The sequence below is a fragment of the Halomonas sp. MCCC 1A13316 genome (genome assembly GCF_014931605.1).
In the GTDB taxonomy this organism is placed as follows: domain Bacteria; phylum Pseudomonadota; class Gammaproteobacteria; order Pseudomonadales; family Halomonadaceae; genus Halomonas.
Genome location: NZ_CP053382.1, coordinates 3855857 through 3913317, shown reverse-complemented (window position 1 = coordinate 3913317; position 57461 = coordinate 3855857). Strand labels below are relative to the sequence as shown.

The following is a 57461-nucleotide window of genomic DNA, read 5'->3' as shown; positions in this document are numbered from 1 at the left end:
TGCCGAAGAATCTCTTTATCGCAGCATTATCTAAGCAGTTGCGCTTGCCCGAAAGGCTACGGAGTATCCGATTCTCCACCACCAGACGGCGATAGCTGGGATGTTGATAATGCCATCCTTGGACGCCCTTCTAAATGTTAAGTGGCGATTAGTGCCTGATGGATCTCCCGAAAGCGGTTGCGCAGCACACAGTACAGCTCCCGAGCGAAGGACGCACCTAACGGGCGGTCAGCTAGGCACGATCACTCACCGTGAGCGAAAAAAGTCCGTGGGGTAGGGAGAATCCACGGCTCTATACACTTTGGAACTCCCAGTGAGGCTCGATGGCCCGTTTTTACCCCTCACCAACCGGGGGCGTTGCGTACACAACATTGCCTCAGGTCTCATCTGCGCATAAAGGTACGCCGTGGTATCTGGCAGCGGAAAAGAGGGTCATGGGGTAAGAGAATCCACTTGTCGAGATCATAGCTATCGAGGCCGTTTGGATGAGCCGTTGTTCCTAGCTGACTGTCGCCAGGGCTCTACCGGTGAGAGATTGTGCCGTGTAGGGCGCTGCCGAGGCCGTATTGGTGAGCTATTGTGCCTAGCTGACTCTTCCAGGGCTCTACCGGTGAGTGATCGTACCGAGTAGGGCGCTGCCGAGGCCGTTGTGGTGAGCCATCGTGCCTAGCTAAGGGACGCCCATGCCTCCTCTACCGGTGAGTGATCGTGCCGAGTAGGGCGCTGCCGAGGCCGTAGTGGCGAGCCATTGTGCCTAGCTGACTCTTGCCAGGACTCTCCCGTGAGTGATCGTGCCGAGTAGGGCGCTGCCGAGGCCGTTGTGGTGAGCCACCGTGCCTAGCTGAGGGACGCCCATGCCTCCTCTACCGGTGAGTGATCGTGCCGAGTAGGGCGCTGCCGAGGCCGTAGTGGTGAACCATCGTGCCTAGCTGAGGGACCCCACGTACCGAGTAGGGCGCTGCCGAGGTTATTGTGGTGAGTTATTATGCCTAGCTGACGGCACCCCAAGCCTCATCTGCTAGCCGAACGTGCCAGTAGTAGGGTCACGGAAGAAAGAACTGGGCACAGTCACTCACCACTAGCGGCGCCATGTGAGGGCGCTGACAGCCGACAAGATCACTCGTAGTGTAGACGCTGCACTTACCCCGGGGCTGTCTCTTTCCGCCTAGGCAGCCCTGGCCTATGCAAGCCCAGCTCGGCCCCTCCCATCCTTGTGTGGCACTGGTTTTGCCATCCATGCGCACATCCCCCATCTCTCCTGAACCTCATCCGCGATCTCGACGCCCCCATCAACCGAGCATTTCACTGACGCGCCTCAAGTCCACCATTCGCTAATCGAGAAAAGTTTGATTAGTCTGTAGTGTGAAAGTATGTATCTGCCTGATGCTGTCGCGTCTCTAAATGGCGACACCTCAGGCCTCCATGGAAGGGAGGCGCAGCTCGCGTCAGGGTTCCCTAGCGGTAGCGTGCCTGTTCACATTAAGGGGAAGCGTTCAAGCCCGGCGTATCATATGAATGGCTCTTAACGACCCCAAAGCGGACGTGTCGGCAAGGGTGCAAGGTGCGCTTATCGGTGTTGAATGAAGTCAGGTGTCGCGCATATTGCTTGAACTCAGGAAAAAGAGTTAAAGAATAATTTATATTTGCCGATAGTTAGACACGACACGAAAGCCCTAAACGTCAGCGTCATAATTATTTCAGCGCTATACTATAATCGCATGTGCGGCCTATCCAGGCTTATGATTTATAGAATAGCCTTCTATATTGGATAAGACGGCAATACAGTGGGGTGTCTCTCCGCAGGCTAAGAGACTTATCTGCGGAGAAAATTTAAAAATATCGCCTCGAAAAGTGGTGATGAGACTCTTTAAGGGAAAGTAAGCATGGATCTCCAAGGGCATCTACTTTACATCGATATTACCCAGGTCTGCGGTGTGGGCTGCGCATTCTGCATGTATGCTGACAAGCATAAGGCGGGCGAGAGCATGACACTGTCGACGCTAGCACAGGAAAACTTGTCTGCCCTGATCAATGGGTCCGATGTGAAGCGGATCTCTGTTAGTGGGGAAGGCGAGCCGCTCAATAACGTAAAGGTATTTCACGAAATTCTCAGGCTTTCTAGTGGTGGGAACAGCTTCGAATTTATTACTAGTGGATTCCTCCCTCATGACAAGATGGCCGAGTTCTACAAAACAACAAACCAGATCGTGCTTGATAACGGGGACACTTGCAATATTCGCCTGAGCACAGATAGCCATCACATCAAGCAAGTGAAATGGCGGGCTCACGGATTCAGCTTAAATTTCCTGCGAGAATTTCGCCCAGCTGGGCTGAGCTTTTCGTTCCGCTCCATCGATACTGACCGTGATTTTACACGGAATTACTTAGCCTCCGAGCTGGCAAGTTGGGGAATACTCGCCATCATAGAGCCGCGGGATACCCTTGAGGATATATTAATAGTTGGTGAAGACAGCTTTAGAATTGATTACAAGAACCTTGTACACCCTGCACCGAGTACGCCTGATGGATACTTGGATCTGTATGACTATATCGAGGCCACCGAGAACAAGGTCAACAAACGATTCACCTTTGGCAGCTTGAATAAGCCGCCGCTAGCTAACGGAATGGATTTAACAATAAAGCCCAACGGAGATGTCTACCTGTACGGGGTTGAGAACCAGCGACTGGGAAATATTCACTTCGATACCGTTCGTTGGAAATACTTAGCCTCCCATGTAAGGGAAACGCCGTTGGTGAGAGCGCTTTATAGTCAGCCGTTGACCGACCTGCTGGCTCTGATCGACAACGTGGAACTCGTACAGTCTATCGTGGCGAAGGCAAACAACCCCTATTGGCTAGTCAAAGAACTGGCGATTCACGACGGCCTGCTTGAGAAATTGGTGCCCGCATGATTGATTCTCATAGCCACACTTTTTATTCGAAGCATGCGACCGGTTCTGTCGACGAACTAGTTCGCGCGTCAATAGCTGCGGGTGTGAAGGTTTTAACCATTACCGATCACGCGCCTTTCGCTGTGGACTCGGACAACCGCCTTTTGGAGGCTGAACTCGACTACTACTTCGCCGATATTGATCGAGCGCAGCAGGAATATCAAGGGCAGATCAAAATACTGCGAGGTTTGGAGTTCGATTATATGCCGGGTTCCGAATCCTACAATCATGACCTTATGGCTCGCTACGAGTTGGACTTCGCCATCGGCTCAATCCATTACGTCGAGGTGCCCGGCAATAGAATGGTGAAGGTATGGGAGCTACCACGCCTGGCTGGACAAGCGTTCCTTGATCGTTACTTCGCGAATCTAGAGGCACTGCTGGAAAGTGGCTTGTTCGATGCTGTGGGTCACGCAGACACCTTGCTGCGTGGCGTTTCCGAAGAAGTAGTCTTGCGTCGTCTTGAGCCGTTACTTCCGCTCTTCGCCCGCAATGGCATCGCTTATGAGTTGAATGCTTCGGGCATTCGCAAATCGAGCCTGGATCTTGAGTCGGGGCACGAGATACATGGGGTGTGGTCCTATCCGTCTCGCGCACTGTTGCCGCAATTGATTACACACAACGCAGCTTTCACCGTTGGCTCTGATGCTCACGACCCTTGTGATGCTGGCGCAGGAATCAGGGATATGCTCAATGCTCTGCTACCTCTTGGCTTGCAGAGTATCAGCTACTTTGAATGCCGCCGCAGAATAGACGTGCCCTTGGACGAGCCGGCCGCTCTGGCGGTAGGTCAAAGCAACCAAAAAATTATTCTACAGTGAACATCGAAATGTCTGACAACTTGCTCGCGACCCACTGGAGTGAAACCGCAGCAGCACCGGCCGATGTCCAGTTGGCCGGGTTTCACCAAGCTCGGATGCAGACTCGTCCCGAGGACGTGAAGCTGGGTTTACGAGCATTCGCAGCCGACCTGCTCAAGCGCGACCTGATAAACATGCCCGAGTATGTCTCTATTTTCGGTGGGAGCGCCTTGAACTATCTGTCGCCTGACGGTTTGGGCTCGTTCCGGAATATGGGCAGTGACTCCGACGCCTCGGCCTTGGTAGCAACCTATAGCCGCGCTAAGTATGGGAGCATGAGGGATATACGCTACTTGGCATGGTTGCTGATAGAGCATATATGCGCACAACTTGACGCGCCTGAATCGCATTGGGCGCGACTGTTCCACACCGCAAAGGCCTGCAATGATAATGTGGTGATGATGACTACCGGCTGGCGCAATGTGCCATCCACGGCGAACGTCCTTTATGGCATCGTGGTAGAGGAGGTCAATCTCAAGCTTGCGCATATGGAGTTGCCTACGATTATTAATGTCAAGTTGCCGCGGATTGCGCCACCATGCGAGAACTACGCCAGCCTGAGTGCCGAGGAGCGCGAGCGCGTCAACCTAGTTCAGGATCATGTCATCCCCGCTGAGAACTTCTACCGCTGGAGCGGTGTGCATGTGATCTTTGGCGACGATGTGCTGGTGACCGGATCGACCGCTGACAAGGTGCTGTACGAGTCCATGCTTAACGGTGCCAAGTCGTTCCAAGCAATCTACCCAGTAGCGATTGATCCGAGGGTAGCGCTTGTTGATGCTACCATCGAGGAGCGCCTAAATACGATGGTCATTAAGAACCGGCTCGATGGTAACTTGGCCGCGCTTTTGTCCGAGGCGGATTACCAGCCGATCCTGCGGACGCTGCGTCTGGTATTTTCCGAAGTCAACAGGAAGGAGTTCGAAGCGTTCCTGCCTAGGGTGCCCATTATGAATTGGCTGAACCTGTACAAGTCCGCTTTGGGTAACGATTTCCTGAGACAGGCGGAGTGTGCGCCGTCGCTGGCAATACTCAAAAGGCACCTCTCAGACGCTGGCCTATTAACCCCAGATGGAATGGCGGTCCAGTGTTGAACCGCTGTAAAGGGAATAAAGTACGCTATGTGAGCTTTTGGGAGACGGCTCCGGGGCAGTCGATGCCACCCTATATAGCTTTGGCACTTGTTTCGATCAAGAGGGCCCTGGGCGACAATTTTCTTTTGTTGACGCCTCAAACAGTACCGGAATACATCGACTCGAATATCTTAGGCAAGGATTGGGGGTTCGAGCCCCTAGCCTTCACACTGGCAGAGGGCATCGAGGCGATAATTGCCAAGAGTGACTTCATTCGCATGGCTTTTGTCCACAGGCATGGTGGCGTTTGGGTAGACGCTGATACTGTTTTCTTTCGTGATCCGACGAGCTTGCTTTTTCCAACAGGGCTCAGTAGCAAACTGCATTGGTTGAGTGAATGTATGTTCGCTTCGCGGGCGGGCAACCCCTTGCTTGCCAAGGCTCTGGCCGCCGGGTTGGCTGGTGGGCCGCACTCTTGGGGAAACCCGGGAGGGATCAAAGAGATTGTGGCTCAAAGTGGCGAGGAATTGGTGCCGATCTCGCCAGCAATCGTCGACCCCGGCTACCGCCCACTCTACAACTTCAGCAGTTGTGATGTGATGCGTCGGTTGGATTTAGACCCCGCCGATTTTCTGGTAACTGATGTGGCCATGATCAAGCTTTACAACACGTACTTTACACGTACGACCAGCCGTGTCGTACCTGTTGCGGAGTTTCTTTCCGAAGGTACCTTGCTAGCCAAGCTGTTCCTCCACATCGAGCCAGAACTCTCTTATTGGCTTGACGAGACCGACCGACTAATCAAGTGGTTTGGACAATGATGGCCAAGGCAAGTTTCGTAAGGCCTTAACACTCCGTTGGAGCCACTGCGCTTGCGCGGAGGTGAACACGGCAGCTTGATACGTCGGCTAGATCCATGGGGCCAGCAATCACCTCATGTATGGTCGGAGTTTGTCTATGAGGGGAGGCATGGGCGATATATAGCCATGCCGGTATTATTTTTTCCACGTGGTCGAACTCCAACCCAATTCTTACTAGGTCAAAAACCTCGGTTGTTCGGCCACTCTGTGTCCAAGCGAGTGGGGCAGTTCGGTGATCAGGCTTGTTTACGATCAGGGGGCGGTCAAGTTCCAGATTGACAGTTCCGGGATGACAGCCTTTGACTTCAGGAAAATTCAGGCTAATAAGGGGGAGCTGACGGGCCAGAGTCCTGGAGGCCACCCCCAAGCCAGGAACGATTCGCGCTTGAAACGAAAGCAATTCGTCAGAGTCGATATCGGTCGCCAACAGACTGTCTAAGCTCGCAATTATCTCCTCGACTTGAAATTCGTTCATTTCCTTCATTCCTGTACGGTGATACCGATGTACGTCTTGTTGACTGTAGACCACTGAGGTTCTTGGCGAGGGCGGTGGCAGCCACGGATTGTGTTCAGTTCCCATGGCTGGGTAAATGGCTACTAGCCTTGTTTCCAAACCGACCGCCATGTGTACGATGGCGGTATCAACACTGACCACCGCCTGCGCACAGCTTATGTATCCAGCAGCTTCTCCAGGGGTTGTCAAACTTTTAAGGGCTTTGACATTTTTGCGTTTGACTTCAGCCTCTAGGTACTGCGCGTCTGTGCGGGAAGAGGGGCTGTACATTATCCCGACCGATTTCTCTGGATAGGCGTCAGCCATGACGCGTAATAACAACACCGCTTTGGTAAAATCTAAGCTCTTGTCGGGACGGCTCGCATAGGGGTTTACAAGTATTTGCGGGGCATCAAAGGCGCAGTAAATCTGTGAAGGCCGGGGGACGATGTATTTCCGCTCGACTTCACTTACGCCTAGGTCCATGAGCACTCGCTCGAAACGTTCGGGGACACTGAGGCCAGCCGTTGCGGCACCGAACTTACGGTTGACACACCGCAAGCCGTCATCGAATGAATAGACCCGTGCCGGTCTCAGAAAACGTAGAAATAGAATCTCTGCTGGCTGGATCCTTCCGACCAGATGGACTACGACATCCACACGGCCAAGTTGTCGCACGACCTTGAAGAGCTGTGCGGTGCCGGGATTCGCATCAGTTACTATGACCCGGTCAACTCCAAAGTCCTGCAAATGTAGTGCCGCAAGCTCCGGCACCGTCAGTACAGTCACCCGCGCATTCAGCTTGCGCGCCTCCCGAAAGAAGAAGGATGAAACGATCGCATCACCCAGCTTGGCGTCCCACCTGGGAACCACGATGTGCAAGGGACCACTCGAAGCCGCAGATACTTGATGTCTATCCGCTAGGCAGCGAATCAAAAAGCGCGCGATTACCTTCCAAGTTTTTTGTAGATTTAACATACTGGTTTAGCACACATAAAATAACCGACTGTAATATTCATGATGGTTGCTCATTAGGTGCAAGCATAGCTCTGCACATCCCCGAAGCCAATGTCTATTATGCCTCTCTATCGTGGATGGTGCTCGATTCAGGCCCAAGGATGTGCACTTCTGACTTCAAATATGGCTCTTCGCCGTTGGGCGTGGAATTCTCCTAGCTAGGCTATGGCCTCCACGATGACTATAGACATGACAAGGCCGCCATCAAGACGTTCATCGCCTTCCTAGCGGAGCATGGAGGCAACCCGGACAACACGTGGAGGTAGTCTGGGAGATGTCTCAGGCTTTCCTGAGCAGGGGTTGCGAATAGCTTTCCCAACGCCCACGTGACGTTCGACTGGTTCCACATTGTGTAGATCTTCACCAATGCGCTTGACGAGGTCTGAAAGAAAGAGCGCCTTGAGAAAGGTTGAGCGACCATGCCTAGTCGGACGGCACATCCCGCAAAGTTGTGAGCGATCATGCCTAGTTGGACGGCAAATCCCGCAAAGTGGTGAGCGGTCATGCCTAGTCAGACGGCAAAATCCCGCAAAGTGATGAGCGACCATGCCTAGTCGTACGGCATATCCCGCAAAGTGGTGAGCGATCATATCTAGTTGGACGGCACATCCGCAAAGTGGTGAGCGTGCATGCCTAGTCGAGCGGGGGCTCTCCGGTAATTGGTGAGCGACCGTGCCTAGTCGAACAGTAAAGTCCGAAAGTGGTGAGCGATCCATGCCTAGTCGAACACGGTTCCTCAGCAACCCCGCTCCAACCAGGCTGGGATTTTGAACATCGGGCAGCGGGGTAGGGAGAATCCGTAGCCCAGTCCTGGAGGTCTCCCCTGAGTGGCATGTTGGCCTGCCTCCCGCCTCACCAGCCGGGTGCATTGCCCACACCGCATCGGCACCAGGTCCCGCCTGTACGTGAAGCTACTCGGTGGCATTCTGCGGACTGGAAGCCGTAATTTGAGCAGTTGGGTAAGATAACCTTGGGGTAGATATAGCTGGGCACGATCTCTCACAGATCCTGCTGCGCCGGTTGCGCTGCTCTTACTACATGAGCCCTGCCTGGTGCGATGCTTACAGCACATCCACTGCCTGGTCACCATCTGAGCCTTGGTAATAAGAAGGAAAGGGTCTTAAAAGCGTTGAACTTTGCACAATCATTACCCGGAGAGAGAAAGGAGACAGTGGGGTAAGGAGAATGCACTGCTCAAGATCAGAGCTGTTGAGGCCGTTGTGGTGAGCCATGGTGTATAGTCAGGGCTGTACCGGTGAGTGTTTGCGTCGAGTAGGGTGCTGACTAAGCCGTTGCGGTGAGTGATTGTGCCGAGTAGGGCGCTGCCGAAGCCGTTGTGGTGAGTCATTGTGCCTAGCTGGCAGCTACCCAGGCCTCATCTGCTAATCGATCGTGCTAGGAGTAGGGGTCTGATGAATGAACTGGGCACAATGACTCAACATTAGCCGGCGTCATGTGAGGACGCTGACAGCCGACAAGCTCTCTTGTGGTGCGGGCCGTACTCAAGGACAGTCCCTTCCGGCGAGGTAGCCCTAGTCAATACTATCTTAGCTCGATACCGCCCATCCTCGTCTTGTGTTGGCTCGCTTTCCATCCCCAAATCCCTCCATCAATTCAGCCGCCAGCCCAGCGGCCTCATCAACAGCGCATTTCACGGACACGTATCAAGACCACCATTCGCTTATCGAAGAAAATTTGATTAATCTGTAGTGTGAAAGTATGTATCTACCTGATGCTATCGTGACTCTGAATGGCGTCAACTCAGGCCGCCATGGAAGGGAGCCGCAGCTCGCGTCAGGGTTCCCTAGCAGTAGCGTGCCTGATCACATTAAGGGGAAGCGTTCTAAACCGGCGTATCATATGAATGGCCCTTAACGACCCAAAGCGGACTTGCCGGCAGATGCAGCGAGCACGTTCATTGGATACGCAGTATGCACAATGACTGGTGTTATGCTGCCGAGCTATACTTAATTCCTAGTATTTTCAATAGGATTAGATATGTTCGATTGCGAAGCATAACATTGTTAAACGTGCATGCGCGTTCAAATGGAAGATTAAGCATGCTACATAATACAACTCTTATGAATAAAGGAGGAGTCTCATTTGGCTGACATGACAAATTCCGCACATAGAATTCTTACAGTCGTGCAAAAAGCTTCGAGCCAGCCGGATGATAAATCCACGGCAGAGGTGTGGGCATCATTATTGGGCCTGGATGAAACAACTGCTAAATCAGATCCGCATCCAATCTATGCTCAACTACAGCTTGTGCGAGAGGAGGTGGACAGTATTTACCGGTTAATGTCTACCGTCGAAATTCCTGCTGATTTGTACGGGCCATACCTAGAGCGAGTTTCGAAAACAGTTTCGGTCACCAATCTTGCCGCGCCTTGGAAGAACTACAAAAAACACCTTCAGCCTGATGTGGTGCTTTGTCTGAAATATTGTGCTGCGCTACTTCCCGAGGAAGAGCCAATTGATCATGAAGAGTTGCAGAACATCCTTGATCGGGTTCAGGAGCTGAGGCAGGAAATAGAAAACAGTTCATTGTCTGGCCATGTGTATGATTTCCTCACCGGACAACTGGATATTATCGAAAAATCTATCAAGCAGTATCCAGTTAAGGGTGCGGAGTCAATCCGAAAGGCATTCTCTGAGGGATTTGCGGATTTGGCGACTCGCGCAGACGACCTGAGAAATGAGGATGATCGGGAAGAAGCTGCAAAGGTGGCGGGATTGTGGGCCTCGTTGAAGCGAGCAGGAAATGCAGTGGTTGATGCTGATCGCATTGCAACTGCTTATGTGAACCTAATTGAAAAGGGGCAGACTGCTGCCGACGCTGTCACTGGCCTACTTCAAAATCCATAACAAATGGCTGTTGTCGGATGCACCTACGCTGGCGCTCTGGTACGCGGCAAAGTCAAAGCGTTAGCGTGAATTGCAACGCTCGTTCCAAGGTGAAAGGAGATACCAATAGCATGGCAAATCTTTTATTTAATCTAAAAATATTTGATCTCGAGTACAGGCTCTCTAAATTGGTCGCCTACAACGAGACTTTCGAAGAGCAACTGACTTACGTAACAGACCAAACATTGTTGCGTGCCAAGGCAAAACTTTCTGCTAGCGGAGTCGATAAGAATAGCCATGAATTCGATCAGCATATAGAGCACTTGGAACAGGAAACCAAAGAAGAATTCCCCCAGCTTCTGAGATCGCAGGTTTTAACCGCAACATGGTCGCTCATTGAAAACTCAGTAAAAACCGGTGCTGACATTCTCGCGGAGCGGAAGAGTCTTAACCTGAGGTTATCCGATTTGAGAGGGCGTTCGCCTGAGGATCAATGGAAAAAATATTTTAACTATGTCTTAGAGGCACCATTTGATTTAGAAAATAAAACATGGAAACGCATATCCGATCTTCGCGAGATAAGGAACTTCAAGGCGCATGGTGGATTTTCCGGGCAGCCAACGGCACAACAAGAAAAGCGATTTCAAGAAATCGCCAATCGAAATGATGGAGTCGTTTTTTTTGGAGGCGATCTCTTCTTTCAGAGAGCATATGTTGATGCCGCGCTAGATTTGGCTGAGAGTGTCATTTCGAACGTGTCGGCATTGGTGGTCTCTGTTACCGGCGGAGACGCTAAAAAGTAAATGCAGCCGACGGCTAGCGCGGCGGCTGATTTTGGCTTTAAATGGACACAATCACATGAATAAGCCACACCAGCGCATCGGGTCTATATCAAACGCCCACGTGGGAAAAGATTTTGAGGCTCTCGCCCTAGGTGTGTTTGCAGCGAAAGGCATTGAGAGCGACCTTAAGCTTCCCGTTGGTGTATCCGAAAACAAGAAGTTGCACGCTTTCGATCTGGGCTGTAAACAGCAGAAAACCATCGTCGAATGTAAGTGTCACAAGTGGACTGCACCGAACGACAACGTTCCGAGTGCAAAGCTCACTGTGTGGAATGAGGCAATGTACTACTTCTTGGTCGCGCCCAGAGGATACAGGAAGATCCTGTTTGTTCTTAGAGATGTAAGTGAAAGACGGCGAGAAACTTTGGCTGAATACTACGTCCGAACCTACGGACACCTGATCCCAGAAGACGTAGAAATATGGGAGGTTGACGAGGACAGCCGAGAAGTTGTCCAGCAAACATTTAACAAGGCCATGCAACCGACAAGCGTGTGATGGCGGCGTTATATGAATATCTTCTGATTGTCCGCTTCTGGGCGATAGGAGAATTTTAGTTAATCTTTATGAGTTCTCTTAATTAGAAAATATTGCATTTGGCCATGGCTAAATATAGCTGCCAATATCCTCTTCACCATAAAGTCAGGGGGTTAACATCGGTGAATTTTGAAACTGGAATCGGTAAGGCTATTGCTCTTTACCCTGAAACTTGGGAAGAAGCTGTTGCTGTCATGTCTCGCTTGCCACAGTATATTTTTCGAGGTCAAGCATCTTCCTCATGGGGTTTGAGTACTAACCTTGAGCGGGCCTGCCTAAGAAATGATTTTCCCACACACTTCTTAGATAATAGAGAGAAAGTTATACTTAATGAGTTCCAGCGAAGGGCGCATCTTTATATTGAAAACCCACCGCCGCTAGGTAATAAGCTTGAATGGTATTCTTTGCTCCAGCATTATGGTGGCCCTACCAGGCTACTTGATTTTACAAGTTCGTACTATGTAGCAGCATTTTTTGCCATGGAAATGGCTGAGGATGACGCGGCGATATGGGCGTTAAACGTGGATTGCCTATATGAGCATGTTGACAAACCTTTGGGTTACAATGAAACTATTTATGAGCTTCACAAGAGAAGTCGTGATGTTGTTGAAAGAAATCTCTCTCATCAGCACTCAAGAAAGCTAGTTATGGCGGTTGAGCCGGAGAGGCTCAATGAAAGAATATCAATTCAGCAAGGTGTTTTTGTTCTGCCCGGGGATTTGGATTTCTCTTTTGAGGATAACCTTCTTACTACACTAGGAATGGTTAGAGATGATTACGATAATTTAAATAAAGAGCCTCCTTGGGTTGCTGGTGACTTTCGAGGCGTGGAATGCTTTGAGCATGGGCTTGTAAAAATTATTTTGCCATTGCATATGCATAACTCAGCACTGCTTGAGCTTGGAAGAATGAACATAAATGCTGCATCATTGTTTCCCGGTCTTGAAGGGTATGCTCGCTCTTTAAATGGCTTTTTACGAGATGTGGTTTGATGAGGTGAGTCGTAAACTTCTCCGAGGTGAGAGGTTTGAAAAAACGTTGGCGATAACTTGTCACACGCCATTATTGAGCAGACTTGGAATGGTCTTCGACGTTTAATGCCTGTCCCAAAGTTGAGCGCTACATTAAGATTTACTGAATGTCACCTTGTGGCCGTTTGGAGCATATTTTCCAGATGATGTTAGAAGTTTAGGAAGGTTATTTAAATTATCCTTTATAAAGGAGGTGGCATGAGTGAGCTGAACGTTATCTTAGAAGAAATCTACGATCAGGCAAAAATAGGGCGCTGGCAAAAAGTTTTATCCGAATGGAAGGACTTCCCGGTTATCGCGAAACGATGTAGCCGCTATGAAAAGGAAACATCTGGATGGTCTTTTTTACATCAAGCAGCTTATTTCGGAAATGTCCAGGCTTGCAGAGAATTGATTCGACTGGGTGCTTCAGCTAACAAGCCATCTCGTGACGGGAAAACTGCTGTGGATGTGGCTGTGGAAAAGGGGTTTGTCGAATTGGCTGCTCTCTTGCAGAGTTCATTACACGATGAGGGGTCGCTGTGGGCTAATTCCACTGATTCCGACTTAGGACCAAGCAGTGACCGATGGGAGGAAGCCATAGAGCATTGTGCAAGGGAAGCAATGCTTGTGGCTTATGCTGGAGGGGTGGTAAAGATCCCACCTGGTGCACGATATTTTTCAGATTCGTTTGATCGCGTATTAATAGGTTGGCATGGTACTTATGATCCGCCTTGCGGAATGGACGGATGTTCAATGTTATAATTTTATTTACTGAAGCGTTCCTAGCAGGGTGCTGCATAGGCCACTATCCCCCTATTGCTTATTACCGTCTCTGGCTTAGTGACATATGTGAGTCGGCTGAAGGGCTGCCCTTGGCCGCCGGACCTGTTGCAAATTTCAGCATTTGGCTGGCCGTCCGTGTCCGGAACTGCAAGGTGCCTACCATCCATCTTACTCATATCCAAGGCGACCAGCGTCGCAAAACGGACGAAAGATAAGCAGCAGACATTATTTTATAATGATGTAGTTAATCACACCGGAAGAATTTATATCTATTTTTCTTATCTCTAGCAGCTTTATACTGAAGCATGTGTCTTTTTGGGTATACCTCAAGAGGTGCGCCTGTCTATTCAGTTTTTTGTATTCATATGTTTATTTATTCGACCCAAAAAGATACAATATATTTAAATGCATCCAAATAGGTACAAGGAGGAATCATACACATGCCTGCACAAATCTTTGTAAGAGGATATCTAAGGGCTTCTACAGATGAACAAGATGCGAATCGAACAAAAGCGATGCTAGCGCAGTTTGCTGGCGAACATGGTGCTAGGGTTGCTGCTTGGTACACCGAAAATGCAAGCGGTGCGCAAGCCGACCGCTCTGAGCTTCTCAGGTTGCTCGCAGATTCAGGTCCAGGAGATGTTTTACTGATAGAGCAAGTGGATCGACTGACTCGCTTGGCCCGTGCTGATTGGGAGTCGCTCAAAGCAGCTATTCAGAAGGCTGGCGTCCGCATTGTCGCCCTTGACCTGCCAACGAGCCATGCAGCCATGCGGGCCACAGGCGGAGAAGATTTTACTGCCCGAATGCTTGATGCTGTGAATGATATGCTACTGGATATGCTTGCGGCGGTCGCTAGGAAGGATTATGAGGATCGCAGGAGGCGCCAATCTGAAGGCATTCAGCAGGCCCGGGCTCGGGGGGTCTACAAGGGAAGGCCGGCTGACGCTGCTTTGCACATCAAGATAAAGGAGCTTCGAGGAAAAGGCTTCAGCATTCGCAAGACTGCTGAGTTAGCTGGATGTGCAGCAAGCACAGTGCAGAGGGTTGAAAAAACAAGTTGAAAAGAAGAGTCGCCTTCATGATAACGAAGCCGCATGGGCTGTGATTGACATGGCCTAGGATAGTAAGAAGCCGAGGAAGTGACTTAAATGGTTAGCCTTGTGTTAACTGTGCCGTTCCGTTCAGCTCTAAATGCAGTCTCCAGGTAGAGCCTTCCGTACGATTGAGTTTTGCTGAGTCCAAGCCAAGTCGTACAGGCTCCTGTGCCGGGGAGTTGAGAAATGAGTAGGACGGGGAAGGGGAGGGGTATCCTAGGGCCTCTTTCTCTGTGTTGGCCTCCTCCTTTCGAAGGCTGCATACTGGGGGGACAGAGAAGCCAGGTGGGTAGGTTCTGCTGACGTGGCCCGGCATAAAGTTATCATGAACATCAGGTGGTGCCTGGCTTGCAGCGTGTAAAGATAGCTAGCTTTACACCCCATCAAGATAGTGCTGAAGCGCACGCCATACCCATTTTTGCTTTACATTTTGCGTTGCTTTTTTTGTTGCTTTAAGGTAAAATTCCATGAAGAACATACGCTTAAGATTAAAGACTGCTGCTGCGCCCCATGTCTTATGCCGACTACCGTTCTGACGTTACCCGATCGAGGCTGCCGGAGGCTATTGAGTGAAGCTGTTGGTACTGGATGCCGGCCATTGCCTCAATCTGGCTTTGGCCAGGCTGGTGCACCGCCGCAGTGATACCGAGCTCGTCATCGAGCCCGGCCTGAAGATCGATGCCAGCCTGCTCCGTGAGCTGGCGCCCGCAGCGGTGGTCATTCCACCGCTATCGGCGCCGATGGAAATCGAGCCCGCGGCCGTGGTCGCGCATGGCGAGGGCGTCGATGCCTGCCTGGCGGCGTGCCGCGAAACCGATACGCCAATGGTGTGGTGCGTCTCCGACCAGCTCTACCAGGATGGCTTCGAGACGCCCATCGACGAGCACGTGATACCGGCGCCGCGCGACGAGAGCCTCAGGCGGTTGATCGCCATCGGCGATCGCATCCGAGGAAGCCACCCTCGTCACCTCATCGTGCGCCTGGGGCCGCTGTTCGCGCTGGAGGGCGGGCACGCCTGGCTCAGCGGCGTGATCGACAGCCTGGTCACAGGGGAGGAGGTTCGCGCCGCTCAGGATGTCATCTTCTGCCCCACATCGGCCGACGCCGTCGCCATGGCACTGGTCGGCATGCTGCATCAGCTCTCGTGCGGTTCCGGCGCATGGGGCGCCTATCACCTGGCGGGTACGGAGCCGGTCAGTGCGTATACCTTCACCACCATGGTACGCACCCAGCTCTCGACGCGCCTGGAGGGGCTGGGCGAACAGGTGGAGCTCGGCGAGGTGAAGGCGCTCAAGCACCATCATGACCAGCCGCTACGCCGAGTACTCAACTGCCGGCGTGTGCTGGAGGCCTTCGGCGTTCACCAGAAGCCGTGGCGGCTGGAGGTGGGTCGCCTGCTGGATGAGTGGTGTCAGGCTCGCCGCGCCATCCCGAGCGATGAAGAGGGTGGCTCTTACCCATGAATGTGTTGCGCAGCCTGCTGTTCTACGTCGGTTATTTTCTTGCCATCTTCGTCTTCGGCGCGCTGCTATTACCGGTGGCCCCGCTGCTGGCGCTGCCTTCACGCTACCGCCTGCTCAATCGCTACAATCATTTCATCACCGCCTGGTTTCGTTGGACCTGTGGCGTGACCTATCGGGTCAGCGGCAGGGAGCACTTGCCGCCCGGTCCCTGCGTGATTCTGGCCAACCACCAGTGCGAGTGGGAAACCATCTACCTGCAGATCCTCAAGCCGCCGGTGTGTACGGTGCTAAAGCAGGAACTGCTGCGCATCCCGGTGTTCGGCTGGGGCCTGCGTCTGCTGCATCCCATTGCGTTGGACCGCTCGAAGCCAGCGCGGGCAATGCGGCAGGTGCTGAGCCAGGGCGTGGTGCGCCTGCGGGAGGGGCTATCGGTGTTGATCTTCCCTGAAGGCACTCGGGTGGATCCAGGCCAGCGGCGGCGCTACAACAAGAGCGGGGCCGTCATCGCCTGTCGCGCCGGGGTGCCGGTGCTGCCGGTGGCGCACAATGCCGGTGAACGCTGGCCGGGGCGCCATTGGGTGAAGAACCCGGGGGTGCTCAGCGTGGTGGTGGGGGAGCCCATCGATACCGTGGGCCGTACGCCGGAGGAAGTGCTGGTCGAGGTGGAGGCCTGGATCGAGGCGCGTCTGGCCGAGATCTCCGAAGTCCCGCGACCGGTGGTTGCCAAGCCTGAGGTGGGGGCCAGCACGAGCTAGGATGCTTGGCCGGTGTTGTATTGCGCGGGCTTTGCCCGTAACGCGTAACGTAACGCAGAAAGGCGCCCTCGGGCGCCTTTCTGCATTGCGATGGCTGGTCGGCTAGTCGCGGTAGCGCTGCAGGACCAGGCAGGCGTTGGTGCCGCCGAAACCGAAGCTGTTGGAGAGGATACGATCGACGCTGACGCTATCGCGCATCTGCGTGACGATATCGAAGCCGGCGGCCTGATCGTCGAGATCCTCGACGTTGGCCGAGGCCGCGATGAAGTCGTGTTCCATCATCAGCAGCGAATAGATCGTCTCCTGCACGCCAGTGGCACCCAGCGAGTGGCCGGTCAGCGACTTGGTGGAGCTCATCGCCGGCGTGGTGTCGCCGAAGACTTCGCGAATCGCCTTGAGTTCGGCGACGTCACCCACTGGTGTAGAGGTGCCGTGGGTATTGATGTAGTCGATCTTGCCGTCGACGGTGGCCATGGCCTGGCGCATGCAGCGCACTGCGCCTTCGCCGGAGGGGGCGACCATGTCATGACCGTCGGAGGTGGCGCCGTAGCCGACCAGTTCGGCGTAGATCTTCGCCCCCCGCGCCTTGGCGTGCTCGAGCTCCTCGAGTACCAGCATGCCGCCGCCGCCGGCGATGACGAAGCCATCGCGCGCCTTGTCATAGGGGCGCGAGGCCTTGCCCGGAGTGTCGTTGTACTGAGTGGACAGGGCTCCCATGGCGTCGAACAGGCATGACAGGGTCCAGTGTTCCTCCTCGCCGCCTCCGGCAAAGACGATGTCCTGCTTGCCCATCTGGATCTGTTCCATGGCGCTGCCGATGCAGTGCGCCGAGGTGGCACAGGCCGATGAGATCGAGTAATTGACGCCCTTGATCTTGAACGGCGTGGCCAGGCAGGCGGACACGGTGCTGCCCATGGTGCGGGTGACCCGGTAGGGGCCGACACGGCGCAGTCCTTTTGCACGCATGACGTCGGCGGCCTCGACCTGGTTGGCGCTGGAGGCGCCCCCAGAGCCGGCGATCAGTCCCGTGCGTTCGTTTGACACCTGCTCGGGGGAGAGGCCTGAATCCTCGATGGCCTGGGCCATGCTCACGTAGGCATAGGCCGCGGCGTCGCCCATGAAGCGGCTTAGCTTGCGGTCGATCAGGGCTTCGAGGTCGATATTCACGACCCCGGCGACCTGGCTACGAAAACCGAGCTCGGCATACTCCTCCTTGAAGCGAATGCCCGAGCGTCCATTCCTGAGCGCCTCGACGACCGTCTGCGGGTCGTTGCCCAGGCAGGATACGATACCCAGACCGGTGACCACCACTCGTCGCATGGAAGCCTCCTGTTTCAGAAATTCGCGGTAGAAGTGAACAGACCGACCCGCAGGTCGTTGGCCTGGTAGATATCACGGCCATCGACCGAGACGGTACCATCGGCGATGCCGAGGATCAGGCGCCGGGTGATGATGCGCTTGACGTTGATGTGGTATTTGACCTTGCCGGCCTCGGGCAGAATCTGGCCGGTGAACTTCACCTCGCCACAGCCCAGCGCACGGCCGCGACCGGGATGACCGAGCCAGCCCAGGTAGAAGCCCACCAGTTGCCACATGGCGTCGAGCCCCAGGCAGCCGGGCATGACCGGATCGCCAGGGAAATGGCATTCGAAGAACCACAGGTCGGGTTGGATATCCAGCTCGGCGATCAGCTCGCCCTTGTTGAACTGGCCGCCCTCTTCGTGGATGCGCACGATACGGTCGAGCATCAACATGTTGGGCGCCGGAAGTTGAGCGTTGCCGGGGCCGAATAGCTCGCCGCGGCTACATGCCAGCAGTTCTTCGCGTTCGAAAGAGTGTTGCTTGATCACTGAGTCGTTCCGAGTCGCAGTTGTAGTGGGCCCTTCCGCGTGCGGTGCGGAGGCAGCATGGCACAAAGAGCCAGCCCGCCCGGGCGGCCCTGCCTAGTCTACTGGCCGAGGCCCATGATTGCACGCCAGGCATGACGCGACAGTCGCCAACGATTAAAGTGTCATCGCTAAGTGTCGATACTCTAAGTAGGGTCGATGCATAGCATGGGCGCAATTTTTCTCTTACCTCCGTTACATCGGGACCTCTCATGCGGCCATCCTTCGCGTTGAACCGCCCTTTGACCTGGGCTGCCATGGTGGCGTTACCGGCCTGTATCTGGCTGCCCAACCCCGGCTTGCGAATGGCTGCTGTCGTCATTGTCGTGGTGGGACTGGTAGTCGCCTGGCGCCAGATAAAGCGTGACCGTCAGCACGCCGACCTGATGCAGCAGGCGCTGATGCTCTCCGAGGAGGGCGTTCAGATTACCGATGCCGAGAATCGCATCCTCGCCGTCAACCCGGCCTTCACTCGCATCACCGGTTTCACTGAAGACGAGGTGCGTGGGCTCAATGCCGCCAATCTGGCTGCGGCACGTCATGACCCGGCTTTTTTCAAGCGTTTCTGGCAGACCCTGCACAGCAAGGGACGCTGGGAGGGCGAAATCTGGAACCGGCGCAAGCAGGGTGACGAATTTCCCGAATGGCTGCGCGTCAAGGCAGTGTTGAACGTCCGCGGGCAGATCACCCATTACGTCGGCACCTTCACGGATATTTCGGTACACAAGGCGCGCGAACAGGACCTGCGGCGCATCGGCTTCGAGGACCCGCTCACCGGGTTGCCTAACCGCCGCCGCTTGCATGACTTGATGACCTCTCGCCTGCGCCACCTGCGCGCCGGCGAGAGCCTCGATATGGCGATCATCGATATCGACGGCTTCAAGTCGGTCAACGACAGCCTCGGGGTGGAACAGGGCGACCGTCTATTGGCCCGTTTCGGCCAGCGCCTGGCCCGGTATGTGGCCGGCGGCGTCGTGGGTCGGCTGGGGGGCGACGAATTCCTGGTAATACGCACCACGACGTACGACGACCACGATCACTGGATTGCCGGCCTGCGACAACACCTGGGCGAGCCTTTCGAGCTGGCAAACAAGACCTTGCGCCTTGGGCTCTCAATCGGCAGCTGCCGGGCCCCCGAGGATGGCAAGGAGTCCGGAGTGCTGTTCCAACGCCTGGAGTCGGCGCTCTACTCGGCCAAGCGGAACGGGCGTAACGTCAGTCAGCGCTTCCGTCCGGCGCTGGACGTGCAGAATTCGCCCCATATGGCGCTGGTCTACGGCCTGCGCGACGCCTTGGCCAACGGTGATCAACTCGAACTGTATTACCAGACCCAGCATCGCATCATGGATGGCACTGTAGTCGGTATGGAGGCGCTGCTGCGCTGGCGGCATCCTGAGCATGGCATGGTTTCGCCGGCCGACTTCATCCCGCTGGCCGAGCGCCATGGGCTGATGGGCCAGCTCGGCAATTGGGTGATCGACGAGTCGTTGTCGCAAATGTCGCGTTGGCATGAGCTGGGCCTGCCTCAGTTGCCCGTGTGGATCAACATCTCGGCGATTCAGATGTTCCAGGGCGAGCTCGAGACGGCACTCTCGGCGGGGCTGGCGAGACACGGCATCGAGCCGTCACAGCTGGGTTTGGAGCTGACCGAGTCGGTGCTGCTCGATGAGCGCGCCGGTGATATCGTGCCGCGGCTGGAGGCGCTGCGCGCCAAGGGCCATCGTATCGCCATCGACGACTTCGGCATGGGTTATTCGTCGTTGAGCTATCTGAAAAACCTGCCGTTGGACAAGCTCAAACTCGATCGCGCCTTCATCCGATCCCTGCCCGATGACGCTGCCGATGCCGCCATCGTCAGCGCCGTCTTGGCGATGGCGCGTGGCTTGGGGCTCGACGTGGTGGCCGAAGGCGTGGAGACCCAGGGCCAGCTCGATTTTCTACAGCAAGCCGGTTGTCGACTGGTGCAAGGCTTCCTTTATGCTCGACCGGGTCCGGCCGAGGTGATCGAAGCGCAGTGGCGGGCGCTGGCCTCGGATACGACGGGGATGGTCCTGCGAGCCGAGCCGTCGGCATGACAGACCGCGCACATCGGGACCCTTCAGGTCGAAGGCGTGCCGAGCATGACGTTACTCCACGGCCCCGATGACAGGACGAGACCGGGCACCAGGTTTGGCCAGCAACAGCTGACAGGTGCCGATGGTGCGCTCCAGAAACCCGCCTTCGCAGTAGCACAGATAGAAGCGCCACAGGCGGATAAAACGCTCGTCGTAGCCCAACCGGCGGACCGTATCCAGGTTCGACTCGAAGCGATGGCGCCATTCGCGCAGGGTGTGCGCGTAGTGGAGGCCGATCTCCTCCAGCGCCAACACGTTGAGAGAGGTATGCCGCGTCAGGCCATCGATTATGGCGCGGTGCGAAGGTAGAAAGCCGCCGGGAAAGATGTGACGCTTGATGAAGTCCACTTCACGCTTGGCGGCTTCGAAGCGCTGGTCGCGTATGGTGATGGCTTGTAGCAGGGCCAGGCCGTCATCCTTGAGCAGACGATCCAGCATGGCCAGGTAGGTGCCGAGGTACTGGTGACCCACGGCCTCGATCATCTCCACCGAGACCAGGCGGTCATAGCGACCTTCGAGATCGCGATAGTCCCGCTGCAGTACCGTGATCAGCGATTCCAGCCCCTCCTCGCGCACACGACGCAACGCGTACCGATACTGTTCGCTGGAGATGGTCGTGGTGGTGACACGACAGCCGCGGGTTCGAGCGGCGTGGATGGCCAGTCCGCCCCAGCCGGTGCCTATTTCCAGCAAATGATGCTGTGGCTGCACATCGAGCCGGGCCAGGATATGGTCGAGCTTGTACGTCGATGCCTCTTCCAAGCTGGCGTCGGGATGCGGAAAGATGGCGCTGGAGTACATCCAGTGGCGATGATCGAGAAAGGTCGCGAACAGCTCGTTGCCGATATCGTAATGAGCGGCAACGTTGCGCCGGGCTCGCCCGTGAGTATTGCGCAGCAGGCCTTGCCCCAGGCCGGCCAGCCAGTGACCGATACGAGCCAGCCCACCTTCCACCTCGTTGTTGAGCCGTTCCAGGTTGGCGGCGAATAGTCGGATCAGGCTGACCAGGTCGTCGACGTCCCAATCGCCGTCGATATAGGCTTCCGCTGCACCGACGCTCCCCCCTAGGGCCATACGACGCCAAGCCCTCGCGCGGCGCACTATCAACGTGACCTGTAGGGGTCCATCCTGCCGCCCCAACCGCTGGCATTGGTTGCCTTCGATCAGGATGATGCGCCCACCCTCCAGGCTTTCAAGCTGTGCCAGCATGCCGCGGCGCAGCCAGCGCATGAGTGCCGAGCCGGGCTCGACCGACGGACATTCGGAATGGGTGCGTAGCATATTCACGGCAAGGTCTCCTTGCGCTGCGGGTGATCGTGGATCGGTACTCCCTTGGCCCACAGTCTCAGCGCCTCGAAGTGGATGGCGACGATGGTCTTGAAGCTCATCCAGGGGCGACGTGCCAGGCCGGCAAGCAGGGCCTTGCGAGTTGCCGGCCGGCTGACCAGGGACAGGCTGGCATCGAAGTGGCACTCCCCGTGCCGCCAGGTCGCCATGTGCAACTCGATAGCTTCGCCCGGCGTGTTGAAGTGCCAGCGGTAGCTCATATCCAGCGGCAGGAAGGGAGAGACATGCAGACGTTTGGCAAACTCCGCACGGTGACTGTGGCGATCCGGTTCGACGAAGCAGGCATAGTGGATGCGCTCGCGCCATGGCGTATTGGTCACCTCGCCCAGCACCGCACCGAGACAGCCACCCTCCTCCTCGCGGTGATACAGGTAGAAAAGCGAGAGCGGGTTGAAGCCCGAGCCCAGGGTGCGCAGTTGCGTAAGCAGGCAGACCCGCCCCTGGGGAGCTCGGCCGAGCTGACGAGCCACCTCGGCCCGGGCGGCCTCGGCCAGCGGCCGCTGGTCTGCACTCAGGTAATCCTCGCGGCGGAAGCTTGCCAGTGCCGCCCTTCTGGCGCTGAATCCCGGTACGCTGTCGAATAGCTCGGGCAACTCGTCGAGGTCGAGACATACCATCCATAGCCGATACTCGAACTGATGAGGGCGCGGCAGGAAGCGCCGATGGCGCAGCGTGCCATGGCAGATACAGGAGCGCGGTAGGATGCTCATACAGTCGCTACCTCTGCTGCCCTCATGCCGAGCGGCCGCGTGCCGCTCTCGTCGCAGCCAAGAGCGTGGGCCACTCGCAGGGCACTCCACACGCCATCCTCGTGAAAGCCGTTGCGCCAGTAGGCGCCGCAGAAATGCGTGCGGCGGGCGACGCCCGATATCTCGCCGTGACGGGCCTGGGCATGCAGGCCGGCCTGGCCGAACTGGGGGTGGGCATAGCGAAAGCGGCCCAGCACCCGGCGCGGGTCGATGCTCGCCTCGCCGTTCAGGGTGACGCAGAAGGTGTGGGGCGCATCGAGCCGCTGCAGCAGGTTCATGTTGTAGGTCACCGCCGCCCGAGCGCTGTCGCCACGGCCGTCCAGGCGATAGTTCCAGCTGGCCCAGGCTCGACGGCGGCGCGGCAGCAGTCGAGTATCGGTATGCAGCACCACGTCGTTGTCGCGATAGGGCAGCGCGCCGAGGATCTCGTGCTCGATCGGGGTCGGGTCCTCGATCAGCCGCAGCGCCTGATCGGCATGGCAGGCCAGGACCACCTGGTCGAAACTCTCGCGGCCGTGAGCCGTGGTCAGCATGACACCGCCAGCGTCTCGCCGAAGGCCCAGCACCGGCGCGTCGAGCCTTACCCTGTCGGCGTAGGGCGCCGTGAGCGCGGGGATGTAGGCGTGCGAGCCGCCGACCAGCGTGTACCACTGGGGGCGGTGGAGCACCGACAGCAGGCCGTGATGGTGGAAGAAACGCACGAAGAAAAGCGCCGGCATGCGGTACATATCGCCGAGGCTGGCCGACCAGATGGCCGCTCCCATGGGTAGCAAGTATCGGCGCTGGAAATCGACGCCGAAGCCATGGGTCTCGAGATAGTCGCCCAGAGTAAGCTGTGTCGGCAGCCGCTCATGCGCCAGGTCATATGTTGCCCGCCGGTTGAAGCGCAGGATATCGGCCAGCAGGCGATGGAAGCGCAGGTTCCACAGGTTGCGGCGCTGGGCGAACAGCGAGCCCAGGGTATGTCCGTTATACTCGAAATCGCGTGCCGTCTCGTGCAGGGAGAAGCTCATTTCGGTGGGCTGCGAGGCAACGCCGAGCCGGGTCAGCAAGCGCTGAAAATGCGGATACGTCCAGTCGTTGAATACGATGAAACCGGTATCGATGGCGTAGCGGTGGCCCTCCAACTCGATGTCCACGGTCGCGGTGTGCCCGCCCAGCCGGCTTTCTGCCTCGAACAGCGTGACTTGGTGGCGGGCGCTCAAGTACCAGGCGGCGGCCATGCCGCTGATGCCGCTGCCGACCACGGCGATGCGCTGGGCGGGCATTTCCGCAGCGAGGCTGGAAGCGAAGCGAGCGCTCATGACTCAGTACTCCGAGGCAGGGTGGCGCACCAGCCGCTTGCCCAACACCAGACGCATGGCGGGAGGCAGCAGGCCGAGCAGGCGTAGCGTGAAGGTGAAGCGACGCGGAAAGTGAATGTCGAGGCGACGCTTTTCCAGGCCGGCGACGATCGCGTTGGCTGCCGCCTCGGCCGAGACGCGCAGGGGCATGGGAAAGTCGTTGCGCTCGGTCAGCGGGGTGGCGACGAAGCCGGGGTGGATCAGGCTGATGTCGATCGCTTCGCTGGCCAGGTCGAGGCGTAGCGACTCGAGGAAATAGCTCAGGGCTGCCTTCGAGGCGCCGTAGGCCTCGGCGCGTGGCAGCGCCAGGTAGGCCGAGGCGCTCGAGGTGGCTGCCAGCAAAGGGCGTGAGCCCAGTTCGCACGCCCTGCGCAGCAGGGGCAATGCGGCACGTACGCAGTAGATCGTACCGAAGAAGTTAGTCGCGAAGACGCGCTCGACCAGCGCTGTGTCCAGTTGCCGCGCATCAAGATATTCACAGCTGCCGGCATTGAGAATCGCCACGTCCAGATGCCCGAACAGGTCGCCGATATGATGCCCGGCGATGGCGACGGCGTCGCTGTCGGTAACGTCCAGCGGCACCGGCAGGGCATTCTCCCGGCCTTTGCAGAGCGCTTCGAGCGTCGATTCGTTTCGGCCACTCAAGGCCACCAGGTGGCCCTGATCCAACAGCTCAACCGCCAGTGCCCGCCCGATGCCCGATGTCGCACCGGTCAGCCATATACGCCGCTTCCCGCTCAGTGCTGCCATGCTTTCGCTTTCTCCCGTAGCCGTCGTCCTGCCGTCAAATTCGACGCTTGAGCCAGCGCACCAGGCTTCCCAGCCCCGGCAGCTGTTCGTAGAGCATGGCCCCGGCGTCGAAGTAGTCACGGTGTTGGCACACCCGCTGCGGTTCCCGGGCCGAGAAGGTCAGCTGCGAGCAACCCTCTACCGTGACGGGCTTGCCGCCGCCCAGCCGCGGGTGGCGCAAATGCATCGTCCAGATGACATAGGCGTGGTTCCCTTGCGCCAAGCGGTCGTGAAAGGTGAAGCGACACGCCGTCACGTTCTCGTACAACTTGCTGAAGTGCGCCTCAAGCGCATCGATTCCTTCGATTCGATGGAAAGGGTCGATAAAGAGCACATCTCGAGTATATAACTCGTACAATAATTTTGTACAGTCTTTGTCTAGTTTATTGAAGGCGACGCAGAACGCCTCCAGGCTGTCGTCCCGGTGCATGGCGATGGCTCCGTGTGGGTAGGGGGGGCGCTCTGCGCTAGGCAGGCGGGGACAGTGACTTGAAGGCCTCGAGCGCCCGGGCACGAGCCGTCCGGTGGTCGACGATGGGTAGCGGATAACCGCAGGCACGCCGCTGATCGTCGCTGGGGGCATGGCGGTCGCGCGGCGGCAGCACGGCAAGCTCGGGAACGTGCTCGGCGATGAAGCGGCCATCCGGGTCGAAACGGCGCGACTGGGTAGTGGGGTTGAACAGGCGGAAATAGGGTGCGGCATCAGTGCCGGTCGAGGCCGCCCACTGCCAGCCGCCATTGTTGGCGCAGAATTCGCCATCCACCAAGTGGCGCAGAAAGAACGCCTCGCCTCGCCGCCAGTCGATCAGCAGGTGCTTGCTCAGAAACATGGCGGCAACCATGCGCAGGCGGTTGTGCATCCATCCGCTGCGGAGCAGCTGGCGCATGGCGGCATCGACGATGGGGTAGCCCGTGCGTCCTTCGCTCCAGGCGCGAAAGCTCGTTTCGTCGTCACGCCAGGCCAGGGCCTCGGTGTGCGGCTGAAAGGCTCGGAAGCGACACACCTGCGGGAAACCCGCCGCTACGTGATGGTAGAACTCGCGCCACACCAATTCGTTGACCCAACTGACGATACCGGCATCGCCTTCGGCCAGGCTGCCGTCGTTCTCGCTCAGCGCCGCCTGCAGACACTGGCGGTGCGAGATCATGCCGAGCGCCAGGTAGGGAGAGAGCTCGCTGGTGCCGGCCAGCGCCGGGAAGTCGCGCTGCCGTACATAATGCCGAGCGCGAAAGCGCAGGAAGCGCTCCAGGCGATCGGCGGCGGCGGCCTCGCCGGCCGGCCAGAGTCCGGCATCGGCCGGGTTTGCCGCCAACGGCGGCGGAGCGAGAGGGCGCTCGCTTTCGGTCCTGATGGATGCTTGCGGCGACGGAGCGTCACGCAGCGCCAGGCGCCGTGCCGTCAGTTGACGGTGCCAAGCTCGTGCGAAGGGCGTGTAGACGCTGTAGAAATCGCCCTTGCCCGTCAATAGCTCGCCGGGGGCAAAGGCAACGGCATCATGATGACCGGTCACCATGATGCCGGCCTGATGGAAGGCATCGGCCACTGCCCGGTCGCGGCGTTGCTCGTCGAGCGGGTACTCGTGATTGAAATGCAATGCTGTAGCGTCGACCTGGCGGGCAATATCGAGCAGGGTGGCCGGGGCCTGGTCGAAGTCGTCAATGTCGCGTTGCAGCAGGGGAATGCCGATGCCGGCCAGGGCCTCACCCAGGGTAGCGACGCCGCGATGCCAAAAGTCGAGCTTGTTAGCGCCATGACCGTGGCGCTGCCAATGGGGAATACTCCGCAGAAACACTGCTATCACCGGGCTCCGGCGCGCGGCGGCAGCCAGCGCCGTGTTGTCCTGAACGCGAAGATCGCTGCGAAACCACATCAGGGTGCAGGTCATGGCGATTGGCTCGCGATGGTCAGTGGTCGAGAATCAGCGGACGCATGCGGGCCATGGCCAGGGGCAGGTCGTCGCCGAGCAGTTCCACCAGACTGTCGGCCAGGTCGCCGTTGCGAATACGCGCGACCGGCCCGCACAGGCCGAGAGGAGCATCGAGCTGCTCGGCCAGGCGAGGCAGTTGGCGGCGGATCAGGTCTGCCCGTTCGGCGCGACCGCTGACGAGAATCAGCGCGGCGGCATGCAGGCGCTCGATCGCCAGCGGCAGTTCACCGAAGGGAAGGGCGCTGTCCATCAATTGGACCTGGTAACCGGCATCGCTCGCCGCGAGTGCCGCCAAAAGCAGCCACAGGGTGCCGGGATCGTCGGGCAGCGGGGCGATCAGCAGTACGGGCCCCTTGGCCAGTCGGTTGGCATGGTAGAGCCGAATGCCGATGCGGGTGCGCAGGAACGACTCCAGGCAACGGCGCTGCAAGGCGGCGCCGAGCTGGTCGGTCCAGTGTTCCTCGAGTTCGCGTAGCACCGGCTGCCAAAGTTCCGCCAGGCAGATGGCCACGGGGTAGAGTGCCAGGCTTTGGGTGAAGAGCGTTTCCATCTGGCCCTGGTCGAGAGCCTCGATGGCCGCCATCAGTTGCCGTTGCTGGCTGGTCCAGTCGCCTGAGACAGGCTCGGAAACGGGCGCAGATTGCGGCTGATCGATGAGTTCCTTGACCTGGCTCACCGGTACACCGCGGCTCAGCCACTGCAGAATGCGCTCGACCCGTTCGATGTCCTCGCGGGCATAGAGGCGATGCCCCTTGGGGGTACGCTTGGGGCGAATCAGTCCGTAGCGACGCTCCCAGGCGCGCAGGGTAACCGAGTTGACGCCGGTGATACGTGACACCTCGCGAATAGGATAGAGCGGTGTGTCGGCCGGGTGGGCCCCCTTCTCGGTCATGCTCGCCTGCCTCTTGTGTTGTCTTGGCCACGCAGCAGCAACCTGATCGAAACGTTGTCGCAGTCCACTGCCAAGGAATATTGTACACTAAATGAGCGGTGTACAACTGATGGCGGTCATGGTCAAGTCGGCAATGCTTCTCCCGCTTGCTCGGCGACCACGGCGGCCAGAGCCTCGATAAAGGCGGGGTGCTCACCAACGGGTGGCAGTAGCATCAGTTCGATATCGGGGTGATTCGCCCTCAGTGCCTCGACCTGGGCCGGGACGTCCTTACGCAGATGACGTCCGGCGGCGAAGAACAGCGGAAGAATTTCGGCGCGTCGAATGCCGGCCGCAGCTAGCTCGGCCACGCTGCTTTCCAGCGAGGGTTCGCTAAGCTCCATGTAGGCTAGCTTTAGCGGTGTCTGCATGCGTGCGGCCAAGGCCTCGTGGAAGCGTTCGAAGGGGGCGCGCCATGCAGGGTCGCTGGAGCCATGGGCGAGCAGGATCAAGTTGTAGGACATGACGGTCTCCGGGGCATGCGACAGTAAAACGCCCGGGCTGGTATTTCGAGTTCGCCGTGAAATGCCCGGTTGCCGCCAGCATAGCAGAGATGTACAACGGTTGTATAACGAGCGGCGCGAAGCGGCCAAATGCGGGAGGGAATCGAATGCGAGTCTTGATAACCGGTGGTAGCGGTTTCGTTGGTCAACGTTTGTGTCTGCGCCTGAGAGAGGCGGGGCATCGCTTGCAGGTAGTTTCCCGCAGACCTGAGACCGCCAGGCGCAAGCTGCCCGAAGGCGCCGACGTACGACGCTCGGTGCTCGATTTCGTGGATTCGCCGCCGCATGCCATCGTCAACCTGGCCGGGGAGCCGATTGCCGCCAAGCGCTGGAGCGACGAGCAGAAAAATCGCTTGATCGATTCGCGCGTCAACGTCACCCGCGACCTGGTGATCCTCTGCGAGCAGCTCGAGCAGGCCAGCGGCAAGGCGCCGAAGGTCATGGTGTCGGGCTCGGCAATGGGCTATTACGGCGATCAGGGAAGCCAAGAGGTCACCGAACAGACGGCTCCCCACGACGAGTTCGCTCACCGACTATGCAAGCGCTGGGAGGACGCCGCGCTCGAGGCGGCCGACTTCGGTACCCGTGTGGCACTACTGCGCACCGGCCTGGTGCTGGACTCGGGGGGCGGCAGCCTGGGGAAGATGCTGCCGCCGTTCAAGCTGGGCCTGGGAGGACGCTTTGGCGACGGCAGCCAGTACATGCCCTGGATCCACCGCGAGGACCTGGTGCGCAGCATCCTGTTTTTGCTCGAGCGCGACGATCTCGACGGGCCGTTCAACGGCAGTGCGCCGCATCCCGTCACCAACGCCGAGTTTACTCGCACTCTGGCCAGGCAGCTCAATCGACCCGCCGTCATGCCGGTGCCTGCGGTCGTGCTGGAAACCGCCTTCGGCGAGATGGCACGCCTGCTGCTGACCGGCGCCGACATGCGCCCGGCGCGCCTGCTCGAGGCCGGCTTCGTGTTCCGCTTCCCGACGCTCGAACAGGCGCTGGCGGATATTCTTTAATTTCCTTTGAGCTTTTTTGAGAAAGTGCTGAGTTATGTCGCGAGCGATGAGAGGCTGGTCGCCGCCGGAGCGCAACAGCCGGAGTTGACTAGGTGCTCAATGAGGACTGTGAGCACCGCCGGCGACCAGCATGTCGAGCGCAGCAATAAATCAGCCTTTCTTACTCCCCGACGGTGACGATTACCCGCACCGCATCCAGCCGCAGCCGAGTGCCATCGATGGCGGCATCGAGTTCGCCACGCTCACGGCGTAGTGCTTCCAACTCCTCCTCGCGCACCGCCGGGTTGAGGCGAGCCAACGCCTCCAGGCGGGCCAGCTCGCCATCGAGTTCCCGGCGCATGCGAAGCTGGGCCGCCTCGACGATGCTCGGTAGCTCACGCTCGGCCTCCATCTCGCCTTGGGTGAGCAGTTCGCGCAACTGATCATGACGGCTGCGAATGAGGTCTCGCGCCATGGCTTTCTTGACCTTCTTAAGGTTCTTCGACAAACCGCTAAAGGAGACCTTGCCGCTGAGCACGGCCCCGGATTCGTCGAGCAGTACGCGCACCGCTGTCGGCGGCAGGAAGCGGTTGACATGCAGCCGCCTGGGGGCGGGGCAATAGGTGCGAAAAACCAGCTCCGACATCAGCCGCCCGGCGGGTATCGCCGGATGCTTGAGCAGGGCCAGAGCAGTATTGCCCATGGTGCCGTCGAGGATGCGCCCCATCATCTCGCGTAGCAGCGGATGTTCCCAGGAGAGCCGCTGCACGTCGTCGCGGGCCAATGCGCGCGCGCGCGACAGGGTGGCAGTGAAGCCCTCCTCGCCCTTGGCCAGGCCGGGCAGGCCGTCTAGCATCTGTGGGCTGGGCTGCAAGTGCAACAGGCCGCCGCCGAGCTCCTGACCGTCGACGCCGAATATGTCCAGCGCCTGGTCGAGGTAGCGCGGCAGCGCCGGGTCGTCGTCGAGTTCACGGATCGCCGCGGCCACTTCTCCGGCCCGCACCGGGCGACAGGCGTTGAGTTCGAGCAAGCGGTTGCGGCCGGCATCGCGCTGGGCCAGGCGGCTTTCGAACAGAGCGCGGGTCTCTTTGATGACGTCGTCGAGCGCCTCGTCATCGAGCAAGGCCTCGGCCAAGGCATCGCCGAAGGCATCGAACAGTTCGCTGCCGACGCCGTGGGGGGCATCGAAGGCATCCATTCCTTCACTGAACCAGCGCAGCAGGCGTTCACCGGGGCTGGCCTCGAACAGCGGCACGTGGATTTCGATGGTGTGTCGCTGGCCGATTCGATCCAGGCGGCCGATGCGCTGCTCGAGCTGGTCGGGATGCTGCGGCAGGTCAAACATCACCAGATGTCGGCAGAACTGGAAGTTGCGCCCCTCCGAACCGATCTCCGAGCACACCAGCACCTGGCTGCCTTCTTCCTCATCGGCAAAGGCCGCTGCGGCACGGTCACGCTCGACCAGCGTCAGTCCCTCGTGGAACACCGGGGCATGGATGCCACCCAGCACGCGCAGCGCCTCGGCCAGGCCCTGTGCGGTCTCGCGTCCGTGAGCGATCACCAGTACCTTGTCGCCGGCGAAGCCCTGAACGCCTTCATCAGCGAGGCGCTCCAGCAGCCAATTTACTCTCGGGTCGATCTGCCACCAGGGCTCGGCGTTGAGTGGGTCATCCGACAGCTCGCGGTAGGTGGCATCGGGGTAGATCAGCACGTCGGGGTGGTCGAGCCCGGTCTCGATCAGCAGCTCGTCGAGATAGTCTTCGTCACGCTCCAGTTTGCGCAGCACCCGACGGTAAGCCGAAGGCAACGGAATCTCCGCCAGGTGCAGACGGCGCTCCGGGAAGCCGCCGACATGGCGGCGGCTGTTGCGGAACATCACCCTGCCGGTGCCATGGCGGTCGAGCAACTGCTCGCGAAGCTGGTCGCGGGCGCTGGCTTGCTGCTCCGGACTGCTCTCGGGGCTGGTCAGGAGGTCCAGCAGGGCGAGGCTGTCACGCTCATCGATCACCGCGGCCACGCAATTGCGATCGCCTTTCCCGCCTGCGGACAGGTTTTCCAGCGCGTCGATGGCCTGAGCCACCTCCACGTAGTGCTGCTCCTCTTCACGGAACGCATCGATGCTGTGGTAGCGATCGGGGTCGAGCAGGCGCAGGCGGGCGAAGTGGCTCTCGAGGCCCATCTGTTCGGGGGTGGCGGTCAACAGCAGCACGCCCGGCACGGTCTTGGCCAGGCGCTCGACGCAAGCGTAGCCGGGACCGACCTGCTCGGAGCTCCAGTCGAGGTGGTGAGCCTCATCGACGATCAGCAGGTCCCAATCGCAGGCCACCGCCTGCTCCTGACGGTGAGGGTTGGCGAAGAGCCACTCTTGGCTTGCCAGGATCAGTTGGCCGGACTCGAACGGGTTGGCCTCGGCCTGGGCCAGGCTCTGCTGCTCGTCGAGCAGGGTCACATCGAGGGCGAATCGCCGCAGCAGCTCCACCAGCCACTGGTGCGTCAGGCTCGGCGGCACCAGGATCAGAGCGCGCTCGGCACGTCCGGTGAGCAGCATGCGGTGCAGGATCAGGCCGGCTTCGATGGTCTTGCCCAGGCCCACCTCGTCGGCGAGCAGCACGCGCGGCGCGTGACGGCGTGCCACTTCGTCGGCGATGTACAACTGATGCGGAATCAGGTCGATGCGCGGTCCGGACAGGCCCAGTGCCGGATTCTGCTCGATGCGATGATGGTGGTGCAGAGTGCGAAAGCGCAGGTCGAACCAGTCGTTGCGATCGACCTGGCCGGTCAGCAAGCGATCGCGGGCCTGATCGAATTGCATGCTGTCGGCCAGGCGCGCTTCGGGCAGTTCGCGCAGCTCGCCCTGGTCGTCCTCGCCGATATAGACGATCAATCCGTCGACCTCCTTGCTGTCGTCGACGGTCAGGCGCCAGCCCTCGGCGGCCTGAATACGGTCACCGCTGCCGAAGGCCACTCGGGTCAGTGGCGCCTGACGGCTGCTGTAGGTGCGGGTTTCCTGGCTGGCGCCGAACAGCACGGTGACGCTACGGTGATCGCAACTCAGGATGGTGCCCAGGCCAAGGTCGGCCTCGCCATCGCTGATCCAGCGCTGGCCGGGTGAAAAGTCGCTCATGATGCCTCGGTCGATGCTGAATACGGTGCGCATGCTGTCGGCGGAACAGGCTCCGTCAGCAGCAGGGCGGGGGATTCTAACGCAAAGCCCGCCACGGCTTAAGGCTGGTTGAGAAGAGCGAGAAATGGTAGGACGCAGACATCGTGTGTGTTTTCTAGTGGCGCTTCAGCCAGTCGTCCAGCTGCGCCCGCGACAGCTCGCCCACATGGCGCTCCACCGCGCGCCCTTCGCGGTCGAACAGCAGCGTGGTAGGCAGTCCCGGCGACTCGGTCGTCGTCATCATCTTCTGGTTCGGGTCGAGCAGCGGATAGCGGAAGGCCAGTGCCTGCTCGTCGAGGTAGCGGACCACCTGCAGCAGCTCTTCACCCTGATTGACTACTACGACACTGACCCCTTCACGCTCGTCGGCCTCGGCCAGCAGCGGCATCTCACGCAGGCAGGGCGGACACCAGGTGGCCCATAGATTGATCACTACAAGTTCGCCACGCAGATTCTGCAGGTTGACCGGCTCGCCATCGAGATTCTCCAGGGTGATGTCGGGCAGTTCGCGCAGCGGCATGTCGCCGCCCAGCGGCGCCAGGGTGATCAGCACCAGCCACAGTGCCGAAACGCCAATGACCAGGCCCATGGCGCCGATCATGGATAGCAGTCGGTCGCGCAATGCCCAGCCGGTCCAGATCAACGCTGCAAGCAGCCCCCATAACCCGTGATAGCCAGCCTGCCACAGCTTGAGTACGTCCAGCGGGGCGGCGACGTAAGCGTCGAGATTCATCGCCACATGGCCCAAGCGAGCACCGACCAACCAGGCCAGCAGCAGGCCGTTGAACCAGCGCGTGCGATCGGCGGAGGAGAGCCCCAGCAACAACCAGGCCGCGAGCAGCAACAACAGGGCGCAGCCAATGGCATACAGTCGCGGGATGGATATCAGTACGGGGCCCAGGGCGAAGGCGTCCATTGGTCAGCTCCGAGAAGGGGGTCGGCGCAAATGGCAAGACCGGGTAGAATCATTCACTTGCAGAAGGTTACTGCGTCAGCAGAGCAAGCCTACTGCGCAAGGACAGCACTGTCACCCGGTGGGAGCCCTTCATGGCACACAAGTCGTTCGATACCCTGCGCGCCCTGGCCATTGGCAGTCAGGCGCTGGGCTTCATCCTCATCATCACGCTGGAAACGGTGATGGGAGGCGAGGCTGCCCGTCCTTGGCAGGGAGTGACGCTGGTCGCCATGGTTGCGTTTGCGCTGGCGCTGGCGCTGGCTCGACTCTATCGCCGCAACAGGGCGCGCAAGGCCATGGCACGGCGCCTGGCGGACGACGATGACGAGCACTGAATCCGGCGGTTCGAATCGAGCCTGCTGGCTCCCGGTGCTATTTTGCCTGATGGCATTTCAGTTGCTGGGGTGCGCCGGCACGTCGGTTCCGCGTGAGCATGGGGCGCTGCTGTCCGTTGCCGAAAGCGAGGCCACCTGGCTGGGCCAGTGGGCGCAGATGAGCGCCTCCGCGCATCCGGGCAAGAGCGGTTTCGCGCTGCTCTCCAGTGGCCAGGACGCCTTCAGCCTGCGCCTGCTGCTGAGTGAGCAGGCCGACCGACGACTCGATATCCAGACCTACCTGCTAGGTGACGGTTTGACGACACGGATGCTGCTGCATCGCCTCATGGCCGCCGCAGATCGGGGGGTCGAGGTGCGCCTGCTGATCGATGACCTGGGCGCCGTGGGAAAAGGGCCGGAGTTGGCCGCACTCGACACGCATCCCAATATCCAGGTGCGCGTTTACAATGCGCTGAGCATCGGTCGCGGCACGCTGGCGGGTCGCGTGCTGGCCTCGGTGCCGCAGGCCGGCCGCCAGCATCGCCGCATGCACAACAAGCTGTGGATCGCCGACGGCGCCCTGGCCATCGTCGGTGGGCGCAACCTGGGTGATGAATACTACAGCGCCAGCAAACCGCGCAATTTCACCGACCTCGACCTGCTGACGCTCGGCCCCGTGGTGGAGCCGCTGACGCGAAGCTTTCATCTCTACTGGAATCATGGTCTGGCGCAGCCCATCGGGCGCTACCACCGTGCCGATGAAGAGGCTTGGCGCGAACTGCGCTCGTCGCTTGCCGAGTGGTTCGAAGCCAATGCCGATTCCTCCTACTTCGTCGACCTTCGCCAGCGCTATGCCGATGTCGAGCAGGGGCCGCTGGTAGGCAGGCTGCACTGGGGGGAAGGCATCGCCCTTTGGGATCCGCCGGGCAAGCCTGCATGGCCTGGGCGCCCGGCGCTCGATCGCACCATGGCCGGTGAGCTGCTCGAGCGCGCCGAAGAGCCGAGCGAGCGGCTGCTGATCGTTTCCGCCTACTTCGTGCCCGGCGCGCACGGCACGCAGCGCCTGAGGCAGTGGGCCGAGGCGGGCGTCGAGGTCGAGGTCTTCACCAACTCCCTCGAAGCGACCGATGTGCCGCTGGTCCATGGCGGCTACCAGACGCGCCGGCGAGCGCTGCTCGAAAGCGGCGTCGCGCTCTATGAAATGCGCGCCGAGAGCGAGTCCAATGACGACAAAGGCTTCAGCGTGGGCTCGTCGGCTTCCTCTCTGCACATCAAGGCGCTCGTCATCGATAACGACCGCGTGTTCGTCGGCTCGCCCAATGTCGACCCTCGTTCGGTGTGGTGGAACACCGAAGTGGGTGTACTCGCCGCCAGCCCGGGCCTGGCCGCCGAGCTTCATGAGTTGGCGGAAGTCGGCGAATCGCCGGAGCTGAGTTATCGGGTCGGACGCTCGGCATCGGGGCAACTCTACTGGCAGACCGTGCAGCAAGGGGAGCCGGTGCGGCTGGGGCGCGAGCCCGGCAGTCTCTGGCAGCGACTGGGCGCCCTGCTGGGAAGGATCACCTGGCTGGAACCCCTGCTCTAGGCTTCGGGACGTACAGCAGCATTCGGCCGGCGCTCAGGGGTGGGTGTCGGCGATGCCCACGCGGTTGCGTCCTGCCCGCTTGGCGCGATAAAGCGCGCCATCGGCTCGGGCCAGCATCTCTTCGGGGCTTTCACCTCGACGGTATTCGGCAATGCCCAGGCTGATGGTGACGGCCAAACCCTGCAAGCGGGTCTCGGCCACCTGCTGGCGCAGGCGCTCGGCGAATGTCGACGCCCCTTGGGCGGACGTGTCCTGCAGCAGGATGGCAAACTCTTCGCCGCCCCAGCGGGCCAGAAGGTCGGTGCTGCGCAGGGTTTTGCCTACCAGCAAGGCCAGGCGTTTGAGGATGACATCGCCGGTATCGTGGCCATGTTGGTCGTTGACCGACTTGAACAGGTCGATATCGAAAAGCAGCAGCGAGAAGGTGTTGTCGCTGCGTTCAGCCTGCCGAATCGCCTTGCGCATGGCGGCATCGAAGGCGCGGCGGTTATGCGCCCCGGTCAGGTGATCGCGGGTGGCCTGCTGTTCCAGTTCCTGCTCAAGGCGCTTGCGTTCGGCGATGTTGTGGAATACCGCAATGAAGTGGCGTATGTTGCCGGCCTCGTCATGGACGGCCGTGATCGACTGCCACAGCGGGTAGATCTCGCCGTACTTGTTGCGGTTCCAGATCTCGCCCTGCCAATGGCCGGTCTCGATGACGTCCTGCCACAGTTGGGAGTAAAACGCCTTGTCATGCCGCCCTGACTTGAACAGCCGTGGCGTGTGGCCGATCACTTCTTCGGGCCGGTAGCCGGTGATGTCGGTGAAGGCCTGGTTGACCCTCTCGATGCGCATTTCCGGATCGGTGATCAAGGTGGCCTGGCCGGTCTGGAACACGCTGGCAAGAAGTCGCAGCTCCTCTTCCTGGCGCTTGCGCTCGGTGATGTCCTCTTTAACCGCCACGAAGCGCACGACTTCGCCGGCATCGTTGCGCACCGGCGTGATGGTTTCGGCTTCCCAGTAGAGTTCTCCGCTCTTCTTGCGGTTCTGCAATTCGCCGCGCCAGACCTGGCCGCTGCGCAGGGTCTGCCACAGGTCGTGATAGACGATTTCGGGCGTCAGGCCCGACTGGATCATCGCAGGCGTCTTGCCGATCAGCTCTTCGCGGGTATAGCCGGTCACCTCGATGAAGCGCTGATTGACGTATTCGATGCGTCCTTCGGTATCGGTGATCGCGGTTGCGGCCGGGCTCTGTTCCACGGCAATGTGAAGCTGATAGAACTTGGCCCGCAGCGTGTCGAGATCACTGTTGGACCAATGGGGGCCGGGCATGGCAGCGCTCCCGGCGCTGCCGTGCGCAGTTGCAAGCTCGCTGTTCTTCACGAGCGCCCTCCGTATGAGTGGGACTTGTTCTGGGGCAAGTCTCTTATGGCTTCTGTATGAGTCGATTGGCTTGAGTCATGAGCCGAAGGGGGCGCCTGGCGACTCCGGTCGCGCAGCATAGCGTCTTTTCGCGGCACGTTCACGCCGAAGGTGGGTATGTCAGGCTAAAGGAGGGGGCAGCGAAAAAGGCCTTGCGATTGATCGCAAGGCCTTTTTGGAATTCTGGTCGGAGTAGCAGGATTCGAACCTACGACCTCTGCCTCCCGAAGGCAGCGCTCTACCAAGCTGAGCTATACTCCGTTGCTTCTTTCGAGCCGTCTCTTGGAGACGCCCGATGTCGGTTCTGTTGAAGCCGACGGATGGGCATTATACGCAAAACCCTATACCTTGCAAGCCCCGCGGCAGCGGGCTCGGTGCCGCTCAGTTCTGGCGCTCGACGGCGAGTCGGGCCAGGTCGGCCATGCTGTCGCGATAGCGGCTGGGAGGCAGGAAATCGAGCTGCTCAAGTGCCTTGGCCGACATCTCTTCGGCGCGGGCTCGGGTGTAGTCCAGTGCGCCGGTATCGCGCACGATGGCGAGCACTTCCTCGAGCCGCTCGAGCCCGCCCTGGCAGATGGCCTGACGGATCGTCTTGGCCTGGTCGGCGGTGCCGGCGGCCATGGCCTGGATCAGCGGCAGGGTCGGCTTGCCCTCGGCCAGGTCGTCGCCCACGTTCTTGCCCATCGCGTCGGCTTCGCCCTGGTAGTCGAGCAGGTCGTCGACGAGCTGGAACGCCAGGCCCAGGTAGCGGCCGTAGTATTGCAGTGCCGCTTCCTGCTGCGGGTCGGCCCCGGCCAGGATGGCGCCACTATGGGTGGCGGCTTCGAACAGCATGGCGGTCTTGCCCTGGATGGTTTCGAAGTAGACCGCTTCGTCGATGTCGGGGTTGCCCACGTTGGTCAACTGTTGAACCTCGCCTTCGGCAATCACGCAGGTGGCGCTCGAGAGCACGTCCATGATCTTGAGTGAGCCGATCTGCACCATCATCTGGAAGGAGCGGGAGTAAAGGTAGTCGCCCACCAGTACCGAGGGGGCATTACCCCAGGCGTCGTTGGCCGTGACACGGCCGCGACGCATGTGAGATTCGTCGACCACGTCGTCGTGGAGCAGGGTCGAGGTGTGCATGAACTCGATCAGCGTGGCCAGCGAGATGTGCTTGTCGCCTGGGTAGCCCAGTGCCCGGGCCGAAAGCAGGACCAGTAAGGGGCGAAGCCGCTTGCCGCCGCTGGCGATGATGTACTGGCCGATGGTTTCCACCAGCGGGACCCGCGACGCCAGTTGATCCATGATGGTGCGGTTGACCGCGGCGAAATCGTTGGCGACCACCGCATGGAGCGACGAGGCGGAGGCGTTGCTGTCTGAAGAGCGGGTAGAGGCGTTGGCTGGCATGGGCTGTGTCATCGGGTGTTGGGCCGGCATGCCGGTAAGTGGCAGTGGCCTGGGGTTGCGGCTCATGCTATGGCCCCCCCATGGGGGCGTCAAGCTGTGCCGCGGTGCGCCTTGATGTAGCGCAGCGTCGACCCGAGAGTGGGGGTGACGGCTGCTTGAATGGAGCGCTAGCCGCAGTTATAATGCGCGGCCCACTCATCATGCTCCCTGTCAGATGGCTGCCGAAAGGGGCGCCACTCGAAGCAGGTCGACGAAGAGCCAACCCCCGATGAGTTCTGGAGAGACGCAAATGTACGCAGTAATCAAGAGCGGTGGCAAGCAGTACCGCGTTCAGGAAGGCCAGACGCTCAAGCTCGAGAAGCTCGAGATCCCGACTGGCGATACCATCGAGTTCGACCAGGTGCTGCTGGTTGCCGATGGCGACGACGTCACCATTGGTGCCCCGCTGGTCGACGGCGCCAAGGTGGCTGCCGAGATCGTCTCCCACGGCCGTGGCGAGAAGATCCGCATCATCAAGTTCCGTCGCCGCAAGCATCACATGAAGCGTCAGGGCCACCGTCAGTGGTTCACTGAAGTCAAGATCACCGGGATTTCCGCCTAAGCGGCTTCCCCTTAACGAGCGAGGACTTTGCAATGGCTCATAAGAAGGCAGCCGGTTCTACCCGTAACGGCCGCGATTCAGAATCCAAACGTCTTGGTGTCAAGCTGTACGGCGGCCAGGCGGTGACTGCAGGCAACATCATCGTGCGTCAGCGTGGCACCCGTTTCCATGCCGGCACCGGCGTTGGCATCGGCCGCGACCACACCCTGTTCGCCCTCAGCGACGGTGTGATCAAGTTCGAGACCAAGGGTCCGAAGAACCGCAAGTTCGTCAGCGTCGTCTCTGCCTGAGAGCGCTCGAACCGGTAGACGGAAGGCCCCGCTCAGGCGGGGCCTTCTTGTATTATGACGGTAGCGTCCGTCGGGAGAATCACAATGCAGTTCGTCGACGAAGCCTCGATCATCGTGGAAGCCGGCAGGGGCGGTAACGGCTGCCTGAGCTTCCGCCGCGAGAAGTACGTGCCCAAGGGTGGTCCCGATGGCGGCGACGGCGGGCATGGCGGCAGCGTCTACCTGGTCGGTGACGATGCCCTCAACACCTTGATCGACTTCAAATATCAGCGCTTCTATCAGGCCGAGAGCGGGCGTCCCGGACAGGGGCGCCAAATGAGCGGCCGGGCCGGCGGCGACTTGATGGTCAAAGTGCCGGTGGGTACCACGGTGATCGATGAGGACACCCTCGAGGTGATCGCCGATATCACCGAGATCGGTCAGCAGGTGCTGGTGGCCCAGGGTGGCCGCCGCGGCCTGGGCAACATTCACTTCAAGTCGTCGACCAACCGGGCGCCGCGCAAGACCACGCCCGGCACCGACGGCGAGCGGCGCAACCTGCGCCTGGAGATGAAGGTAATGGCCGACGTCGGCCTGCTGGGCATGCCCAATGCCGGCAAGTCGACCCTGATCCGCTCGGTCTCGGCGGCCAAGCCCAAGGTGGCCGATTACCCCTTTACCACTCTGGTGCCCAACCTCGGCGTGGTGAAGCTGGGCATGCACGAGCACTTCGTGATGGCCGACGTGCCGGGGCTGATCGAGGGGGCTTCGGATGGTGCCGGGCTGGGGCTTCGGTTCCTCAAGCACCTGACCCGTACCCGGCTGCTGTTCCACGTGGTCGACGTGGCGCCCTTCGACGAGTCCGATCCAGTCGAGGCGGCCCATGCCATCGCCCATGAACTCGAGCAGTTTTCGCCGACCCTGGCCGAGCGACCGCGCTGGCTGGTGATCAACAAGCTCGATCTGGTGCCGGACGAGGAGCGCGAGGCGCGGGTGGCTGCCATTGTCGAAGGTCTTGCCTGGAAGGGGCCGGTCTACCGTGTCTCGGCGATCAGCGGCGAGGGCACCGACACACTGGTGCAGGCGGCGCATCGCTGGCTCACCGAGCAGCGTCGGCTGGAGAATGAGGACGAAGAGGCGGCCGAGCGCGAGCGGGAGATACGCGAGCGCATGGAGGCTGAGGCGGTGGCGCGGACCGAGGCGCGCCTGGGTCGCAAACGCAAGCGCAGCGATGAGGACGACGACTTCGACGATGATGATTACGATGTCGAAGTCGAATATGTGGAGTGAGGCGATGGCCTTTGCTCGCTCAGTTGCGCTGATATGGCTGGTTTTTGTTGGATGGGAGAGCCGGGTGTGAACGAGCAGCGGGTACCGGGTCGCGATGCGCTGCGTGGCGCTCGCCGGGTGGTGGTGAAGATCGGCAGCGCTCTGCTGACCAATGACGGGCGCGGGCTCGATGAAGCGGCGATCGGCGGCTGGGTGGACCAGATCGCGGCGCTGCATCGCCAGGGTGTCGAGGTGGTGCTGGTGTCGTCGGGTGCCGTGGCCGCCGGCATGGTGCGGCTGGGCTGGCAAGCCCGACCTTCGGCAGTGCATGAATTGCAGGCTGCCGCTGCGGTAGGTCAGAACGGCCTGACCCAGTGCTATGAGCATCATTTCGCTCGCCATGGTCTGCTCACCGCCCAGGTGCTGCTGACCCACGACGACCTCTCCAACCGCAAGCGCTACCTCAACGCGCGTTCGGCGCTGCGTACCCTGGTCGACCTGCGCGTGGTGCCGGTGGTCAACGAGAACGATACCGTGGTCACCGACGAGATCCGCTTCGGCGACAACGACACCCTGGGCGCGCTGGTAGCCAACCTGCTCGAGGCCGAAGCACTGGTGATCCTCACCGACCAGGAGGGGCTGTTCGATGCCGACCCGCGCCACAACCCGGCGGCCACGCTGGTCAGCGAGGGGCGTGCTGATGACCCGGCACTGGCGGCGATGGCCGGCGGCGGCGGTGCGCTGGGGCGGGGCGGCATGACCACCAAGGTGCAGGCAGCCCGCCTGGCCGCTCGCTCCGGTGCCGTCACGGTGATCGCCAGCGGACGCCAGTCCGATGTGCTGCTGCGGCTGACCCGGGGCGAGCGGCTGGGTACGCTGCTGTGCCCCGAGGAGGCGCCGATGGCGGCACGCAAGCGCTGGCTGGCCGGCCAGCTGCAGGTGCGCGGCAGCCTGACGCTGGATGCCGGGGCGGTGAAGGTGCTGCGGGGCAGCGGCTCGAGCCTGCTGGCGGTGGGCGTCAAGGCACTGACGGGCGACTTCGTGCGTGGCGACATGGTGCTGTGCCTCGACGAGCAGGGCCAACGAATCGCCAAGGGGCTGGTGAACTACGGTGCTGACGAGGCGCGCCGCATTCTCGGCCAGCCGAGTCACCAGATCGAGGCGATTCTTGGCTACATGGAGGCGCCCGAGCTGATCCACCGGGACAACCTCGTCGTGCTGTGACGCCTTGTTCGTGGCATGTAGCATGACGCCGCGTACCTATGGTAGTATGCGCCATCCTCTCAGACACGGCCCGTCGACAACCTTGGCGTTGACGCAATGGCCCGACCGGCAGGAAACGAGATTTCAGGCCGGACAAATCGTTATCGATGCCGCCCCAGACAGGGCGGCGTCAAAGTTTTCCAGGAGATAGTCAGTGGCAAACAGCAAGCAAGCACGCAAGCGTGCCCGTCAGGCGGAAGGTCGTCGTGTTCTGAAGGCGAGCCAGCGCGCCATGGTGCGTACCTACGTGAAGCGCGTCATCAAGGCCATCAACGGCGGCGATCACGCCACCGCGATGACTGAATTCCAGAAGGCGCAGCCGGTCATCGATCGCATCGCCGACAAGGACGTGCTCTCCAAGAAAAAGGCTGCGCGCCTGAAGAGCCGTCTGAACACGCGAATTAAGGCACTGGCTGCGTAAAGCCGGACGCCTGGAGACGTCGCGAGCGCCATCGCCTAGATGCCTGCGTATCGCGATCTCGAAAAAACCGGCTAAGGCCGGTTTTTTTGTGCCTGAGCGCGGGATGGCCCCGCATCGAACGAGCTGGCGAGGAAGCAGAAGGTGACGGAACGCGAGCAGTTGCCCGAGCCCGCTGAGTCGGCGCCGCCCAAGGTGGCCGATGACGACCAGGCCGTTGCCCCCAAGGCCGGAGGGTTGATGCGCTCCGGTCTGGTGGTGGGGGCCATGACCATGCTGTCGCGGGTCATGGGCCTGCTGCGCGACGTGGTGGTAGCGACCCTGTTCGGTGCCGGTAGCGGCGCCGATGCCTTCTTCGTCGCCTTCAAGATCCCCAACTTCATGCGTCGGCTGTTTGCCGAGGGTGCCTTCAACCAGGCCTTCGTGCCGGTGCTCTCCGAGTACGCCACCCGCGGCAGCAAGCGCGAGGTGCGCGAGCTGCTCGATGCTGTGGCGGGTAGCCTCACCGCGGTGCTGGCGCTGATCACGGCCTTGGCGATGCTCGCCGCGCCCTGGCTGGTGTGGCTCTTCGCCCCGGGCTTTGGTCGCGACCCGGCCAAGCTTGCGCTCACCGCCGACATGCTGCGGCTGACGTTTCCCTACCTGCTGCTGGTGTCGCTTACCGCCTTTGCCGGCAGCGTGCTCAATACCTGGAACCGTTTCGCCGTGCCGGCCTTCACTCCGGTGCTGCTCAACCTCTCGCTGATCGGCGCCGCCTTGTTGCTCACGCCCTTGATGAGCGAGCCGGCCATGGCACTGGCGTGGGGCGTGCTCATAGCCGGCGTCGCCCAGCTCGCCTTCCAGGTGCCGTTCCTGACGCGCCTGGGGCTGATGCCGCGACCCTGGCCGAATTTCGCCCATAGCGGCGTCAAGCGCATCCTGGTGCTGATGGCGCCGGCGCTGTTCGGCGTCTCGGTGTCGCAGATCAACCTGCTGCTGGATACCGTGCTGGCCTCGCTGCTGGCGCCCGGCAGCGTCTCTTGGCTCTACTACTCGGATCGTCTCGTCGAGTTGCCGCTGGGTGTGTTCGGCATCGCCATCGGTACGGTGATTCTGCCGGCGCTCTCCAAGCGCCACGCCGAGCAGGCCGGCCAGCACTTCGCCGCCATGCTCGACTGGGCGGTGCGCGCCGTGCTGCTGCTGGGGCTGCCGGCGGCGCTGGCCCTGGCGATCCTCGCCGAGCCACTACTGATTTCGCTGTTTCACTACGGCGCCATGACCGAGCACGACATCGCCATGGCGGCCATGAGTCTGCGGGCCTACTCTTTCGGCCTGGTCGCCTTCATGTTGATCAAGGTGCTGGCGCCTGGCTTCTTCGCCCGCCAGAACACCAAGACGCCGGTGAAGGTCGGCATCATCGCCATGGTCGCCAACATGGTGTTCAACCTGATTCTGATCTGGCCGCTGGCTCACGCCGGCCTGGCGCTGGCGACGGCACTGTCGGCCTTCCTCAACGCCGGGCTGTTGGGTTGGCTGCTGCACAAGCAGGGAGTGCTGGTGTTCCAGCCCGGCTGGGGCCGCTATGCCGTGCAACTCATCGGTGGCTGCATGGTGATGAGCGCGGGGCTCGCCTGGCTGTCGCCCGACTGGCAGCAATGGCTCGGCTGGGGCGTATGGACCCGGGTACAGTGGTTGGCGTTGCTGGTAATAGCGGGTGCGGCGGTCTACTTCGCCTGGCTGGCAGCGCTGGGCGTCCGGCCGAGGCATTTCCGTATGCGTGGCTGAGTAAGGAGTGCCCCGGCGTTGTGTGCCGGGGCTGATCCGGGAGCGGGGGTTCGCTATAATCGACCTCTTTGCAAGTTTCAACCCTTACAGGACATTGCGACGACTAGATGGAAGTCATTCGAGGACTGCACAACCTGCGCGACGAGCATCGCGGCTGCGTAGCCACCATCGGTAATTTCGATGGGGTGCACCGCGGCCATCAGGCGATTCTCGACCAGTGCCGCGAGCAGGCCTCGAAGCTGCGCCTGCCGGTGGCTGTCGTGGTGTTCGAGCCCCAGCCGCGTGAGTTCTTCGCCGGCGACCAGGCACCGCCACGCCTGACCCGGCTGCGCGAAAAGGTACGCCTGCTGGGCGAGAGCGGTGTGGATCGCATTCTCTGCCTGCCGTTCAACGAGCGGCTGCGAAGCCTCACCGCAGTGGAATTCATCGATCGCGTTCTGGTCGAAGGATTGGGCGTTCGCCATCTGGTGGTGGGAGACGATTTCCGCTTCGGCTGCGATCGCAGCGGTGACTTCAGCCTGCTGGCGGAGGAGGGCGAAAGGCGCGGCCGCGAAGGGTTTGGCGTCGAGCATACGCGCACCTTCACCCTCGACGACGAGAGGGTCTCCAGCACCCGGGTGCGTACGCTGCTGGCCAGCGGCAACTTCGCCCAGGCAGCGCGCATGCTGGGTCGTCCCTATCGCCTTGACGGGCGAGTGGTCGTCGACCAGAAGCTGGGGCGTACCATCGGCGTGCCTACCGCCAACCTGCCGCTGCCGCGCTTGCCCTTGGCGCTGCGTGGCGTCTATGCCGTGGTGACCGAGCTACCCGATGGGCAGCGCCTTCCCGGCGTGGCCAATATCGGCTGGCGACCCACGGTGGGCAGCGATAGGCCGGTGCTGGAGGTTCATCTGTTCGACTACGATGGTGACCTTTACGGCCAGAGGCTGACGGTATTTCCCTGCGCCAGGCTGCGCGGCGAGGTGAAGTTCGACGACTTCACCGCGCTCAAGCGGCAGATCATGGCAGATCTGGCTCGTGCCCGGCGCTTCTTCGTGGAATACCTTGCTGCCGAGGAGCCCGGCCTGGCAGACGATTCTCTTCCCTTGGCATCGGCGCCGCTGGCGCGCGAGGCTACGACTTCCGAATTCTCGGCGGGACGTTCCGCCGACCACGACGACGGCTGATTCCCTGGATATGAGCGACTACAAGCACACCCTCAACCTGCCCGAGACCGATTTTCCCATGCGTGGCAACCTGCCCAAGCGCGAGCCTGGCAGGGTGTCGCAATGGCAGGACATGAAGCTCTATCAGCGCCTGCGTGAAGAGCGCCGAGGTCGCGAGGTGTTCGTGCTTCACGACGGCCCTCCCTATGCCAACGGCAGCATCCACATCGGTCACGCTCTCAACAAGATCCTCAAGGACATCATCGTCAAGTCGAAGAACCTGGCCGGCTTCGACGCTCCCTACGTGCCCGGCTGGGACTGCCATGGCTTGCCCATCGAGCACAAGGTGGAGACTACCCACGGCAAGCACCTCGAGCCCGAGCAGGCCCGCGGACTGTGCCGCGAGTACGCCGCTGCTCAGATCGAGACTCAGCTCGCCGACTTCGTGCGCCTGGGCGTGATCGGCGACTGGGACAACCCTTATCGCTCGATGGACTACGTCAACGAGGCCGGCGAGATCCGCGCGTTGGCCGACATGGTCGCCGCGGGCTACGTGTTCAAGGGGCTCAAGCCGGTCAACTGGTGCTTCGACTGTGGCTCGGCGCTGGCCGAGGCCGAGGTCGAATACCAGGACAAGAAGTCCGATGCCATCGACGTCGCCTTCCCGGCCGCCGACGAGACGAAGCTGGCCGTGGCCTTTGGCCTGGAGTCACTGCCCAAGCCCGCCGCCATCGTGATCTGGACCACCACGCCCTGGACCGTTCCGGCCAACCAGGCGCTCAATGTTCACCCCGAGTTCAACTACGCCCTGGTCGATACCGGCGAACGCTTGCTGGTGCTGGCGGAGGAGCTGGTCGAGAGCTGCCTGGAGCGCTACGAGCTCCAGGGCGAAGTGATCGCCACCACCAAGGGCGAGGCGCTCGATCTGGTCGAGTTCCGCCACCCCTTCTATGATCGACTCTCGCCGGTCTATCTGGCCGACTACGTCGAATCCGAGGTGGGTAGTACCGGTATCGTCCACTCGGCCCCGGCCTACGGCGTCGACGACTTCGTCACCTGCCGCGCCCACGGCATGTCGTTCGAGGAGATCAAGAGCCCGGTACAGGGCAACGGCGTCTACGCTGCGGACCTGCCTTTCTTCGGCGGCCAGATGATCTGGAAGGCCAATCCGCAGATCGTCGACAAGCTGCGCGAGGCCGGCGCCCTGCTGGCACACAAGGTCATCACTCACAGCTACATGCACTGCTGGCGCCACAAGACGCCGGTAATCTACCGCGCCACGGCGCAGTGGTTCGTGGGCATGGACCTCAAGGGCCACGACGGCCGCACCCTGCGCGAGCGGGCGCTCGAGGGCATCGAGGCCACCCACTTCACCCCGTCATGGGGCAAGGCGCGCCTGCACAGCATGATCGCCAATCGCCCCGACTGGTGCATCTCGCGCCAGCGCAACTGGGGTGTGCCGATTCCCTTCTTCCTGAACAAGGCCACGGGCGAGCTGCATCCGCGTACCGTCGAACTGATGGAGGAGGCCGCCAAGCGCGTCGAGCGCGAGGGCATCGACGCCTGGTTCCGTCTCGACCCGGCCGAGCTGCTGGGCGACGAGGCGGCGGATTACGAAAAGGTCACCGATACTCTCGACGTGTGGTTCGACTCCGGCACCACCCACCGCCACGTGCTGCGCGGCTCGCATCCGCATGGCCACGAGACTGGGCCGCGCGCCGACCTCTACCTGGAGGGTTCCGACCAGCACCGCGGCTGGTTCCACTCATCGCTGCTGACGGGGTCGGCAATCGATGGGCATCCGCCGTATCGGCAACTGCTGACGCACGGGTTCACCGTCGATGCCCAAGGACGCAAGCAGTCCAAGTCGCTGGGCAACGTGGTGGCGCCGCAAGAAGTGATGGACAGGCTCGGCGCCGATATCCTTCGCCTATGGGTCTCCTCCACCGACTATTCCGGCGAGATGGCGGTCTCCGACGAGATCCTCAAGCGTACCGCCGACGTCTATCGGCGTATCCGCAACACCGCGCGCTTCCTGCTCTCGAACCTCAACGGCTTCGATCCGGCCCGCGACAGCGTCGCTTTCGCCGACATGCTGGCGCTGGACCAGTGGGTGGTGGATCGCGCCGCCCAGCTCCAGGCGCGCATCGAGAAGGCCTATGAGGAGTACCGCTTCCTCGACGTCTATCAGCAGGTGCACACCTTCTGCTCGCGTGAGCTCGGCGGTTTCTACCTCGATGTTATCAAGGATCGCCAGTACACGACCCAGGCCGACTCCCTGGCCCGGCGCAGCTGCCAAACGGCACTCTACCAGGTGGTCGAAGCGCTCTCGCGCTGGGTGGCGCCGATCCTCAGCTTCACCGCCGAGGAGATCTATGAGCACATCCCCGGCCAGCGCCGCGACAGCGTGCTGCTTGAGAGCTACTACGAGGGGCTCGCCACCCTGGCGCCGGATGCCGAGATGGGCCGCGACTTCTGGGAGCAGGTGCTCGAGGTCAAGCAGGCGGTCAACAAGTGCCTGGAGGATGCACGCAACGCGAAGACCATCAAGGGCAGCCTGGCCGCGGAAGTGACCCTCTATGTCGACGCCAAGCTCAATGCCACCCTGGCCAAGCTGGGCGAGGAGCTGCGCTTCGTCATGCTCACCAGCGAAGTGCGCCTGGCACCGCTGGGCGAAGGCCAAAACGCCGAGGCCGCCGAGGCCACCGAGCTTGAAGGCCTGAAGGTCGCAGTGTCGGCGAGTCCTTACCACAAGTGCGAGCGCTGCTGGCACCACCGCGAGGATGTCGGCAGCCACGTCGAGCATCCGGACCTGTGCGGTCGTTGCATCAGCAACCTGCCGGAGGGTTCCGGTGAGACTCGCCACTATGCGTGACAAGGAGCAGGGCGGCGCTGCGGTGCCGCCGATGAGCAAGCCGCTGCGCTGGTTGTGGCTGGCCGTCGCCGTAGTGGCGCTGGACCTCGCCACCAAGGCGCTGATGTCCAGCCTGCTGAGCTACGGCCAGCCGGTGGAAGTGCTGCCGTTTTTCAACCTCACTTTGTTGCACAACACCGGCGCGGCGTTCAGCTTTCTGGCCGGTCATCCTGGCTGGCAGCGCTGGCTCTTCGCCCTGGTCGGTATCGGGGCCTGCATCGGCCTGACGATCTGGATGAGCCGGCTGAAGGCTGACGAGCGGTTCCTCGGTGGTGCGCTGGCGCTGGTCATCGGGGGTGCCTTGGGCAATCTCTACGACCGCCTGGTGCATGGCTACGTGGTCGACTTCCTCTCCTTTCATGTCGCCGGCTGGTACTACCCGGCCTTCAACGTGGCCGATATCGGCATCACCCTGGGCGCCGTCGGTCTGATCTGGGAATCCCTTTTCGAAGGCCGCAAGCAGGCGCGGCGGCGCGGTTGAGCCGCCTGCTATGCTGCTGGCAGGACCCGACCTTTCAAGCGTACGATCAAGCGAGAGCAACGATGAGCGAATTACGCATCGACGAGGGTATGGAAGTGACGCTGCACTTCACCCTCAAGCTGGAGGACGGCACCGTGGTCGACTCCACCCGCGAGAAACAGCCGGCCACCTTCCAACTGGGCGATGGCAATTTGCCGCCGGGTTTCGAATACCCGCTGAAGGGCATGGCAGGCGGCGAAAGCGGCAGCTTCGAGATCTCGCCGGAGCACGGCTTCGGCCAGCACAACCCGCAAAACGTGCAGAGGCTCAGTCGCGATGATTTTGACGAGATCGAGCCCGAAGTGGGCACGGTGATGTCATTCGCCGACCCCGCCGGCGGCGAGTTGCCAGGGGTGATCACCGATGTCGACGAGCGCAATGTGGAAGTGGACTTCAACCATCCGCTTGCCGGGCGTACCCTGACCTTCGAGGTCGAGGTGATTGATGTGAGGCCCGCGCAGACACACTGAGTCTGGTCGCAACGGCACTCCTGCTTTCTACGCTTTATTGTTTCTACTCGATGCCCAGGCATCAAGGTAACGTAACCATGCAAGCTAACTCCGTGCGAATCAGGCTGGCCAATCCCCGCGGTTTCTGTGCCGGGGTCGACCGTGCCATCGAGATCGTCAACCGTGCGTTGGATGTCTTCGGCCCGCCCATCTACGTGCGCCATGAGGTCGTTCACAACCGCTTCGTGGTCGATACCCTACGTGAGCGTGGCGCGATCTTCGTCGAGGAACTCGACGAGGTGCCCGACGATGTCATCGTGATCTTCTCCGCCCACGGCGTTTCCCGAGCGGTCCAGGAGGACGCCGAACGGCGCGGTCTCAAGGTGTTCGATGCCACCTGCCCGCTGGTGACCAAGGTGCATCTGGAAGTGCTGCGCTACGCCAGGCGCGGGCAGGAGTGCATCCTCATCGGGCATGCCGGCCATCCCGAGGTGGAGGGCACCATGGGGCGTTACGACGAGTCACACGGTGGCAGCATCTATCTGGTCGAGGACGAAGCCGACGTCGAGCGTCTCGAGGTGAACGACCCGACCCGGCTTGCTTTCGTCACCCAGACCACTCTCTCCATGGACGACACCGCTCGAGTGATCGACGCTCTGCGTGAAAAATTCCCCCAGATCGAGGGGCCGCGCAAGGACGATATCTGTTATGCCACCCAGAACCGCCAGGATGCGGTACGTGAGCTGGCTGCCGGCTGCGACCTGCTGCTGGTAGTGGGCAGCCCCAACAGCTCCAACTCCAACCGCCTGCGCGAGCTGGCCGAGCGGGTCGGTACGCCGGCCTACCTGATCGACGACGCCAACCAGATCGAGCCGGCCTGGCTCAAGGATGTGACTGCCGTCGGTATCACCGCCGGGGCGAGCGCGCCGGAGGTTCTGGTCAAGGGTGTGATCGAGCGGTTGCAGGGCCTGGGCGCGCAGGCGCCGGAAGAGCTGGCCGGCCGCGAGGAGACCATCACCTTTTCCATGCCCCGCGAGCTGCGCGAACGCGTGATCGCCAGCGATTCGCTATCCTGAGAAAAAGGTGTGAAGTACGCCACTACCTGAAGATATGAGACATCTCATGCTGTGCGAGAATAATCAGTCGGGCCTGCCCCGGCTTTTTTTATGATGTATCTAGCAGGGTTGGGTGTCATGATACATACTGAAACCAAGTGTAACCAATTAGCGGAGGAGCGCCAAGTGACGACCTACGCCCGCCTGGCTCCTCAGTGGCCTCGGTATGGCACGCCCCGGCGCGCTCGCGGTTTCACGCTGATCGAGCTGATGATCGCCGTGGCCGTGATTGCGATCCTGGCGTCGATTGCCATACCGAGCTATCGCGGCTATGTGGAACGAGCGACGCGCACTGATGCCCATGCCGGGCTCATGGAGGCAGCCGGCCAGCTCGAGCGTTGCTATACGGTCAATAATTCCTATGCGGGATGCAACGTGACTTCGCCCTCTCCCGATGGGAACTACTCCATTACCGTGACGAGCGCTGCTGCTACCTTCACCCTTACCGCTGCATTGTTATCCGGTCGTGGCCCCGATGGATGTTCCGGTAACATGACCCTGAATCATCAAGGTGTAAGAAGCCCTGCGGCCTGCTGGTAACGTATCGATGAAAAGCGCCGGTTTCACCCTGATCGAGCTACTGGTCACGATCGCCGTGATGACGATCGTTGCCACCATTGCCGTGCCGGGCTTTCAAGGCATGATGGCCAGAAACCAGCTGGCGGCTGACTACAACGTGGTGCTTTCCGGTTTGAACCAGGCCCGCAGCGAGGCCATCAAGCGGCGCGAGAACGTGACGTTCCGCGTAACGCAAGCCAGCCCTTGGGAATACCGGATCACCACGGCCGGCAATAACGACATTTCGATTCGCTCTGCGCGCGGCGGCCAGGTCAGCATCACCAGTACCAATATCACCTTCAGCGCGTTGGGTCGGCGCGCGAATTGTACGTCTGGCTGTGACATCACGGTCGATCATAGTGGTGCCGGTGACGTCGACCTGCGCGTGAGCAGCACCGGCCGCATCGGCAAGCCGTCGAGTTGAGGAGCGAAATGAGACGTCACGCTCAGTCAGGTTTTACGCTCATCGAAGCGCTGATCGCCGTATTGGTCCTTTCCATTGGCCTGCTCGGTGTGGCGGCCATGCAGCTGAGGGCCTTGCAGAGTGCCCACATGGGCTACCAGCGCGCGGTGGTGAGCCTGGCAGCCATCGATGCGCAGGAGAGGGCGTGGGCCGCGCTTTCAGGGGATGCCAACAAAGCGTGCCCGGCTGCGAGTACGGTCGAGAGCGGCTGGCTGGGGAACTGGTTCGGCACCCTGCTTTTCGATGCGGGAAGCGATATCGGCGGTACGGACTGTGACTATACCGTGACCGTACGCTGGCAAGAGGATCGCTATGGTACGGGTGAGACCGGGGTAGGGTTCGTTTATCAGTTCCGCTTGCCCGACATGGACCCATGAGAGACGCGCGTATCATGCTCATTTCAGGCTTCCGCAATCACGTCCCCCGCCCTCAGTCGGGCTTCACCCTGATCGAGCTGATGGTGGCGCTGGTGATCGGCCTGATCATCATTCTCGGTGCGGGTCAGCTGTTTCTCATGGGGTTCCAGACCTTTCGCCAGACCGAGCTGCTGGGCAACAAGCAGGCGGCGTTGACCTTTGCCACGGAGACATTGATACGCGACATTCGGCGGGCCAACTTCGATTCTGTTTCGGGCCCTGAGATAAGCTTTGATGACGCAGCCGGAGAGCTGAGAGTCGAGATCACGAACAATGGAGATACGAGCGCTTGCACTGACGGTGCCATGGTGGTGCGAATCTACCGTCTGAGTAGCGCCGCTATTAGTGCCAGCGAAGGCTGGTCACTTGACATGGGGCAGAGATGCGGTACCGACCCTTCCGGCGCCGATTACGAGCCGCTCGTTACCGGTTTCGCTGACGGTGGGTTCGGCCGTGATGCGAGTGAAACCGACGAGGCCAACGGCGTCTGGGTTCTGCAATTCCAGCTTATCAAGAGCCGGGAGGACGCTACCGAGACGGACGACTTCGTGTTTCGTGCCGTCAACCGAAACGAGGCGATAGACTAGCCTGACCTCCCGAGAGGTAGGAGCACTCACATGAAACAAGAACGCGGTGCTGCACTGGTTGTCGTGCTCTCGATGCTGGCCGGCTCCTTGATGCTGGGGCTTTCCGGAATGCAGTCGTCACAGATCGACGAGCGCCTGGCGGGAAACTACAAGGCCGCAACCGAAGCCCAGATGGGCGCGGAAAAGGCCATCTCGGCCGGCTGGGGCGAGAATGGCAGCGGCATGAGCGTCAGCGACTTCGATGCCACACGGACCCTCGCCGAAGTGGAAGCCTACAGCTGGACAGAGTTCACCGCATTGGGTGACATCTCCGCCAACGCCTGCAGCGGCAATATCGCCTGCCACTACTATCTGCTCCGGGACGGCAGCGATTACTTCATTGCCGGCATGGGGGCCGTGGTCACCGCGGGCAGTCTGGCAGCAGTGAGCCAGCCGGTCTTCGCTCGCATCGAATTCACACCGGGACCGAACCCTGCCTTTACCAATGGGCTGCTCAGTGCGGACTACATTCTGGTCACGGGCCAGTCCACCGTTCTGGGTAATGTCCACTCCAACGGAACCGTCGACATTACTCTGCGAGACGGTTCGGAAGCGATCGTGACCGACGGGACAGAGCAGATGGTCGAGGTGCCCCTGCCAGGAACCCGACCGGCAGGCGAGGACGTAAGCGGCTGTGATGAAAATCCCGAGCCTCACTGCTACAAGAGTTACGACCCTACGGTATTCGATGAATATCGGGAGCGTGGGGGAGTCATCAACACGTGCAGTATCGACATGGACACGCTGAACGATGGTGACACCGTATTTTGCGACGGCGACCTGGATGTGCAGGGCGGTTCCGTGGATAGCAACCGTGTGACGCTGGTGGCAACAGGTAACGTCACCATGAGCGGGGCTACTTCAAGCGGTGGCAACGAGAGCGAGATCGGCCTTTTTGTCATCGCTGGCCAGGATATCGAATTCAACGGCAACACGGACAATTATGGCGTGTTCTGGGCCGGTGGATATGTTCGTCAAAACGGCAACTCGAGCCTGTACGGCGCGATCGTGGCGGGCACCTACATCCGCAGCAACGGCGGTATCGACTTCATCAGCCTCGATAACGTAACCAACCCGGATACTTTCGTACCTGCCGATCCCGAGATCGTCGCCTGGAACTGAGCGGCCTGACACGGAAGCCACGTATCATCTCGCGGCGCTGACGCCGTGATTCTGTAGATCCGAGAGCTCAGGATTCGGCTGGCTTGCGATAGTGACCGGGTACGGTGACCCGCTCGCCGCTGGGAAGCTCGCGCACGTGGGTAGGAACGTAGATACGCTTGATGACACTGCGGGACTTGCCGTTCGTCATGCTCGACTCCTTGTCCGTTGAGGTCCGTAGCTACTTTAAGCCAGCAGCGATTCACCGTGCAATCCTGTTCCGGCGGCGTTGCTCGGTTTTACGCCTTGCGTCAGATTGCCTAGGGTAGGGAAAGGGAAGCTATGGAGCGGAAGGAGCCGGGATGGAGCACTTGAACTTAGCGCTCGCGGTCGTGGGTGGCCTGGTGCTGGTCGTGGGCTTGTTGTCGAGCCCGCTGGATCGTTCCTGGCTATCGGTGCCTTTGCTTGCCTTCCTGCTGGGTGTCGCACTAGGACCGGAGGCAATGGACCTGCTGGATCCCCGGGCTTGGGGCGACAGCAAGAAGTTGATGGAGGAGACGGCGCGCATCACGCTGGGCATCAGCCTGATGGGTATCGCCTTGCGGCTTCCTCCCGATTACCCTTTCTCTCACTGGCGCTCGCTAGTTATCCTGCTGGCCATCGGGATGCCCGCGATGTGTCTCATCAGTGCCTTGCTCACCTACGGGGTGCTGGGATTACCGCTGCTGATCGCACTGCTGGTCGGAGCCGCCGTTTGTCCCACCGATCCGGTGGTGGCGTCTTCCATCGTCACCGGTGGGGTGGCCAAGGAGAATTTGCCGGGTTCCTTTCGTCATTTATTGTCCAGTGAGTCCGGCGCCAACGATGGGCTGGCCTATCCGCTGGTATTGCTGCCGATCCTGCTATTGACCACACCCACTGGCGATGCCTGGCTCGACTGGTTCGGTCGGGTCTGGCTATGGGAAGTGGGTGGTGGCGTGCTGGTCGGCATCGTGCTGGGTTGGGCGACAGGACGCGCACTGCGCTGGTCGGAAGAGCGTGGCTATCTCGACCAGCCCTCCTTTCTTTCGATTACCGTGGCGTTGACGATCTTCGTGCTTGGTGTAGGCGCGTTGTTGGGCACCAACAGCATTCTCGGCGTCTTCGCCGCCGGTCTGGCCTTCGATCAAAAAGTAGGGGGGAAAGATCGCAGCGAGGAGGACAATGTCCAGGAGGCGGTCAATATCCTGCTGACCCTGCCGGCCTTCATCCTGTTCGGGCTGATTGCCCCCTGGGATGAGTGGTGGGCGCTGGGCTGGGCGGGGCTGGCTCTGGTTCTGTTGGTACTGCTGCTGCGTCGCCTGCCGGCGATTCTGCTGCTAAGCCCATGGCTTCCCTCGCTGCGCGATAGATCGATCGTGTGGGTGATGGGCTGGTTCGGGCCGATCGGGATATCGGCCCTCTATTACGCAACCCTGGCATCGAGCCGCACTGGGCATGAGCGCGTCTGGGTCGCCGTTAGCCTGATCGTCGCGATTTCACTATTGGTGCATGGGCTCACGGCGGCGCCGTTTGCCAAAATGTACGGACACTGGCAGCGACGGCAGCAAGCGCGTAATAAGTGACCGTCACGTCAGCGTAGCCCGGCCAGCCACGCGCTGATCAGCGCTGCAGCTCGTTCCCGAAGGCGCTGGGTTCGTGGACGTTGTTGCCATGCCTGGGCGAGAATCGGCCGACTCTCCTCGCTATGGCTTTCGAACAGTTCGACAAGGTCTGCACAGTACGTTGGACTATCCACTTCCAGGTTCGCTTCCAAATTCCAGTGCAGGCTCCAGTGATCGAAATTGCACGACCCCACGGTGACCCAGTCATCGACGATGCAGAACTTGGCATGGGTGAAACGAGGCTGGTACTCGTAAATCTTGATGCCGGAGTCGAGCAGCTGGCCATAGTGGCGCTGACCTGCAGTTCGCACGCTGGGGTGGTCATGCCCCTTGCCCGCTACCAGCAATCGAACATCGACGCCTCGTGCCGACGCTTCCTTTATCAGCCGGCGCAATTGGCGGGAGGGTAGAAAATAGGGGGTATATAGCCATACGCGACGTGTGGCGCCGACTATCTGCCGGTGCAGCGAGCGGCGGATGGTCGGGCTGCGATGGCCCTCATTCTGGACCAGTCGTGCTGGCATGCTCCCGGCCTGGGACTGGGGCGCCGCCCGCCGGACCAATCGGGCCTTGTCGCCCCGGACGCGAGGAGATTCCCAGAGGTCTGCAAACAGTTTGATCGCATCTGCCACCACCGGGCCTTCCGCCCTCACCATCAGGTCGAACCAGTCGCCCAGATAGTCGTCGGTCAGACAGTAGCCACCGGTGTAGATTACTCGGCGATCGATCAGTACCAGCTTGCGATGGGTGCGTACCAGATTGCGGCGCAGCCGCCGCATCATGAACGGGTTGTAGTGACACAGCGCCACCCCGGCAGCCGACAGTCGGGTACGTTCGTGCTGGCCCAGGCCAGTGGCACCGAAGCTGTCCAGCAGGACGCGCACTTCGACACCGCGCCGCGCTGCCCGTATCAGCGCCTCGAAGAAACGTTGTGTCACTCGCCCGGATTCGACCAGGTACTGCTCGAGCCAGATCGACTCCTGGGCGGTATCGATGGCCTCGAGCAGAGCCGGCACGAAGCGGCGACTGTCGGGCAACAGGGTGATCCGGTTGCCCTCCTTCCAGTCGGTTCCGATGATGAGCCTCCTTGCCACATCAGGCTTACATGCTAACCCGAGCGTAGGAGGATACGATCCTTAAGGCAACGCCATCGCGCGGGTTCACCGGGCTCGAGCTTGCCGCCGGCCTGCATGAAGCGTTCGGTACCTCGCTTGCGCACCAGCAGCATGTGCCCCTCGGAGTCGAGGATCAGAGCCGCGGCGATACGCAAGGTGGTCGGTCGAGCTGGACTCATGAACTCGATTCTTGTCTCACGGATCGTTTGCCGTCCGTACGCTGTCGCTTGGGCAGCCGGTTTCAGTGGTAGCGCGATGGCAAACGCGTGAAGCGTACCGGAGGGCTGTACTTTTCGCCCATTGGTGCGCGCTCGGGAGCGGGGCGGACCCGCCAACCTCGCGAACTCGCCCACTCCTTGAGCTCGCGATAGTCGAGCAGCGGATATTCTCGGGAGTAGGGGTTGGGCGCTGACGAAGGGAAGGCGAAGGCCACGTGCGGGTAGCGGGCCAGGGCGTCTTCACTGTTATGGGCGGCAAGGGCAAGATCGAGTGCGTGCTGCCATGCCTGATGATCCCCGGGAGCTTGCGTTCCACTGAGTCGAGCGTTGTCGTTTGCGTAGTAACTTCCCATGACGTTTACCTCACTTCAAAGTCGTTGAAGGTCGTAGCCAGGCTTGCCGGATGGGCGGAGATCACTTCGGCGGCGGGTGGCGATGAGGCTTGATGGACACCGTCTTGAGCCCAGGCTTGGGCGAGGACCTGACGGGTCGGAAAGGGGCTGAACGACGATGTGGCTTCACGGAAACGCGCATTCTGGACATGACGCACCTCTTGGTTGGCTACGGGGACTACATGAAGGCTTTCGACTCCTTTTCCTGCTTGGTAAATGCCCCACTCGGCGCTGAGTGGGGCTTGTTGCTGCCGAAGCTCAATCCCAACTGAGCGCGCCGCCCACCTGATACTCGGTGACGCGGGTTTCGAAGAAATTTTTCTCCTTGCGCAAGTCGATGATCTCGCTCATCCACGGGAACGGGTTCTGCGCGCCGGGGAACTGCTCCTTGAGGCCGATCTGGGCCAGGCGGCGGTTGCAGATGAAGTGCAGGTACTCCTCCATGATCGCCGCGTTCATGCCCAGCACGCCGCGGGGCATGGTGTCGCGGGCATAAGCGATTTCGAGCTCGGTGCCCTCGAGGATCATCTGGGTGACTTCGTCCTGGAACTCGGGCGTCCACAGGTTCGGGTTCTCGATCTTGATCTGGTTGATCATGTCGACCCCGAAATTGAGGTGCATGGACTCGTCGCGCAGGATGTACTGGAACTGCTCGGCCACCCCGGTCATCTTGTTGCGCCGGCCCATGGAGAGGATCTGACTGAAGCCGCAATAGAAGAAGATGCCCTCGGTGACGCAGTAGAAGGCCACCAGGTTGCGCAGCAATTCCTGGTCGGTCTCGGGGGTGCCGGTATTGAAATCGGGACGCGACAGCGACTGGGTGTGCTTGAGGCTCCAGGCCGACTTGGCGGCGACCGACGGCACCTCGCGGTACATGTTGAAGACCTCGCCCTCGTCCATGCCCAGCGACTCCACGCAGTATTGATAGGCGTGGGTGTGGATCGCCTCCTCGAAGGCCTGACGCAGCAGGTACTGGCGGCACTCGGGGTTGGTGATCAGGCGATACAGGGCCAGCACCAGGTTGTTGGCAACCAGCGAGTCGGCGGTGGAGAAATAGCCGAGGCTGCGCTCGACGATGCGGCGTTCGTCCGCGGTCAAGCCGTCCTGGCTCTTCCACAGCGCAATGTCGGCATTCATGTTCACTTCCTGGGGCATCCAGTGGTTGGCGCTGCCGTCCAGGTACTTCTGCCAGGCCCACTCGTACTTGAAAGGCACCAACTGGTTGAG

At 60.5% G+C, this 57461-nt stretch carries 53 protein-coding genes, 1 tRNA gene and 1 pseudogene (2 of these 55 running past the window's edge); 33 read left to right on the top strand and 22 right to left on the bottom strand.

Annotated features, from left to right (window positions below):
* Window positions 1-121, bottom strand: a pseudogene (locus tag HNO52_RS18105) (IS3 family transposase) (its annotated part extends 164 nt beyond the left edge of the window); the annotation flags it as partial.
* A gap of 1762 nt (window positions 122-1883) precedes the next feature.
* Here HNO52_RS18105 and HNO52_RS18100 point away from each other — a divergent pair.
* The 4 genes from HNO52_RS18100 (at window position 1884) to HNO52_RS18085 (ending at window position 5705) form a co-directional block, all read left to right on the top strand.
* Complete coding sequence (locus tag HNO52_RS18100; protein ID WP_197566606.1) at window positions 1884-2912, top strand: radical SAM family protein; 1029 nt, start codon at window positions 1884-1886, stop codon at window positions 2910-2912.
* A complete protein-coding gene (locus HNO52_RS18095) occupies window positions 2909-3772 on the top strand; it encodes a histidinol-phosphatase (protein ID WP_197566605.1) in 864 nt (287 codons plus the stop codon). Before HNO52_RS18100 ends, HNO52_RS18095 begins: the two co-directional genes overlap by 4 nt.
* 8 nt (window positions 3773-3780) lie before the next feature.
* On the top strand, window positions 3781-4905 hold the full coding sequence (locus tag HNO52_RS18090; protein WP_197566604.1) for a hypothetical protein: 1125 nt from the start codon (window positions 3781-3783) through the stop codon (window positions 4903-4905).
* 62 nt (window positions 4906-4967) lie between these two features.
* Window positions 4968-5705 carry a capsular polysaccharide synthesis protein gene (locus tag HNO52_RS18085; RefSeq protein WP_197566603.1) on the top strand — a complete coding sequence of 246 codons (738 nt, stop codon included), beginning with the start codon at window positions 4968-4970 and terminating at the stop codon, window positions 5703-5705.
* A gap of 25 nt (window positions 5706-5730) precedes the next feature.
* Here the strand turns inward: HNO52_RS18085 and HNO52_RS18080 are convergent, their stop codons facing one another.
* The gene (locus HNO52_RS18080; protein ID WP_232090832.1) at window positions 5731-7110 is read right to left on the bottom strand and encodes a glycosyltransferase family 9 protein; all 1380 of its coding nucleotides are present in this window, start codon (window positions 7108-7110) and stop codon (window positions 5731-5733) included.
* Between the two features lie 2247 nt (window positions 7111-9357).
* Between HNO52_RS18080 and HNO52_RS18075 the strand changes: the two genes are divergently transcribed.
* The 8 genes from HNO52_RS18075 to HNO52_RS18040 all read left to right on the top strand — a co-directional run bounded on the left by HNO52_RS18075 (window position 9358) and on the right by HNO52_RS18040 (window position 16589).
* Window positions 9358-10122, top strand: coding sequence for a hypothetical protein (locus HNO52_RS18075; protein ID WP_197566601.1), 765 nt, complete (start codon window positions 9358-9360; stop codon window positions 10120-10122).
* Window positions 10123-10232: 110 nt separating this feature from the next.
* Window positions 10233-10904, top strand: coding sequence for a hypothetical protein (locus HNO52_RS18070; RefSeq protein ID WP_197566600.1), 672 nt, complete (start codon window positions 10233-10235; stop codon window positions 10902-10904).
* 55 nt (window positions 10905-10959) lie between these two features.
* On the top strand, window positions 10960-11439 hold the full coding sequence (locus HNO52_RS18065; RefSeq protein ID WP_197566599.1) for a hypothetical protein: 480 nt from the start codon (window positions 10960-10962) through the stop codon (window positions 11437-11439).
* Between the two features lie 161 nt (window positions 11440-11600).
* A complete protein-coding gene (locus HNO52_RS18060) occupies window positions 11601-12470 on the top strand; it encodes an FRG domain-containing protein (protein ID WP_197566598.1) in 870 nt (289 codons plus the stop codon).
* Window positions 12471-12707: 237 nt separating this feature from the next.
* On the top strand, window positions 12708-13253 hold the full coding sequence (locus HNO52_RS18055; protein ID WP_197566597.1) for an ankyrin repeat domain-containing protein: 546 nt from the start codon (window positions 12708-12710) through the stop codon (window positions 13251-13253).
* A gap of 461 nt (window positions 13254-13714) precedes the next feature.
* Window positions 13715-14338, top strand: a complete 624-nt coding sequence (locus HNO52_RS18050; RefSeq protein ID WP_197566596.1) for a recombinase family protein — start codon at window positions 13715-13717, stop codon at window positions 14336-14338.
* Window positions 14339-14940: 602 nt separating this feature from the next.
* The gene (locus tag HNO52_RS18045) at window positions 14941-15834 is read left to right on the top strand and encodes a sugar nucleotide-binding protein (RefSeq protein WP_197566595.1); all 894 of its coding nucleotides are present in this window, start codon (window positions 14941-14943) and stop codon (window positions 15832-15834) included.
* Window positions 15831-16589, top strand: coding sequence for a lysophospholipid acyltransferase family protein (locus HNO52_RS18040; RefSeq protein WP_197566594.1), 759 nt, complete (start codon window positions 15831-15833; stop codon window positions 16587-16589). Before HNO52_RS18045 ends, HNO52_RS18040 begins: the two co-directional genes overlap by 4 nt.
* Before the next feature lie 102 nt (window positions 16590-16691).
* Here HNO52_RS18040 and fabB read toward each other — a convergent pair whose 3' ends face one another.
* Together fabB and fabA are read right to left on the bottom strand one after the other, a co-directional pair.
* Window positions 16692-17909, bottom strand: a complete 1218-nt coding sequence (fabB, locus tag HNO52_RS18035) for a beta-ketoacyl-ACP synthase I (protein ID WP_197566593.1) — start codon at window positions 17907-17909, stop codon at window positions 16692-16694.
* Between the two features lie 14 nt (window positions 17910-17923).
* A complete protein-coding gene (gene fabA, locus HNO52_RS18030; RefSeq protein ID WP_197566592.1) occupies window positions 17924-18439 on the bottom strand; it encodes a 3-hydroxyacyl-[acyl-carrier-protein] dehydratase FabA in 516 nt (171 codons plus the stop codon).
* A gap of 248 nt (window positions 18440-18687) precedes the next feature.
* Between fabA and HNO52_RS18025 the strand changes: the two genes are divergently transcribed.
* Window positions 18688-20550 carry a putative bifunctional diguanylate cyclase/phosphodiesterase gene (locus tag HNO52_RS18025; protein WP_197566591.1) on the top strand — a complete coding sequence of 621 codons (1863 nt, stop codon included), beginning with the start codon at window positions 18688-18690 and terminating at the stop codon, window positions 20548-20550.
* 51 nt (window positions 20551-20601) lie between these two features.
* On the opposite strand, the gene HNO52_RS18020 is transcribed toward HNO52_RS18025, so the two are convergent.
* From HNO52_RS18020 to HNO52_RS17985, 8 genes are all read right to left on the bottom strand, one after another.
* Window positions 20602-21870, bottom strand: coding sequence for an SAM-dependent methyltransferase (locus HNO52_RS18020; protein ID WP_197569296.1), 1269 nt, complete (start codon window positions 21868-21870; stop codon window positions 20602-20604).
* Window positions 21871-21872: 2 nt separating this feature from the next.
* On the bottom strand, window positions 21873-22646 hold the full coding sequence (locus HNO52_RS18015) for a DUF1365 domain-containing protein (RefSeq protein WP_197566590.1): 774 nt from the start codon (window positions 22644-22646) through the stop codon (window positions 21873-21875).
* Window positions 22643-23989 (bottom strand): NAD(P)/FAD-dependent oxidoreductase, encoded by a 1347-nt coding sequence (locus HNO52_RS18010; RefSeq protein WP_197566589.1) that lies wholly within the window; start codon window positions 23987-23989, stop codon window positions 22643-22645. Before HNO52_RS18010 ends, HNO52_RS18015 begins: the two co-directional genes overlap by 4 nt.
* 3 nt (window positions 23990-23992) lie before the next feature.
* A complete protein-coding gene (locus HNO52_RS18005) occupies window positions 23993-24778 on the bottom strand; it encodes an SDR family NAD(P)-dependent oxidoreductase (protein ID WP_197566588.1) in 786 nt (261 codons plus the stop codon).
* Between the two features lie 34 nt (window positions 24779-24812).
* On the bottom strand, window positions 24813-25247 hold the full coding sequence (locus tag HNO52_RS18000) for a nuclear transport factor 2 family protein (RefSeq protein ID WP_197566587.1): 435 nt from the start codon (window positions 25245-25247) through the stop codon (window positions 24813-24815).
* Window positions 25248-25284: 37 nt separating this feature from the next.
* Window positions 25285-26703 (bottom strand): deoxyribodipyrimidine photo-lyase, encoded by a 1419-nt coding sequence (phrB, locus tag HNO52_RS17995; RefSeq protein ID WP_197566586.1) that lies wholly within the window; start codon window positions 26701-26703, stop codon window positions 25285-25287.
* Between the two features lie 19 nt (window positions 26704-26722).
* Window positions 26723-27637 carry a MerR family transcriptional regulator gene (locus HNO52_RS17990; protein WP_197566585.1) on the bottom strand — a complete coding sequence of 305 codons (915 nt, stop codon included), beginning with the start codon at window positions 27635-27637 and terminating at the stop codon, window positions 26723-26725.
* A 122-nt stretch (window positions 27638-27759) separates the two neighbouring features.
* Entirely contained in the window at window positions 27760-28140 is a 381-nt protein-coding gene (locus HNO52_RS17985; protein ID WP_197566584.1) for a sirohydrochlorin chelatase, read from the bottom strand.
* 146 nt (window positions 28141-28286) lie between these two features.
* On the opposite strand from HNO52_RS17985, the gene HNO52_RS17980 reads away from it, so the two are divergent.
* Window positions 28287-29189: a TIGR01777 family oxidoreductase gene (locus HNO52_RS17980; protein ID WP_197566583.1), complete on the top strand. Its 903-nt coding sequence runs from the start codon at window positions 28287-28289 to the stop codon at window positions 29187-29189.
* A 160-nt stretch (window positions 29190-29349) separates the two neighbouring features.
* Here HNO52_RS17980 and rapA read toward each other — a convergent pair whose 3' ends face one another.
* Entirely contained in the window at window positions 29350-32292 is a 2943-nt protein-coding gene (gene rapA, locus HNO52_RS17975) for an RNA polymerase-associated protein RapA (RefSeq protein ID WP_197566582.1), read from the bottom strand.
* Between the two features lie 154 nt (window positions 32293-32446).
* Window positions 32447-33247, bottom strand: coding sequence for a TlpA family protein disulfide reductase (locus tag HNO52_RS17970; RefSeq protein ID WP_197566581.1), 801 nt, complete (start codon window positions 33245-33247; stop codon window positions 32447-32449).
* 131 nt (window positions 33248-33378) lie between these two features.
* Between HNO52_RS17970 and HNO52_RS17965 the strand changes: the two genes are divergently transcribed.
* Together HNO52_RS17965 and HNO52_RS17960 are read left to right on the top strand one after the other, a co-directional pair.
* Window positions 33379-33621 (top strand): hypothetical protein, encoded by a 243-nt coding sequence (locus HNO52_RS17965; protein WP_197566580.1) that lies wholly within the window; start codon window positions 33379-33381, stop codon window positions 33619-33621.
* Between the two features lie 49 nt (window positions 33622-33670).
* Window positions 33671-35185 (top strand): phospholipase D family protein, encoded by a 1515-nt coding sequence (locus tag HNO52_RS17960; RefSeq protein WP_232090384.1) that lies wholly within the window; start codon window positions 33671-33673, stop codon window positions 35183-35185.
* A 33-nt stretch (window positions 35186-35218) separates the two neighbouring features.
* Here HNO52_RS17960 and HNO52_RS17955 read toward each other — a convergent pair whose 3' ends face one another.
* The 3 genes from HNO52_RS17955 to ispB form a co-directional block, all read right to left on the bottom strand.
* Window positions 35219-36496 (bottom strand): sensor domain-containing diguanylate cyclase, encoded by a 1278-nt coding sequence (locus HNO52_RS17955; protein WP_197566579.1) that lies wholly within the window; start codon window positions 36494-36496, stop codon window positions 35219-35221.
* A gap of 274 nt (window positions 36497-36770) precedes the next feature.
* Window positions 36771-36847, bottom strand: a tRNA-Pro gene (locus tag HNO52_RS17950).
* 120 nt (window positions 36848-36967) lie between these two features.
* Window positions 36968-37975 (bottom strand): octaprenyl diphosphate synthase, encoded by a 1008-nt coding sequence (ispB, locus tag HNO52_RS17945; protein ID WP_197569294.1) that lies wholly within the window; start codon window positions 37973-37975, stop codon window positions 36968-36970.
* Window positions 37976-38264: 289 nt separating this feature from the next.
* On the opposite strand from ispB, the gene rplU reads away from it, so the two are divergent.
* The 16 genes from rplU to HNO52_RS17865 all read left to right on the top strand — a co-directional run bounded on the left by rplU (window position 38265) and on the right by HNO52_RS17865 (window position 52887).
* Window positions 38265-38576, top strand: coding sequence for a 50S ribosomal protein L21 (rplU, locus tag HNO52_RS17940; protein ID WP_167119123.1), 312 nt, complete (start codon window positions 38265-38267; stop codon window positions 38574-38576).
* A 32-nt stretch (window positions 38577-38608) separates the two neighbouring features.
* The gene (rpmA, locus tag HNO52_RS17935; RefSeq protein ID WP_167119120.1) at window positions 38609-38866 is read left to right on the top strand and encodes a 50S ribosomal protein L27; all 258 of its coding nucleotides are present in this window, start codon (window positions 38609-38611) and stop codon (window positions 38864-38866) included.
* A gap of 84 nt (window positions 38867-38950) precedes the next feature.
* Window positions 38951-40135, top strand: a complete 1185-nt coding sequence (gene cgtA / locus HNO52_RS17930; protein WP_197566578.1) for an Obg family GTPase CgtA — start codon at window positions 38951-38953, stop codon at window positions 40133-40135.
* A 51-nt stretch (window positions 40136-40186) separates the two neighbouring features.
* Window positions 40187-41338 (top strand): glutamate 5-kinase, encoded by a 1152-nt coding sequence (gene proB, locus HNO52_RS17925; RefSeq protein WP_197569293.1) that lies wholly within the window; start codon window positions 40187-40189, stop codon window positions 41336-41338.
* 193 nt (window positions 41339-41531) lie between these two features.
* Window positions 41532-41798 carry a 30S ribosomal protein S20 gene (rpsT, locus tag HNO52_RS17920; RefSeq protein WP_167119111.1) on the top strand — a complete coding sequence of 89 codons (267 nt, stop codon included), beginning with the start codon at window positions 41532-41534 and terminating at the stop codon, window positions 41796-41798.
* A gap of 141 nt (window positions 41799-41939) precedes the next feature.
* Window positions 41940-43559 carry a murein biosynthesis integral membrane protein MurJ gene (gene murJ / locus HNO52_RS17915; RefSeq protein ID WP_442907071.1) on the top strand — a complete coding sequence of 540 codons (1620 nt, stop codon included), beginning with the start codon at window positions 41940-41942 and terminating at the stop codon, window positions 43557-43559.
* 107 nt (window positions 43560-43666) lie between these two features.
* On the top strand, window positions 43667-44725 hold the full coding sequence (gene ribF / locus HNO52_RS17910) for a bifunctional riboflavin kinase/FAD synthetase (protein ID WP_197566577.1): 1059 nt from the start codon (window positions 43667-43669) through the stop codon (window positions 44723-44725).
* A 10-nt stretch (window positions 44726-44735) separates the two neighbouring features.
* Window positions 44736-47579 (top strand): isoleucine--tRNA ligase, encoded by a 2844-nt coding sequence (gene ileS, locus HNO52_RS17905; protein WP_197566576.1) that lies wholly within the window; start codon window positions 44736-44738, stop codon window positions 47577-47579.
* Window positions 47572-48099, top strand: coding sequence for a signal peptidase II (lspA, locus tag HNO52_RS17900; protein WP_197569291.1), 528 nt, complete (start codon window positions 47572-47574; stop codon window positions 48097-48099). Before ileS ends, lspA begins: the two co-directional genes overlap by 8 nt.
* 62 nt (window positions 48100-48161) lie before the next feature.
* Window positions 48162-48608 carry an FKBP-type peptidyl-prolyl cis-trans isomerase gene (gene fkpB, locus HNO52_RS17895; protein WP_197566575.1) on the top strand — a complete coding sequence of 149 codons (447 nt, stop codon included), beginning with the start codon at window positions 48162-48164 and terminating at the stop codon, window positions 48606-48608.
* Between the two features lie 77 nt (window positions 48609-48685).
* Window positions 48686-49663, top strand: coding sequence for a 4-hydroxy-3-methylbut-2-enyl diphosphate reductase (gene ispH / locus HNO52_RS17890; RefSeq protein ID WP_197566574.1), 978 nt, complete (start codon window positions 48686-48688; stop codon window positions 49661-49663).
* A 165-nt stretch (window positions 49664-49828) separates the two neighbouring features.
* Entirely contained in the window at window positions 49829-50242 is a 414-nt protein-coding gene (locus HNO52_RS17885) for a type IV pilin protein (RefSeq protein WP_269476068.1), read from the top strand.
* Between the two features lie 7 nt (window positions 50243-50249).
* Entirely contained in the window at window positions 50250-50684 is a 435-nt protein-coding gene (locus tag HNO52_RS17880; protein ID WP_197569290.1) for a GspH/FimT family pseudopilin, read from the top strand.
* Between the two features lie 8 nt (window positions 50685-50692).
* Entirely contained in the window at window positions 50693-51100 is a 408-nt protein-coding gene (gene pilV, locus HNO52_RS17875; protein ID WP_197566572.1) for a type IV pilus modification protein PilV, read from the top strand.
* A 14-nt stretch (window positions 51101-51114) separates the two neighbouring features.
* Window positions 51115-51726: a PilW family protein gene (locus tag HNO52_RS17870; protein ID WP_197566571.1), complete on the top strand. Its 612-nt coding sequence runs from the start codon at window positions 51115-51117 to the stop codon at window positions 51724-51726.
* 30 nt (window positions 51727-51756) lie between these two features.
* Window positions 51757-52887 (top strand): pilus assembly PilX family protein, encoded by a 1131-nt coding sequence (locus tag HNO52_RS17865; protein ID WP_197566570.1) that lies wholly within the window; start codon window positions 51757-51759, stop codon window positions 52885-52887.
* Window positions 52888-52954: 67 nt separating this feature from the next.
* On the opposite strand, the gene HNO52_RS21275 is transcribed toward HNO52_RS17865, so the two are convergent.
* Complete coding sequence (locus tag HNO52_RS21275) at window positions 52955-53077, bottom strand: hypothetical protein (protein ID WP_269476067.1); 123 nt, start codon at window positions 53075-53077, stop codon at window positions 52955-52957.
* A gap of 151 nt (window positions 53078-53228) precedes the next feature.
* On the opposite strand from HNO52_RS21275, the gene HNO52_RS17860 reads away from it, so the two are divergent.
* A complete protein-coding gene (locus tag HNO52_RS17860; RefSeq protein ID WP_197566569.1) occupies window positions 53229-54470 on the top strand; it encodes a cation:proton antiporter domain-containing protein in 1242 nt (413 codons plus the stop codon).
* A gap of 8 nt (window positions 54471-54478) precedes the next feature.
* Here the strand turns inward: HNO52_RS17860 and HNO52_RS17855 are convergent, their stop codons facing one another.
* From HNO52_RS17855 to HNO52_RS17840, 4 genes are all read right to left on the bottom strand, one after another.
* Window positions 54479-55603, bottom strand: a complete 1125-nt coding sequence (locus HNO52_RS17855; protein WP_232090383.1) for a phospholipase D-like domain-containing protein — start codon at window positions 55601-55603, stop codon at window positions 54479-54481.
* A 14-nt stretch (window positions 55604-55617) separates the two neighbouring features.
* Entirely contained in the window at window positions 55618-55803 is a 186-nt protein-coding gene (locus tag HNO52_RS17850; RefSeq protein WP_232090382.1) for an NUDIX hydrolase, read from the bottom strand.
* Between the two features lie 62 nt (window positions 55804-55865).
* Entirely contained in the window at window positions 55866-56195 is a 330-nt protein-coding gene (locus HNO52_RS17845; protein WP_197566568.1) for a hypothetical protein, read from the bottom strand.
* Window positions 56196-56492: 297 nt separating this feature from the next.
* On the bottom strand, window positions 56493-57461 hold the 3' portion of the coding sequence (locus tag HNO52_RS17840) for a ribonucleotide-diphosphate reductase subunit beta (RefSeq protein WP_197566567.1). 279 nt of this gene lie beyond the right edge of the window; 969 of the gene's 1248 nt are visible here — the last part of the coding sequence; the start codon falls outside the window, past its right edge — the gene reads right to left on this strand; the stop codon is at window positions 56493-56495.

Bases quoted from the DNA above. Each gene is read 5' to 3' on its own strand.
- fabB (WP_197566593.1), bottom strand. From the start codon at position 17,909: ATGCGACGAGTGGTGGTCACCGGTCTGGGTATCGTATCCTGCCTGGGC.
- lspA (WP_197569291.1), top strand. From the start codon at position 47,572: ATGCGTGACAAGGAGCAGGGCGGCGCTGCGGTGCCGCCGATGAGCAAG.
- HNO52_RS18040 (WP_197566594.1), top strand. From the start codon at position 15,831: ATGAATGTGTTGCGCAGCCTGCTGTTCTACGTCGGTTATTTTCTTGCC.
- HNO52_RS17985 (WP_197566584.1), bottom strand. From the start codon at position 28,140: ATGTCCTACAACTTGATCCTGCTCGCCCATGGCTCCAGCGACCCTGCA.
- HNO52_RS18100 (WP_197566606.1), top strand. From the start codon at position 1,884: ATGGATCTCCAAGGGCATCTACTTTACATCGATATTACCCAGGTCTGC.
- HNO52_RS18055 (WP_197566597.1), top strand. From the start codon at position 12,708: ATGAGTGAGCTGAACGTTATCTTAGAAGAAATCTACGATCAGGCAAAA.
- HNO52_RS18085 (WP_197566603.1), top strand. From the start codon at position 4,968: ATGCCACCCTATATAGCTTTGGCACTTGTTTCGATCAAGAGGGCCCTG.
- HNO52_RS18070 (WP_197566600.1), top strand. From the start codon at position 10,233: ATGGCAAATCTTTTATTTAATCTAAAAATATTTGATCTCGAGTACAGG.
- HNO52_RS17960 (WP_232090384.1), top strand. From the start codon at position 33,671: ATGGCATTTCAGTTGCTGGGGTGCGCCGGCACGTCGGTTCCGCGTGAG.
- HNO52_RS21275 (WP_269476067.1), bottom strand. From the start codon at position 53,077: ATGACGAACGGCAAGTCCCGCAGTGTCATCAAGCGTATCTACGTTCCT.
- cgtA (WP_197566578.1), top strand. From the start codon at position 38,951: ATGCAGTTCGTCGACGAAGCCTCGATCATCGTGGAAGCCGGCAGGGGC.
- HNO52_RS17955 (WP_197566579.1), bottom strand. From the start codon at position 36,496: ATGCCCGGCCCCCATTGGTCCAACAGTGATCTCGACACGCTGCGGGCC.
- pilV (WP_197566572.1), top strand. From the start codon at position 50,693: ATGAGACGTCACGCTCAGTCAGGTTTTACGCTCATCGAAGCGCTGATC.
- HNO52_RS18020 (WP_197569296.1), bottom strand. From the start codon at position 21,870: ATGCTACGCACCCATTCCGAATGTCCGTCGGTCGAGCCCGGCTCGGCA.
- HNO52_RS18050 (WP_197566596.1), top strand. From the start codon at position 13,715: ATGCCTGCACAAATCTTTGTAAGAGGATATCTAAGGGCTTCTACAGAT.
- HNO52_RS18090 (WP_197566604.1), top strand. From the start codon at position 3,781: ATGTCTGACAACTTGCTCGCGACCCACTGGAGTGAAACCGCAGCAGCA.
- phrB (WP_197566586.1), bottom strand. From the start codon at position 26,703: ATGACCTGCACCCTGATGTGGTTTCGCAGCGATCTTCGCGTTCAGGAC.
- HNO52_RS17870 (WP_197566571.1), top strand. From the start codon at position 51,115: ATGCTCATTTCAGGCTTCCGCAATCACGTCCCCCGCCCTCAGTCGGGC.
- HNO52_RS18025 (WP_197566591.1), top strand. From the start codon at position 18,688: ATGCGGCCATCCTTCGCGTTGAACCGCCCTTTGACCTGGGCTGCCATG.
- HNO52_RS18095 (WP_197566605.1), top strand. From the start codon at position 2,909: ATGATTGATTCTCATAGCCACACTTTTTATTCGAAGCATGCGACCGGT.
- rpmA (WP_167119120.1), top strand. From the start codon at position 38,609: ATGGCTCATAAGAAGGCAGCCGGTTCTACCCGTAACGGCCGCGATTCA.
- rapA (WP_197566582.1), bottom strand. From the start codon at position 32,292: ATGAGCGACTTTTCACCCGGCCAGCGCTGGATCAGCGATGGCGAGGCC.
- HNO52_RS17860 (WP_197566569.1), top strand. From the start codon at position 53,229: ATGGAGCACTTGAACTTAGCGCTCGCGGTCGTGGGTGGCCTGGTGCTG.
- HNO52_RS17970 (WP_197566581.1), bottom strand. From the start codon at position 33,247: ATGGACGCCTTCGCCCTGGGCCCCGTACTGATATCCATCCCGCGACTG.
- HNO52_RS17845 (WP_197566568.1), bottom strand. From the start codon at position 56,195: ATGGGAAGTTACTACGCAAACGACAACGCTCGACTCAGTGGAACGCAA.
- HNO52_RS17880 (WP_197569290.1), top strand. From the start codon at position 50,250: ATGAAAAGCGCCGGTTTCACCCTGATCGAGCTACTGGTCACGATCGCC.
- ispB (WP_197569294.1), bottom strand. From the start codon at position 37,975: ATGCCAGCCAACGCCTCTACCCGCTCTTCAGACAGCAACGCCTCCGCC.
- HNO52_RS17990 (WP_197566585.1), bottom strand. From the start codon at position 27,637: ATGACCGAGAAGGGGGCCCACCCGGCCGACACACCGCTCTATCCTATT.
- ileS (WP_197566576.1), top strand. From the start codon at position 44,736: ATGAGCGACTACAAGCACACCCTCAACCTGCCCGAGACCGATTTTCCC.
- HNO52_RS17850 (WP_232090382.1), bottom strand. From the start codon at position 55,803: ATGAGTCCAGCTCGACCGACCACCTTGCGTATCGCCGCGGCTCTGATC.
- HNO52_RS17865 (WP_197566570.1), top strand. From the start codon at position 51,757: ATGAAACAAGAACGCGGTGCTGCACTGGTTGTCGTGCTCTCGATGCTG.
- HNO52_RS18015 (WP_197566590.1), bottom strand. From the start codon at position 22,646: ATGAGCATCCTACCGCGCTCCTGTATCTGCCATGGCACGCTGCGCCAT.
- ispH (WP_197566574.1), top strand. From the start codon at position 48,686: ATGCAAGCTAACTCCGTGCGAATCAGGCTGGCCAATCCCCGCGGTTTC.
- proB (WP_197569293.1), top strand. From the start codon at position 40,187: ATGGGAGAGCCGGGTGTGAACGAGCAGCGGGTACCGGGTCGCGATGCG.
- ribF (WP_197566577.1), top strand. From the start codon at position 43,667: ATGGAAGTCATTCGAGGACTGCACAACCTGCGCGACGAGCATCGCGGC.
- HNO52_RS18065 (WP_197566599.1), top strand. From the start codon at position 10,960: ATGAATAAGCCACACCAGCGCATCGGGTCTATATCAAACGCCCACGTG.
- HNO52_RS18005 (WP_197566588.1), bottom strand. From the start codon at position 24,778: ATGGCAGCACTGAGCGGGAAGCGGCGTATATGGCTGACCGGTGCGACA.
- HNO52_RS17965 (WP_197566580.1), top strand. From the start codon at position 33,379: ATGGCACACAAGTCGTTCGATACCCTGCGCGCCCTGGCCATTGGCAGT.
- fkpB (WP_197566575.1), top strand. From the start codon at position 48,162: ATGAGCGAATTACGCATCGACGAGGGTATGGAAGTGACGCTGCACTTC.
- HNO52_RS18000 (WP_197566587.1), bottom strand. From the start codon at position 25,247: ATGCACCGGGACGACAGCCTGGAGGCGTTCTGCGTCGCCTTCAATAAA.
- HNO52_RS17980 (WP_197566583.1), top strand. From the start codon at position 28,287: ATGCGAGTCTTGATAACCGGTGGTAGCGGTTTCGTTGGTCAACGTTTG.
- rplU (WP_167119123.1), top strand. From the start codon at position 38,265: ATGTACGCAGTAATCAAGAGCGGTGGCAAGCAGTACCGCGTTCAGGAA.
- HNO52_RS18010 (WP_197566589.1), bottom strand. From the start codon at position 23,989: ATGAGCGCTCGCTTCGCTTCCAGCCTCGCTGCGGAAATGCCCGCCCAG.